General features: G+C 28.6%; 47 protein-coding genes, 1 tRNA gene and 1 pseudogene. 39 read left to right on the forward strand and 10 right to left on the reverse strand.

Annotation, left to right across the window (positions count from 1 at the left end):
- The first annotated feature begins 26 nt into the window (after positions 1-26).
- Together B2P65_RS07365 and B2P65_RS07370 are read left to right on the forward strand one after the other, a co-directional pair.
- A tRNA-Thr gene (locus tag B2P65_RS07365) sits at positions 27-101 on the forward strand.
- 198 nt (positions 102-299) lie between these two features.
- Positions 300-1,568, forward strand: coding sequence for a DNA polymerase IV (locus B2P65_RS07370; RefSeq protein ID WP_346879876.1), 1,269 nt, complete (start codon positions 300-302; stop codon positions 1,566-1,568).
- Between the two features lie 55 nt (positions 1,569-1,623).
- Here the strand turns inward: B2P65_RS07370 and B2P65_RS07375 are convergent, their stop codons facing one another.
- Positions 1,624-2,613: an ATP-binding protein gene (locus tag B2P65_RS07375; protein WP_346879877.1), complete on the reverse strand. Its 990-nt coding sequence runs from the start codon at positions 2,611-2,613 to the stop codon at positions 1,624-1,626.
- Complete coding sequence (locus B2P65_RS07380) at positions 2,606-3,601, reverse strand: DnaD domain protein (protein WP_346849182.1); 996 nt, start codon at positions 3,599-3,601, stop codon at positions 2,606-2,608. Before B2P65_RS07380 ends, B2P65_RS07375 begins: the two co-directional genes overlap by 8 nt.
- A gap of 354 nt (positions 3,602-3,955) precedes the next feature.
- Between B2P65_RS07380 and B2P65_RS07385 the strand changes: the two genes are divergently transcribed.
- From B2P65_RS07385 to B2P65_RS07475, 19 genes and pseudogenes are all read left to right on the forward strand, one after another.
- Positions 3,956-4,828 (forward strand): M23 family metallopeptidase, encoded by an 873-nt coding sequence (locus tag B2P65_RS07385; RefSeq protein WP_346879878.1) that lies wholly within the window; start codon positions 3,956-3,958, stop codon positions 4,826-4,828.
- A 179-nt stretch (positions 4,829-5,007) separates the two neighbouring features.
- A complete protein-coding gene (locus B2P65_RS07390) occupies positions 5,008-5,469 on the forward strand; it encodes a MarR family winged helix-turn-helix transcriptional regulator (protein ID WP_035134559.1) in 462 nt (153 codons plus the stop codon).
- A gap of 16 nt (positions 5,470-5,485) precedes the next feature.
- Positions 5,486-6,460: a beta-ketoacyl-ACP synthase III gene (locus B2P65_RS07395; protein WP_035134560.1), complete on the forward strand. Its 975-nt coding sequence runs from the start codon at positions 5,486-5,488 to the stop codon at positions 6,458-6,460.
- 26 nt (positions 6,461-6,486) lie between these two features.
- Entirely contained in the window at positions 6,487-6,717 is a 231-nt protein-coding gene (acpP, locus tag B2P65_RS07400; protein ID WP_346879879.1) for an acyl carrier protein, read from the forward strand.
- A gap of 49 nt (positions 6,718-6,766) precedes the next feature.
- Positions 6,767-7,708 carry an enoyl-[acyl-carrier-protein] reductase FabK gene (gene fabK / locus B2P65_RS07405; RefSeq protein WP_346879880.1) on the forward strand — a complete coding sequence of 314 codons (942 nt, stop codon included), beginning with the start codon at positions 6,767-6,769 and terminating at the stop codon, positions 7,706-7,708.
- 15 nt (positions 7,709-7,723) lie between these two features.
- On the forward strand, positions 7,724-8,668 hold the full coding sequence (gene fabD, locus B2P65_RS07410; protein ID WP_346879881.1) for an ACP S-malonyltransferase: 945 nt from the start codon (positions 7,724-7,726) through the stop codon (positions 8,666-8,668).
- Positions 8,669-8,682: 14 nt separating this feature from the next.
- Positions 8,683-9,423, forward strand: coding sequence for a 3-oxoacyl-[acyl-carrier-protein] reductase (fabG, locus tag B2P65_RS07415; RefSeq protein ID WP_346879882.1), 741 nt, complete (start codon positions 8,683-8,685; stop codon positions 9,421-9,423).
- A gap of 22 nt (positions 9,424-9,445) precedes the next feature.
- On the forward strand, positions 9,446-10,684 hold the full coding sequence (fabF, locus tag B2P65_RS07420; RefSeq protein WP_346879883.1) for a beta-ketoacyl-ACP synthase II: 1,239 nt from the start codon (positions 9,446-9,448) through the stop codon (positions 10,682-10,684).
- Between the two features lie 3 nt (positions 10,685-10,687).
- Positions 10,688-11,215, forward strand: a complete 528-nt coding sequence (gene accB / locus B2P65_RS07425; protein ID WP_346879884.1) for an acetyl-CoA carboxylase biotin carboxyl carrier protein — start codon at positions 10,688-10,690, stop codon at positions 11,213-11,215.
- Between the two features lie 61 nt (positions 11,216-11,276).
- Complete coding sequence (gene fabZ, locus B2P65_RS07430; RefSeq protein ID WP_414632261.1) at positions 11,277-11,705, forward strand: 3-hydroxyacyl-ACP dehydratase FabZ; 429 nt, start codon at positions 11,277-11,279, stop codon at positions 11,703-11,705.
- A gap of 19 nt (positions 11,706-11,724) precedes the next feature.
- On the forward strand, positions 11,725-13,074 hold the full coding sequence (locus B2P65_RS07435; RefSeq protein ID WP_035134569.1) for an acetyl-CoA carboxylase biotin carboxylase subunit: 1,350 nt from the start codon (positions 11,725-11,727) through the stop codon (positions 13,072-13,074).
- Between the two features lie 24 nt (positions 13,075-13,098).
- Positions 13,099-13,965 carry an acetyl-CoA carboxylase, carboxyltransferase subunit beta gene (accD, locus tag B2P65_RS07440; protein ID WP_346879885.1) on the forward strand — a complete coding sequence of 289 codons (867 nt, stop codon included), beginning with the start codon at positions 13,099-13,101 and terminating at the stop codon, positions 13,963-13,965.
- A gap of 30 nt (positions 13,966-13,995) precedes the next feature.
- Positions 13,996-14,802: an acetyl-CoA carboxylase carboxyltransferase subunit alpha gene (locus B2P65_RS07445; RefSeq protein ID WP_035134571.1), complete on the forward strand. Its 807-nt coding sequence runs from the start codon at positions 13,996-13,998 to the stop codon at positions 14,800-14,802.
- Positions 14,803-15,042: 240 nt separating this feature from the next.
- Positions 15,043-15,918: a DegV family protein gene (locus tag B2P65_RS07450; RefSeq protein ID WP_346849192.1), complete on the forward strand. Its 876-nt coding sequence runs from the start codon at positions 15,043-15,045 to the stop codon at positions 15,916-15,918.
- Positions 15,919-16,005: 87 nt separating this feature from the next.
- Entirely contained in the window at positions 16,006-16,653 is a 648-nt protein-coding gene (locus B2P65_RS07455; RefSeq protein WP_346849193.1) for an amidase domain-containing protein, read from the forward strand.
- A 177-nt stretch (positions 16,654-16,830) separates the two neighbouring features.
- Entirely contained in the window at positions 16,831-17,697 is an 867-nt protein-coding gene (gene map / locus B2P65_RS07460) for a type I methionyl aminopeptidase (protein ID WP_346849194.1), read from the forward strand.
- Positions 17,698-17,908: 211 nt separating this feature from the next.
- Entirely contained in the window at positions 17,909-23,302 is a 5,394-nt protein-coding gene (locus B2P65_RS07465; RefSeq protein WP_346879886.1) for a diguanylate cyclase, read from the forward strand.
- Positions 23,303-23,571: 269 nt separating this feature from the next.
- Complete coding sequence (locus tag B2P65_RS07470; protein WP_346879887.1) at positions 23,572-26,499, forward strand: insulinase family protein; 2,928 nt, start codon at positions 23,572-23,574, stop codon at positions 26,497-26,499.
- Positions 26,500-26,561: 62 nt separating this feature from the next.
- Positions 26,562-27,074, forward strand: a pseudogene (locus tag B2P65_RS07475) (nicotinamide-nucleotide amidohydrolase family protein); the annotation flags it as partial.
- 32 nt (positions 27,075-27,106) lie between these two features.
- Here the strand turns inward: B2P65_RS07475 and B2P65_RS07480 are convergent.
- The 4 genes from B2P65_RS07480 to B2P65_RS07495 form a co-directional block, all read right to left on the reverse strand.
- Positions 27,107-28,378 carry a S8 family serine peptidase gene (locus tag B2P65_RS07480; RefSeq protein WP_346849197.1) on the reverse strand — a complete coding sequence of 424 codons (1,272 nt, stop codon included), beginning with the start codon at positions 28,376-28,378 and terminating at the stop codon, positions 27,107-27,109.
- Positions 28,379-28,522: 144 nt separating this feature from the next.
- Positions 28,523-29,413, reverse strand: a complete 891-nt coding sequence (locus tag B2P65_RS07485; RefSeq protein ID WP_346849198.1) for a selenium metabolism-associated LysR family transcriptional regulator — start codon at positions 29,411-29,413, stop codon at positions 28,523-28,525.
- Between the two features lie 112 nt (positions 29,414-29,525).
- Positions 29,526-29,957 carry a DMT family transporter gene (locus B2P65_RS07490; protein WP_346849199.1) on the reverse strand — a complete coding sequence of 144 codons (432 nt, stop codon included), beginning with the start codon at positions 29,955-29,957 and terminating at the stop codon, positions 29,526-29,528.
- 133 nt (positions 29,958-30,090) lie between these two features.
- Positions 30,091-30,639 (reverse strand): hypothetical protein, encoded by a 549-nt coding sequence (locus B2P65_RS07495; protein ID WP_346849200.1) that lies wholly within the window; start codon positions 30,637-30,639, stop codon positions 30,091-30,093.
- A gap of 340 nt (positions 30,640-30,979) precedes the next feature.
- Here B2P65_RS07495 and B2P65_RS07500 point away from each other — a divergent pair, with 340 nt between their 5' ends.
- The 6 genes from B2P65_RS07500 (at position 30,980) to B2P65_RS07525 (ending at position 36,777) form a co-directional block, all read left to right on the forward strand.
- Positions 30,980-32,236, forward strand: a complete 1,257-nt coding sequence (locus B2P65_RS07500; RefSeq protein ID WP_150844350.1) for a UDP-N-acetylglucosamine 1-carboxyvinyltransferase — start codon at positions 30,980-30,982, stop codon at positions 32,234-32,236.
- Positions 32,237-32,276: 40 nt separating this feature from the next.
- On the forward strand, positions 32,277-33,062 hold the full coding sequence (locus B2P65_RS07505) for an MBL fold metallo-hydrolase (protein ID WP_346849201.1): 786 nt from the start codon (positions 32,277-32,279) through the stop codon (positions 33,060-33,062).
- A 141-nt stretch (positions 33,063-33,203) separates the two neighbouring features.
- Positions 33,204-33,794 carry a GerMN domain-containing protein gene (locus B2P65_RS07510; protein ID WP_346849202.1) on the forward strand — a complete coding sequence of 197 codons (591 nt, stop codon included), beginning with the start codon at positions 33,204-33,206 and terminating at the stop codon, positions 33,792-33,794.
- A gap of 83 nt (positions 33,795-33,877) precedes the next feature.
- Positions 33,878-34,375 (forward strand): SEC-C metal-binding domain-containing protein, encoded by a 498-nt coding sequence (locus tag B2P65_RS07515; RefSeq protein ID WP_035134596.1) that lies wholly within the window; start codon positions 33,878-33,880, stop codon positions 34,373-34,375.
- A 124-nt stretch (positions 34,376-34,499) separates the two neighbouring features.
- Positions 34,500-35,141, forward strand: coding sequence for a lactate utilization protein (locus tag B2P65_RS07520; protein ID WP_346879888.1), 642 nt, complete (start codon positions 34,500-34,502; stop codon positions 35,139-35,141).
- A gap of 301 nt (positions 35,142-35,442) precedes the next feature.
- Positions 35,443-36,777 carry an FAD-dependent oxidoreductase gene (locus tag B2P65_RS07525; protein WP_346879889.1) on the forward strand — a complete coding sequence of 445 codons (1,335 nt, stop codon included), beginning with the start codon at positions 35,443-35,445 and terminating at the stop codon, positions 36,775-36,777.
- A gap of 125 nt (positions 36,778-36,902) precedes the next feature.
- Here B2P65_RS07525 and B2P65_RS07530 read toward each other — a convergent pair whose 3' ends face one another.
- Positions 36,903-37,763 (reverse strand): fused DSP-PTPase phosphatase/NAD kinase-like protein, encoded by an 861-nt coding sequence (locus B2P65_RS07530; RefSeq protein ID WP_346879890.1) that lies wholly within the window; start codon positions 37,761-37,763, stop codon positions 36,903-36,905.
- A 328-nt stretch (positions 37,764-38,091) separates the two neighbouring features.
- Here B2P65_RS07530 and rlmH point away from each other — a divergent pair, with 328 nt between their 5' ends.
- From rlmH to B2P65_RS07555, 5 genes are all read left to right on the forward strand, one after another.
- Positions 38,092-38,571 (forward strand): 23S rRNA (pseudouridine(1915)-N(3))-methyltransferase RlmH, encoded by a 480-nt coding sequence (gene rlmH / locus B2P65_RS07535; protein WP_346879891.1) that lies wholly within the window; start codon positions 38,092-38,094, stop codon positions 38,569-38,571.
- Between the two features lie 425 nt (positions 38,572-38,996).
- Entirely contained in the window at positions 38,997-40,397 is a 1,401-nt protein-coding gene (locus tag B2P65_RS07540; protein WP_346879892.1) for a hypothetical protein, read from the forward strand.
- Positions 40,387-40,917: an ABC-three component system middle component 1 gene (locus B2P65_RS07545; protein WP_346879893.1), complete on the forward strand. Its 531-nt coding sequence runs from the start codon at positions 40,387-40,389 to the stop codon at positions 40,915-40,917. The genes B2P65_RS07540 and B2P65_RS07545 overlap by 11 nt, the downstream gene beginning before the upstream one ends.
- A 50-nt stretch (positions 40,918-40,967) precedes the next feature.
- Positions 40,968-43,880, forward strand: coding sequence for a hypothetical protein (locus B2P65_RS07550; RefSeq protein ID WP_346879894.1), 2,913 nt, complete (start codon positions 40,968-40,970; stop codon positions 43,878-43,880).
- Between the two features lie 187 nt (positions 43,881-44,067).
- Positions 44,068-44,214 carry a hypothetical protein gene (locus tag B2P65_RS07555; RefSeq protein ID WP_346879895.1) on the forward strand — a complete coding sequence of 49 codons (147 nt, stop codon included), beginning with the start codon at positions 44,068-44,070 and terminating at the stop codon, positions 44,212-44,214.
- Between the two features lie 114 nt (positions 44,215-44,328).
- Here B2P65_RS07555 and istB read toward each other — a convergent pair whose 3' ends face one another.
- From istB to B2P65_RS07570, 3 genes are read right to left on the reverse strand one after another with little or no spacing between them, the layout of a single operon-like run.
- Complete coding sequence (gene istB / locus B2P65_RS07560) at positions 44,329-45,072, reverse strand: IS21-like element helper ATPase IstB (protein WP_346879896.1); 744 nt, start codon at positions 45,070-45,072, stop codon at positions 44,329-44,331.
- A 2-nt stretch (positions 45,073-45,074) separates the two neighbouring features.
- Positions 45,075-45,290: a hypothetical protein gene (locus tag B2P65_RS07565; RefSeq protein ID WP_346879897.1), complete on the reverse strand. Its 216-nt coding sequence runs from the start codon at positions 45,288-45,290 to the stop codon at positions 45,075-45,077.
- Positions 45,278-45,694 carry a Mu transposase domain-containing protein gene (locus tag B2P65_RS07570; protein ID WP_346879898.1) on the reverse strand — a complete coding sequence of 139 codons (417 nt, stop codon included), beginning with the start codon at positions 45,692-45,694 and terminating at the stop codon, positions 45,278-45,280. Before B2P65_RS07570 ends, B2P65_RS07565 begins: the two co-directional genes overlap by 13 nt.
- Positions 45,695-45,836: 142 nt before the next feature.
- Here B2P65_RS07570 and B2P65_RS07575 point away from each other — a divergent pair, with 142 nt between their 5' ends.
- From B2P65_RS07575 to B2P65_RS07605, 7 genes are all read left to right on the forward strand, one after another.
- On the forward strand, positions 45,837-46,253 hold the full coding sequence (locus tag B2P65_RS07575; protein ID WP_346879905.1) for a recombinase family protein: 417 nt from the start codon (positions 45,837-45,839) through the stop codon (positions 46,251-46,253).
- A 6-nt stretch (positions 46,254-46,259) separates the two neighbouring features.
- Positions 46,260-47,036, forward strand: coding sequence for a recombinase family protein (locus tag B2P65_RS07580; protein WP_346879899.1), 777 nt, complete (start codon positions 46,260-46,262; stop codon positions 47,034-47,036).
- Positions 47,037-47,525: 489 nt separating this feature from the next.
- Complete coding sequence (locus B2P65_RS07585) at positions 47,526-47,798, forward strand: hypothetical protein (protein WP_346879900.1); 273 nt, start codon at positions 47,526-47,528, stop codon at positions 47,796-47,798.
- 367 nt (positions 47,799-48,165) lie between these two features.
- Complete coding sequence (locus B2P65_RS07590; RefSeq protein ID WP_346879901.1) at positions 48,166-48,696, forward strand: hypothetical protein; 531 nt, start codon at positions 48,166-48,168, stop codon at positions 48,694-48,696.
- Between the two features lie 134 nt (positions 48,697-48,830).
- Complete coding sequence (locus B2P65_RS07595; protein ID WP_346879902.1) at positions 48,831-49,034, forward strand: hypothetical protein; 204 nt, start codon at positions 48,831-48,833, stop codon at positions 49,032-49,034.
- Positions 49,035-49,084: 50 nt separating this feature from the next.
- Positions 49,085-49,624: a hypothetical protein gene (locus tag B2P65_RS07600; RefSeq protein WP_346879903.1), complete on the forward strand. Its 540-nt coding sequence runs from the start codon at positions 49,085-49,087 to the stop codon at positions 49,622-49,624.
- Positions 49,625-49,989: 365 nt separating this feature from the next.
- Positions 49,990-50,304: a TfoX/Sxy family protein gene (locus B2P65_RS07605; protein WP_346879904.1), complete on the forward strand. Its 315-nt coding sequence runs from the start codon at positions 49,990-49,992 to the stop codon at positions 50,302-50,304.
- Positions 50,305-50,635 lie beyond the last annotated feature (331 nt).

Consider the following 50,635-nt stretch of genomic DNA (forward strand, 5'->3'; position numbering starts at 1 on the left):
CGAGTCCCTTCTGGGTCGCCACTTATGCTGGCATGGCTCAACGGTAGAGCAGCTGATTTGTAATCAGCAGGTTGTAGGTTCGATTCCTATTGCCAGCTCCAAAGATTCTGAATTAATTCAGAGTCTTTTTTTATTTTTTGAATTAATACATAAGTAAAAAATAATTAAATACATAAAAATTAAGGGCATATTTTAATTTAAAATAAATTATTGTTATAAAGGGATATAATTATATCTTTACAAACGAATATTTGTTCGTTAAAATAAGAATATAAGTTAATTTTGAGGATGTGATATTTGTGGAGAATAAGTCCGAGAGAATAATATTTCACATAGATGTTAACTCTGCATTTCTATCATGGACAGCTATAAATTTATTAAGATGTGGAGAAAGTGAAATAGATATAAGAAAAATTCCTTCTATAATAGGTGGAAGTATAGAAGCTAGAAGAGGAGTAGTTTTAGCAAAATCAATTCCAGCTAAGAAATTTAATATAATAACCGGAGAACCTATAGTAGCCGCGTTGAAAAAGTGCCCTCAATTAAAAGTTTATCCACCAGAACATAAACTATATACAAGGTTTAGTAATGATATGTATAAATTGTTAGAGCCATATTCTGATTTTATTGAAAGATATTCTATAGATGAAGTTTTTATGGAAGCAAGTCATTTTAAATATGACTACATGGAAAAGGCTAAGGAGATTAAAAGAAAAATAGAAGAAGACTTAGGTTTTACAGTAAATATAGGAATAGGAAATAATAAGTTATTAGCTAAGATGGCTAGTGATTTTTCTAAGAAGAATTCTATCCATACATTATTTAAAGAAGAAATAAAAATAAAGATGTGGCCACTTAAAGTAGGCGATTTATTTATGGTTGGAAAAGCAGCAGAAAAAAAGCTTATAGATTTAAATATATTTACAATTGGAGATTTAGCAAATTATAATTTGAGCATTTTAAGAAATATATTTAAGAGCTATGCAAATATAATTTATGAATATGCCAATGGAATAGATAATTCACCCATAAACTGTGATAATTATGTGGATGTAAAAGGCATAGGAAATTCAACTACTACAAGCAAGGATATATTAAGTACAGATGAAGCTTTAAAAGTATTATTGTCACTTACTGAAAGCGTAGCTAAGAGACTTAGAGCTAATAAGTCTTTATGTGGTATTGTAGTTGTATCAATAAAGTCGAATATATTTACAACTTATTCTCATCAGAAAAAGTTTTTAACCCCAACAGATTCGACTGAAGAAATTTTTAAATTAGTGAAAGTAATATTTAAGGAGATGTGGCGTAGAGAACCCATAAGATTATTAGGAGTCAGAGTAACTAAGTTGAGTGATAATAGTATATATCAAAAATCTTTATTTGATGATGAAAAAATAGATAAACAAAGAAACTTAGATAGTACTATAGATAAGATAAGAGAAAAGTATGGAGATTCATCCATAATAAGATCTACCTTTATAAGCTCAAATAATAAAAGGGACTTAGAAGATGAAAAAGCAGAAGATTTTTTAATGATGGGAGGCCTTTATGATTCTTCTAAATAAAAAAACATCCTAACTTAATATAAGTATAAGTTAGGATGCCTTTGATCAAATGAAATTATTTAGAGGATGCTTTACTATTTAAATTTTTTTGAAGTCTTATATCATCACCATAAAACTTAAACAAAGAAAAATTACCAAAAAGTCTAGATGTAATACGTTCTGAATAGATAGATAATAATTCATCTAAAGAAAAGTTACTAGATATTAACATTTTTTTATTTCTTAGAAGCTTTGTATTCAGTAGGTTAAATAACTCAGATATAGCAAATTCTGAGGATACTTCTGTACCTAAGTCATCTATTATAAGCAAATCACAATTAATTAGGTGATCTTCTAGAGTTAAATTGTTATTAAATCTTATATCTTTTAAGTTTTTAATCAATTCTTCAGAAGTCTTATACACTATAAAATATCCATTATCTATTAATTCTTTTGCGATACAGTGAGATAAAAAGGTTTTTCCAGTGCCTGGATTACCATAAAAAAGAAGATTTTCTAATGTTGACTCAAAGTTTGCTATATATCTAAAACATTGATTTACAATGCTTTTCATATTTTCCTTTGGACTATATTTTTCACGGCCAATTCTTTTATCACTATAGAAGTCCATATTAAAATTAGCAAAATTATGATCATCAGAAACTATGAATAAATCACTATTTCTATAATAAAAACTATTAAGTTTTTGTTTATAGCAACTACATTTTTGTAATCCTATAAATCCAGTATCATTACATTTATTACAATTATAATGAATATCTAGATAATCTAAAGGATAACCGTTTGATACCAGTAACTCAGTCTTTTTAACTCTTAAATTAGTTATATTTTCCTTTAGTTCTTTTAAATGTTGTTCTCTATTAGGCGCATCCTGAAAGGCGGCTAGGGAAACCTTAATACATAGCTTCCCTATATGATTTTCAATATCATCTATTTCAGGAACACGTTTTTTTACTTCTGATTTTCTTAATTCTAAAGCATTTTTTTGATTTTCCTTTATTTTATCATAAAGTTTCATAATTTCTAAATGATATTTATTAGTCATTATTATCCCATCCTAAAAGTTTTCTTTCTAAATCTTCAAAATCATAGGTCCTTTGATCGTAACTATGAAATTTACCTTTGCCTTTTTTTGTATTGGTATTTGAAACTTCATTAACAATAGGTTTAAAATTAATTTTTTTCTTGTCTTTTAACTCAATATCTTGAAGAGTTTTAATTTTGTCTTTAAACCAACTATTAAGTATACCATCAATATATTTAAAGTCGGCTCTATTTAGTCTTTCAAAGCATATGTCACAAGCTTTATATATAATTTCTAAAGAAAAATTATATACATTTAACCATTTTTCCAAAAGCTCTTCTTGAGGTTTCATAACATCACCATTTTTCAGACCTAAATAAGTTAAGATTTTTCTTATATTAATCCATTTATCCTCATGCTTTTTTATAAAGTCTTGTGCTTCGTCTATACTAGTTATATTGTTATCACTCCAAGATACAGCTATTTTCTCAATATATCTATAGTCAGATTTTCCTTTAGAAACACAATATTCTATAAGTAAAAGTATAATTTCAGGAGAAAAATTAAAGTCGTTTTGCCATCCGAGATAAGTAGTCATTTCTTTGGGCGAAAGTGGACGTGCTAATAATCTTTCTATATCTTGCAACATATCTTTAACCATAGAATTATCTAGTTCTTTTAATAAATTCACAGATTTTCCGTTATCGGGAGCCTTAGTTAGTTCTAAGAATTCTATATTATAATTTCCCATGTTATCTATGGGAACTAATCTTATAACACCTTCGTCATTCCAATAATTCCAAGCATTTATTACGTCAGTTTCTAATAAGGATAGAGCTGAAGCTATAAGAGTTGAGTTTACACCTATTTCTCCACTAACACAATATTTAAGACCAAGTAAATAAACTTTTATATACTCGCCTCTAGCCTTTGCCATGAAGTTATCTATAAACACATTGCTTACGGGAGTATAATCTAAATTTTTGGTTTTAAACATAAAAGTACTCATAGAATCTCAACCTTTCCATGTTATCGTAATGTAATAGCATTACATTAAACTCTTGTTGAAAACTAAGGTTATAATTATATATAAGTAAATAAATTATTTATTTGTTATATAAGTTATATCTTATTGCTCTATTTTTATAACCTTTTAGAATAAGTTTCAATTAAGAATTATATTATAACCTTAGTATATCATATAGTAAACCTATTAAAAGTAAAATTTAATAATTAATAAATGTATAGATATTAGTATATAAAATTAATATTTTATTAATAATAAAATTAACTATTGTTTTGTACATTATGTTTAAAATAATTTCAATGGGGTATATTATCATTGTAGTAGGGAGGTAATACAATGATGAAAAATATACTACGAGAATTAGTCATAGTATGTGTATCACTCTTATGTATTTTAACTATGATTACCATGAATCCGGTAGAAGCAAAAGAAAATGTAAAAGCGAATGAAAAAATAAAGGCAGTAGTTATGAAATCAGATGGTGTAGAAATTGGCATAGTTGCTGATGAAGCTACAGGTAACAATGTTCTTAATAAAGTAAGAGATATCTATATAGATACATGTAATATAGATAATGTTAAAGATATTGCTGTAAATAATAAGATAGTATATGAAAAAATAACTTGTAATAAAGAAGATGTTTTAAGTGAAAGTGAAATTTCTAATAAAATAATAGGATACAATAATACAAATGATAACAGTTTAATTAACTTTACAGTTACAAAAGAAAATCAGGTTAAATATATACAAAAGACTAATAATTCGCAAGTTGCTTTTACGCCTCTTAGTAGGGGGAATACCCAAATAAATAGAGAGGTTTTTTTACACAATTCAATAACAACACCTATAAAAGGTATACTAACTTCCACTTTTGGTGAGAAGAGAGAAGGATATTATCATAAGGGAATTGATTTGGCTGCTAATACAGGTACTGAAATTCAAGCTGCATTAGATGGAACAGTGAGCTTTTCAGGGATAGCAGATGGGTATGGTAAAGTAGTAATAATCGACCATAGTGATAACTTGCAGACTGTATATGCACATTGTAGCAAATTAAATGTGTCTGAAGGCGAACAGGTTCTAAGAGGGCAAGTTGTAGCAGAAGTTGGTAATACTGGAGATAGTACAGGTCCACATCTACATTTTGAGATAAGAGTAGATGGAGTTCCAATAGATCCTTTAGGATATACAGGGATAATTGGATATTAAACTTTTAATAAAGTCTAGATTTATCTAGACTTTATTTTTGATAAAAATGAATAAATTGTGACAAGTTAAACTATTTGTAAAAATAAAAGTAAAAAAAAAATATTGACTTTGTTTTTCTTTAGTAATATACTTTGATTATCAAACTATTTGAAAGTCAAACAAAAGGGGAATAAAGTAGAATGAAATCCTTAAATTCAAATAAATACGTATTAAATGAATTATTAGTAACTATATTTAATGATATTCTAGAGATTGAACAAACTGCTCTACAAGAAGGAGTACTTAAAGATTTATCGGTTACAGAGATACATACTATTGAAGCTATAGGAATGTATCATCCAAGAACTATGACGGAAGTAGCAAATGATTTAAATATTACAGTAGGTACTTTAACTACAGCCATAACAAAACTTGTAAAAAAAGGATATGTAGAACGTACAAGAGGAGAAGAAGATAGAAGATCTGTAATGATAGCTCTTACTAGAAAAGGAAAGTTAGCATATAGAGTTCATGAAAAATTTCATCAGGACATGATTAGTGAAACTATAAAAGGTTTAACAGATGAAGAGGAAGAAGTGCTAATAAGATCTCTAGAGAAAGTAAATAGCTTCTTTAAGTCAAAATACAATCTTAAAAAATAAGTAAAGGAGAATAAATGTGATTGGTTCAAGAATACTAGGAACAGGTTCTTATACACCATCTAATATAGTTTACAATAAAGATATAGAGAATATTGTAGATACTTCAGATAGCTGGATTAGAGAGAGAACTGGAATTGCGGAAAGAAGAATTTCTACTGGAGAAGATACTTCAGAATTAGCAATAAAGTCAGCTTTAAAGGCTTTAGAGGATAGTAATGTAGATGGTAAAGAAATTGATTTAATTTTAGTGGCTACAGTTTCACCAGATAGTTTAATTCCATCAGTTGCATGTAATGTACAAAAGGAAATAGGTGCTGTAAATGCTATGGCTTTTGATATAAATGCTGCATGTAGTGGGTTTATATTTGCGTTAGATATAGCTAAGGGATATATAGAAACAGGTAGGGCTACAAAAGCTTTAATAATTGGAGCAGAGGTATTATCTAAAATCGTAAATTGGGAAGATAGAAATACTTGTGTATTATTTGGAGATGGAGCAGGAGCTGTAGTTATAGGAAAAGATTCTGAAGAGTATATAAGTTATATCAACTGTAAAAGTGTAGGATCTAAAGGTGAATCCCTTACTTGTGACATACTTCCTATGGAGAATATATGTACCAAGGAAGTTATAAATAATAATAAGATTCAGATGAATGGAAAAGATATTTATAAGTTTGCTGTTAAGGTTATGGAAGAGGAATTTAATAGAATTATTGAAAAAAGCAATATAAAAAAGGATGATATAGATTTTATACTTCCACATCAAGCTAATATAAGAATGATAGAAAGTGTTAGTAAGAAAATTGATATACCTTTGTCTAGATTCATTATAAATTTAGACAAAAAGGGGAATACATCTAGTGCAAGTATTCCAATAGCTTTAGATGAAGCAAATAAAAATGGTCAAATTAAACAAGGAAGTAACATAGTAATTATAGGATTTGGTGGTGGACTAACCTATGGTAGTGCACTGTTAAAATGGAATAAATAAATAAAAGTATATAGGAGGAATAAAAAATGGTATTAGAAAGAGTAAAAAAAGTTATAGCAAAAGAACTAGGTTTAGAGGTAGAGGAACTAAATATACAAGCAAGTTTTACAGATGATTTAGGAATAGATTCTCTAGAAATATTTGAAATTGTTATGAGTTTAGAAGAAGAGTTTGATATTGAAATTCCAAATGAGGATATAGAAAACATAAAAAATGTTCAAGATATTTCAAGCTATATAGAAAGCAAAGTTAATTAAAACAAAGGTCAGATAGCTATCTATCTGACCTTAACCATAGGAGGTATATATGTTCAAATCAGATATATGTGAAGCTTTAGGAATACAATACCCAATAATTCAAGGAGCTATGGCTTGGATTGCAGATAGTATATTAGCAAGTAGCGTATCAAATGCAGGAGGACTTGGAATTATAGCGGCAGGAAATAACTCTCCAGAAAATGTTAGATTAGAAATAAGAAAAGCTAAAGAACTTACAGATAAACCCTTTGGAGTAAACATAATGCTTCTTAGTGATAATGCAGATGAGGTTGCTAAGATTGTTTGTGAAGAAGGAGTAAAGGTTGTTACAACAGGTGCAGGAAACCCAGGTAAATACATGAATATGTGGAAAAATCATAATATTAAGGTTATTCCAGTAGTAGCTTCAACAGGGCTTGCAAAAAGAATGGAGCGAAGTGGAGCAGATATGGTAATTGCTGAAGGTTGTGAAGCTGGTGGACACATAGGAGAACTTACAACTATGGCACTTCTTCCTCAGGTTGTAGATGCTGTAAATATACCTGTTATAGCAGCTGGTGGTATAGGAGATTCTAGAGGAATGTTGGCTGCATTAGCATTAGGTGCTAATGGGTTTCAAGTAGGAACTAGATTTCTAGCAGCTAATGAGTGCACTATTCATGAAAATTATAAAAAGAAGGTAATAGAATCAAAGGATATAGATTCAGTAGTTACAGGTAGAAGTACTGGGCATCCTGTAAGAGTTCTTAGAAATAGATTATCTAGAGAATATTTAAGACTTGAAAAGTTAGGTACATCAGCTGAGGAGCTAGAACAATTAGGGGTTGGTGGACTTAAAAAGGCTGTTATAGACGGTGATGTAGATAATGGTTCTATTATGGCAGGTCAAATTGCAGCTTTAATAAAAAAGGAAGAAAGTTGTGAAGAAATAATTAAAGATTTTGTAGAAGGTACTGAAACTTTACTAAAATCCATGATAAATAAATTTTAAAATTGAGAGGTAACTATGAAAAATATCGCATTTATTTTCCCAGGCCAAGGAAGTCAGTACGTAGGTATGGGAAAGGAAATACATGAAGAATTCTTAGAAGCTAAGAAAGTATTTGAAAAAGCTAACAAAATTTTAAATAAAGATATAAGTGAGTTATGCTTCAATGGTCCCATAGAAGAACTAACCTCTACTGAAAATAATCAAGTAGCTATAGTAACTCTTTCAATAGCATTATTTGAGATTTTAAAATCTCATGGAATAAATCCTAAAGTTGTTGCAGGATTGAGCCTTGGAGAATATTCTGCTTTAATCTCAAGTGGAATTATGAATTTTGAAGAAGGATTAAGAGTAGTAAGAGAAAGAGGAATATTCATGAAGGAAGATAGTGATAAAACTAACGGCTCCATGGCGGCTATCATTGGTGGGAAAATAGAAATTATAGAAGAAGTCTGTAATGAACTTAGTGATAAAGGAATAATAGGTATAGCAAATTATAATTGTAGTTCTCAAATTGTAATTTCAGGAGAGGATTTCTTAGTAGAAGAAGCTATGAGAAGTTTAAAAATTAAAGGTGCTAAGAAAATTGTTAAGTTACCAGTAAGTGGAGGATTTCATACAGAATTAATGAAAAATGCATCTAAAAAATTAGGAGATGTATTAAGTGAGGTAACTTTTAATGAAAGCAATATAGAAGTAATACCTAATGTTACAGGAGAGGTTTTACAAAACGTAATGGAACTTAGACAGTTGTTAGAAGCTCAAGTTAAATCTTCTGTGAAATGGCAAAAGACCATAGAAAATATGATTGATATGGGAATTAATACTTTTATAGAAGTTGGACCAGGAAAAGCCCTTAGTGGTTTTGTAAAGAAGATAAGTAAAGATGTAAAAATATTAAATGTTGAGGATAAAGAATCAATTTATAGTACATTGAAATATTTACAAGAAGCTCATGTATAGGAGAGGATATATATATGTTTAAAGGAAAGAATGTGGTAGTTACTGGAGGAAGTAGAGGTATAGGAAGAGCTATAGCTATAGAGTTTGGTAAAAAAGGAGCTAATGTGGTTATAAATTATGTTAGTAGTGATGCAGAGGCAGAAAAAGTTGCCGAGGAAATAAAAAGTCTTGGAGGAAATGCTATTTTAGTAAAAGGAGATGTAAGTAGTTTCGAAGAAGGAAAAAAATTAATAGATGAAACGGTAAAAGTTTTTGGAACTATAGACATATTAATTAATAATGCAGGAATAACAAAAGATGGATTAATTATGAGAATGAAAGAAGAGCACTTTGATAAGGTTATAGATATAAATCTTAAGGGTGTATTTAATACTTGTAAGAGTGCAGTGGCTCACATGCTTAAACAGAGAAGTGGAAAGATTATAAATATTTCTTCTGTAGTAGGAGTTGTAGGGAATGCAGGGCAGGCAAACTATGCAGCATCTAAAGCAGGTGTTATAGGACTTACTAAGTCAATAGCTAAGGAAGTAGGAGCTAGAGGTATAACTGTAAATGCTGTAGCACCAGGATTTATAAAAAGTGATATGACAGATGTATTAAGTGAAAAAGTAAAGGATGGTATGTTAGGACTAATTCCTTTAAATAGATTTGGAAATGTAGAAGATGTAGCAAGGACTGTAGTTTTTCTTGCATCAGAGGGTGGAGACTATATAACAGGTCAAGTTATAAATGTAGATGGCGGAATGGTAATGTAGTTATTTAAGGAGGACATATAAAGTGAATAGAAGAGTGGTAATCACAGGTATGGGAGCATTAACTCCTATTGGTAATGATATTAACAGCTTTTGGGATGGAGTTAAGAATGGTAAATGTGGCATAGATTTTATAAAATCTATGGATGTAGAAAAGTTTAAAGTTAAAATAGCAGCAGAGGTTAAAGATTTTGACCCTACAGAGGTTATTGATAGAAAAGAAGCTAAGAGGATGGATAGATATTGTCAACTTGCTATGGCAGCAGCAGAGGAGGCAGTAAAATCTTCAAATTTAGATTTAGATAGTATTGATAAATATAGATTAGGTGTTTTAATTAGTTCAGGAATTGGCGGACTCGATACATTAGAAAATGAATATAAAAGAATGTTAGAAAGAGATACAACTAAGGTATCACCATTTTTAATTCCTATGATGATAGAGAATATGGCAGGAGGAAATGTTGCTATTAAATATGGTGCTAAAGGGCCATGCCTATCTGTAGTGACAGCTTGTGCTACAGGAACTAATAGTATAGGTGAAGCTTTTGAGATGATAAAGGCAAATAGAGCAGAAGTAATGATTACAGGTGGGACAGAGGCATCTATAACATCAATAGGTCTTGCTGGATTTACTGCATTAACGGCTTTAAGTAAGAGTGAGGATCCTAAAAAAGCATCTATTCCTTTTGATAAAAATAGAAGTGGATTTGTAATGGGTGAAGGAGCAGGAGTTTTAATTTTAGAAGAGCTCCAGCATGCAAAGGCAAGAGGTGCAAAAATATATGGTGAAGTTATTGGATATGGAGCTACTTGTGATGCCTATCATATCACTCAACCTAGTGCTGATGGAGAAGGGGCAGCAAGAGCTATGCAACTTGCTATAGAAGAAGGAAATGTAAGTTTAGAAGATATATCATATATTAATGCTCATGGAACTAGTACTCCATATAATGATAAATTTGAAACTATAGCTATTAAAAATTTATTTAAAGAGCAAGCCTATAAGATCCCAGTTAGTTCTACAAAATCAATGACAGGACATTTATTGGGAGCATCAGGTGCTATAGAATCAATTGTATGTATAAAAGCTTTAGAGAAAGGGTTTATTCCAGCTACTATTGGTCTTGAAGAGAAGGATGAAGATTGTGATTTAGATTATGTTCCTAATATTGGAAGAAGAGCAGAACTAAAATATGCTTTGTCTAATTCTTTAGGATTTGGTGGTCATAATGCTACACTTTTATTTAAGAAATGGGAGGAATAAATTATGAATTATGAAGCAATTGAAAGGCTAATTAAATTAATAAATGATTCCGATCTTAAGGAATTAGAACTAGAAGAAGCAGGACTTAGAATAAGGATGAGCAAAAATGATTCTAGCAAAATTATTTATAATGAAGATGCTAGAGCATTAAATCAATCTAAAATCACAGATAAATGTGATACAGAGTTTGTTAGTTATACTAATAATGTAAGTGATAATACTTCAGTAATATCAACAAAGCATGAAGAAATAATTACTGAAGAAATAGCTACTGAAGAGAGTAATTTAGAAGAATGCTTTATAGTTAAGTCACCTATGGTAGGAACATATTATTCTTCACCTACAGAAAATGGAGAACCTTATACAAAAATAGGAGATTCAGTATCAAAGGAGTCAATTCTGTGCATAATTGAAGCTATGAAATTGATGAATGAAATTGAATGTGAAGTTGAAGGAACGGTGGCTAAAATATTTGTTAATAATGGAGATGTAGTAGAATTTGGTCAGCCTATAATGGCGATAAAACTTTAGAAATATAGATTATATAAAGGAGGTAATATAAATAATGTTGGATGCAATAGAAAGTGATGTAATAAAACTCAATATAAAAGAGATACAAGAAATAATACCTCATAGATATCCATTTTTATTTGTAGATCAAATAGAAGGTTTAGAACCAATGAAAAAAGCGGTGGGATATAAAAATATAACTATGAATGAATATTTTTTTCAAGGTCATTTTCCGCAAGAACCTGTATTACCTGGAGTGATAATAGTAGAAGCTCTTGCACAAGTTGGTGCCATTGCATTACTTTATGATGAAAAGTTTAGAGGCAAGATAGCCTACTTCGGTGGGATAAAAAATGCTAGGTTTAAGAGAAAAGTTATACCTGGTGATAGATTAAAACTAGAAGTTGAAATTATAAAGATAAAAGGACCAATGGGTATTGGTAAAGGAATTGCCACAGTTGATGGAGTAGTAGCTTGTGAATGTGAATTAACCTTCGCAGTAGGAGTATAAAAGTAAGAGAGGTAGCCGTATGTTTAAAAAGATATTAATTGCTAATAGAGGAGAAATTGCAGTTAGAATAATTAGGGCTTGTAGAGAAATGGGAATACAAACTGTAGCTGTATATTCTGAAGGTGATAGAGAAGCTTTGCATGCACAAATGGCAGATGAGTGTGTTTGTATTGGACCATCAGCCTCAAAGGATAGTTATCTAAATGAAAATAATATATTAAATGCTACTATTTTAAAAGGTGCAGAGGCTATTCATCCAGGGTTTGGATTTTTATCTGAAAATAGTAGATTTGCCAAGATGTGTGAAGAGTGTAATATTAAATTTATAGGACCCACAGCAGAAAATATAAACAATATGGGAAATAAATCAAAAGCCAGAGAACTTATGGAAAAGGCTAATATACCAGTAGTACCAGGATCAAAGGGAATTATAAATAATGAAGAGGAAGCTATAGTAATAGCTAAAGAAATAGGATATCCAGTAATGATAAAGGCCTCTAGCGGAGGCGGAGGAAAAGGAATTAGGATTGTAAATAATGAGAATCAGCTTATAAGTGATTTTAATGCAGCAAAGAGAGAAGCGAAAGTTTCATTTAACGATGATTCGATGTATATAGAAAAGTTTATAGAAAAACCAAGGCATATAGAAATACAACTCATAGCAGATAATTATGGAAATACAGTATATCTAGGAGAGCGTGAATGTTCTATACAAAGAAAAAATCAAAAGGTGTTAGAAGAAGCACCATCAGTATTTATAGATGATAGTATGAGAAAAAAAATGGGAGAGACTGCAGTTAAAGCAGCTAAATCTATAGGGTATGTAAATGCTGGAACTATAGAATTTCTAGTAGATAAGCATAAGAAGTTCTATTTCATGGAGATGAACACTAGAATACAGGTAGAGCATCCTGTAACAGAAATGGTAACAGGAGTTGACTTAATAAAAGAACAAATTAGGATAGCATATGGAGAAAAGTTAAGTTTTTCACAAGAAGATATAAAAATTACAGGTCACTCTATTGAGTGTAGAATAAATGCGGAGGATCCTTATAAAAATTTTAGACCTTGTCCAGGTGAAATAACTAATTTATATGTACCTGGTGGAAATGGGATTAGGTTAGATTCTGCCGTATATCAAGGATATAAAATTCCACACTGCTATGATTCAATGATTGGTAAACTTGTAGTTCACGGTAAAGATAGAGAAGAAGCTATAAGCAAAATGAAAAGAGCATTAAGTGAATTCATAATAGAAGGAGTTAGTACTAACATAGACCTTCAGCTTGATATTTTAACTAATGAGAGTTTTGTAGAAGGAACTTTTGATACAGGGTTCTTAGAAGCATATCTTAATAAAGTTAAATAGTTTAAATCTAAATGAGGTAATTATATGAAAGATTTAAGGTCATTATTTAAAAAAAATGTTTATATCGAAGTAAAACCGAGCAATAAAGAGGGCGAGATAAAAAGGAGACCACAAGTACCTGATGGAATGTGGATTAGATGTCCTAAATGCGGTAATACCATATATAGAGGAGATTTAATAAATAATTTAAAAGTGTGTTATTCTTGTGGAGGACATTTTAGACTTACAGCAAGAGAAAGAATTAAGCAAACAATCGATGAAGGAACATTTAAAGAATTATTTGCAGATATGATTTCAGACAATCCTTTAGACTTTCCAGAATATACGGAGAAGGTAAGTAAGATACAAAGAGTTACTAATATGAATGAGGCTGTTATAGCAGGTATAGGGAAGATAGATGGTAATACTGTAGTTATATGTGCTATGGACAGTAATTTTCTCATGGGAAGTATGGGAAGTGTAGTTGGAGAGAAGATTACACGAGCCATAGAATTAGCAACAAAGGAGGAACTTCCAATAGTAATATTTACTTGCTCTGGAGGAGCAAGAATGCAAGAAGGAATATTTTCTCTTATGCAAATGGCCAAAACGTCAGCAGCATTATCCTATCATAATGCTAGGGGGTTACTATATATATCTGTACTAACAGATCCAACCACTGGAGGTGTAACAGCAAGTTTTGCAATGATAGGAGATATAATACTTGCTGAACCTAATGCACTTATTGGATTTGCAGGACGAAGAGTTATTGAGCAAACAATAAAGCAAAAGCTACCAGATAATTTTCAGACAGCGGAATTTCTTTTGGAAAAGGGCTATGTAGATAAGGTTGTACACAGGAAGGATATGAAGAGTACTCTTAGTACTATTATAAAAATACATGTGAATTGAAGATACAAGGAATAGAGGTGTTGGAAGTAGATGGATAACAAGTTTAGCTCGTGGGAAAAGGTAAGTATAGCACGTAGTATTAAGAGACCTACAGCACTTAACTATATTAATAGTATATTTGAGGATTTTATAGAGTTAAAAGGCGATAGAGGCTATGGCGATGATAGTGCCATAGTAGGTGGTATAGCTAAATTTGAAAATAAAAGTGTTACAGTTATTGGAATACAAAAGGGCAATAGTACTAAAGAAAATATAGAAAGAAATTTTGGAATGCCAAAGCCAGAGGGGTATAGAAAAGCATTAAGACTTATGCTCCAAGCAGAAAAATTTAAAAGACCTGTAATTATTTTTGTAGACACTCCAGGTGCCTTTTGTGGAATAGAATCAGAAGAGCGTGGTATAGGAGAGGCAATTGCTAAAAACCTTATGACTATGAGTAATTTAAAGGTTCCTATAGTTTCTATGATTATAGGAGAAGGTGGAAGTGGAGGAGCATTGGCTCTTGCTGTTGCTGATGAGGTATGGATGCTTGAGAATTCTATATACTCAATTTTATCTCCAGAAGGATTTGCATCTATTTTATATAAAGATGTTACTAAAGCTAAAGAGGCAGCTGAGATAATGAAAATAACATCTTCAGATTTATTAGGTTTAGGAGTTATTGATAGGGTTATCAAAGAACCTAAAGGAGGAGCACAGGAAGATTCAAATAAAATGATTTTAAGTATAAAAGCAAATTTAAAAGAAGTATTAGAAAGATTAAGTAAAGAACCTGTAGACTCTTTATTGACTAAGAGATATTATAAGTTTAGAAAATTAGGTAAATATATAGAATAAACTAATAAAATATGGTAATATATGACTAATTATAATATAGTATTGATGTAAATTGTTTTAACTTATAGTAAAATGATTATAATACTAATAATAATTGGTCTTATTTTATTTTGTTAATATATAATTAAATGAATAATTGAACTAGCTATTATAATATAGAAGAGACCATAATTAAAATTAAGTATATAAAATGAATGTAGTAAAAGCTATATAAATTTATAAATGAGAGGAATATGATATATGAATAACAAAGTAGTTTTAGTAGTTGATTCTGGTAGCGATTTACCTATTGAATTTATAAATCAACCCAACATAGTAGGTCTACCTATTGGTTGTAATTTCAAAGGCCGAGATATAGAGGATTATTTTGGTCAGACTTTGGATATTAAAGAGTTTTATGATGGTTTAAGAACTGGAGATATGTATACTACATCCCAGATTAATGTATATAAATTTGAAGAAGCTTTTAAAAATATAGTAAAAGAAGGAAAAGCAATTATTTATATAGGACTATCTTCAGGGTTATCAGGAACTGTAAATAATGCAATAAATGCGTCTTTAAGTGTGAAAGAAGAATATCCAGATTGTGATATAACTATAATAGATACATTATCTGCTAGTATGGGAATAGGATTACTAGTATATAAGGTTTATGATATGATGAAAGAAAATAAATCAAAAGAAGAAATAGTTGAGTTTGCGGAAGGAATAAAACTAAAAATAAATCATTACTTTACAGTAGATGATTTAAAGCATTTAAAAAGAGGTGGAAGAGTATCAAGTTCTGCTGCAACGGTGGGAACTTTACTTAGTGTAAAACCGGTACTTCATATGAATAATGAGGGGAAACTAATACCTCTTAGTAAGGTTAGAGGTAGAAAAAAGGCTATGCTAGAGCTTGTAAAAAAATTTGAGGAAAGAAGCATAGGAGAAGAACAACTAATAACTATTTCTCATGGAGATTGTGTAGAAGATGCAAAGTTGTTAGAAGAGTTCTGTAGAAAAAGCGGAAGAGTTAAGGAGTGTATAATTAATAATTTAGGACCGACTATAGGTAGTCATACTGGAGCAGGATTATTAGCACTATTTTTTGTTGGTAATGGAAGAGAAGAGTAAACAAATTAGTAGATTGTGAGTATATAAGTATTATAGAGGTTAAATTACAACCTAATTAGCTTTAATATTTAAGATGGGAGGTTGATTATGAAGAGTATAAGATTACTTAAAATAATCAAAAGGATCAAAAGGAAATCCCAACTTAAAGATGAGATAATCAATAGAAAAAACTATGTATATAATAGAGCGAGAGCAAAGGCTTATGCTGAAGCTTATGCAGAGACTCCCAATGTAAAAGAATACCCTGTATTTAAGGATAATGACTGTGCTAATTTTATAAGTCAAGTTTTAGTAGCAGGCGGAATGAAAATGAAGGGGTCAGATTATAGAAAGTTTACAGATTGGTTTTGTTATACTAAAGATCCAATGGCTTTAAAGAAAGTTTCCCTGACATGGAGAAGTGCGGAATACTTTAGAAAATATTGGGGAAACAAAGATGGCCAAGGAAATAATATGGCAGATGAATTTAAGGAGTTAACAGTAGAAGAAGCAATAGCTAAGTTTGATGAACTATATACTTATATTATGATAGGTGATGTTATACAATATGCAGACAGTAACAAAAAAATATATCATTCTCAAGTAGTACATGCTAAAGAGTTTAATGTAGCATTAAACAGAAATGACTTATTCATAGCTCAGCATTCATTGAATAGAAAGCATGTATCTTTATACGAATACTTAAAATTATTAAAGAACAAAAAGGGAAGATATATTTATATTTATCATTTTTAATTGTTTAAAGTTTTGTAGATGTATTTCTACAAAACTTTTTTATTATTATTTACTATTAAAATATGGTAAGAAGGAATAAGTGGTATAATAGAAGTAAAACATATAGTATATAAAATAGAGTAATTTTGTAATAGATTTATATATGAATGTAAGAGGTTAATTATGATGGAGGTTAATATGGATAAATTAAATAGAAATGATAGTTGTTGGTGTGGAAGTGGATTAAAATACAAAAAGTGTCATATGGAGCAAGATAAGTATTTAGAAAAGCTAAGTGAACAGTATGGATATAAAATACCAAGAGAAATTATAAAATCTCAAAAGGATATAGATGGAATAAGAAAAAGTTGTGCTCTAACTAAAGATATACTAGATATGGTAGAAGAAAAAATAACAGTAGGAATATCTACAGAAGAAGTAAATAGATGGGTCCATGAATATACAGTATCCCATGGAGCATATCCAGCACCTTTGGGATATCATGGTTTTCCTAAGAGCACCTGTGTATCTATAAATAGTGTGGTTTGTCATGGTATACCAGACGAAGAAACTATAATAAAAGATGGTGATATAGTTAATGTTGATGTAACTTGTATTCTAGATGGTTATTATGGTGATTCAAATAGAACATTTCTCATGGGAAATGTTAGTGATAAAGCAAAAGATTTGGTACAAACTGCTAAAGAGTGCTTAAAGGTAGGAATAGAGCAAATAAAACCTTTTAATACTTTAGGAGACATAGGATTTGCTATAAATCAGCTTGCAACTAGCAAAGGATATTCTGTAGTTTATGATTATGGTGGTCATGGTGTAGGTAATGAATTTCATGAAGAACCTTTTGTTCCTCATATAGGACAAAAAGGCGAAGGGATGATTCTTCTACCAGGAATGACATTTACAGTAGAACCAATGATAAATGAAGGGGTACCAGAAACTGTTGTGTTAGATGATAACTGGACTGCCGTCACAGAAGATAACAAGTTATCTGCTCAGTGGGAACACACCATACTGGTTACTGAAGATGGTTATGAAATATTAACTTAATATATATTTGTACACAAGAGGGTTAAATTTTAATATTAAATTGAAGATTTTTGTCTAAAAATACAAGAAATTATTTTGTCATTAAGAAAATGTATAAGTACATTATTATGGTGTCGTATGGTATAATATGTAATAAAGATAGATAGTTATGAGTTATTTAACAATAATCTACATTAAACTTAATATTATTTTAATTAGGTAGGTACTAAATATGAAGATAATTAATGAAAGATATAAAATAGTGGAATTATTAAACCAAAATAGAATTTATTCTGTATATGAAGCCATAGACATATATAATAACATGTCTATGGTAAACATTTATGTTGTAAATAATTCTAATATAGAAAATAAAATAATTAATTATTGTATATCTGAATATGAAAAAATACCCACTATAAAAAATGATGTTATAAGAATTTTAGATTTTGGTGTAGTAAACAGTGTAGATAACAAGGATAAGATGGATAATTATTATTACACTACAGAAGTATATAGTGATTACAAGTTATTGCTAGATGCTGTAGAAGGCATTTCTGAAGAAATATTAATTAAAGTATTTTTAGAAATATGTGTAGTAGCACATAATCAAAGTTACAATTATATGAAAGTAGTTCCATTTAGTGATGACAATATATATGTAAGTTTAGATTTTAAAGTTAAATTAAAAGATAAATTAACCGCACTTTTACAATCAAGAGAAACAGGCATAGCTAGTTATTCAGAAGACATAGAAGAGGTTACTTCTAATAAATTTAAAGAAGAAAGATACTATATAAATAGATTATGTGAAATATTAATTAATATTTCATTAAAAAATAAAGGAAGATATAGGGATTCTAAAACTTGTAAAATAATTATAAAACACATGGAAAGTAATGAAGGGCAAGAATATAAAGAGTTATTTGGAGTAAAACTATATAATTTAATAGATAAACTATGTAGTAGTAGAGATAACTCAATAAATAGTATTTTTGATATTATTAAACAAGTTAATTCCATATATAACATGAACTTTAAATATCAAATTAATAGTGAAAAAAGAGAATTAAATTTTAATATCCCATTAATAGGTAGAGATGAAGAGCTAAAAATGATTATGGAGTCCATAAATCATATAGTTAAATATCATGAAACTAAAAATATTATATTAATTCATGGTGAAATAGGAATAGGTAAGACTCGGTTATTAAAACACATAAAATACATTATGAATGTTAAAGAAAATAAAAGACTTAGATGTTTTTATATGAAAAGTAATAAAGAAGAATCTACGAAGGTTACTATTGCACAGTTATTAAGAAAAATAGTGAGTATTGCAGATAAAAATTTAATTAATAAATATAAGAAAGAAATAATGCTGCTAGCTCCAGACATTTATGGAGATAATAATAATGAAAATTTAGGATATTTTAAACTAGAAAATAAAGAAAGACTTATACTTATAGCTAAGATATCATCATTTTTACAAGAGTATTACTATGATAACCCAGGGGTAATTATCATAGATGATATGAATATGTATGATACATTAACACTAAATTTAATTCAATATATGTTGAACAAAACCTATTTTAGGACTAATGTGCTTATTATTATTGGATATAGGGATGGTGATTGCCTTAATAATAATAATTTTACACAGTTTATTGAATACATTGCAGATAAAGTTGCGTTAAATGTTCACCTTAGATCATTAACAGAGAGCAATTCTGCAAAGATGCTAAGAAATATATTAAATGTTGAGAAGATATCCGATGAATTTATAAGTAGATTTTATAAATATTCAATGGGAAATCCATTATTCATTGAAGAGTCCTTAAAGGATTTATGTAATAGAGAAATCATATATTTAAACGAAGAAAATGGTAGATGGTATAAGCCTGATAACCATGATATGTATATGCCAGTGAATATGGAAAAGGTCTGTGAAGCCCAATTAAAAGATGTAGACAAACTATCCTATGAAATTTTATATATAATTTCATTTTTTTATACACCAATGCCAGTAAGAGTATTAAAAGATGTACTTACAACAAATGAAAGTGATGTAGATAATGTAGTTGCCCAGTTGGTTGCCAAGGGTATATTATATAGTTCCATAGGCGATAATGGATTTGTGTATACCTTTTATAATAAATTTTTAAGAAGTTATCTATATAAGGATTTAGAGCGATCTATAAAAGAAGATATTCATAGGAAAATTGTAGTAGTACTTGAACGATATTGCTATGATGAATTAAATATCTATATAGAAGAACTTATCTATCATCTTGAGATTTTAGGGCTTAGTAGAAAACTTATATACTACTATAAGAAGAACGAGCAGAGATTAGAGAATATAAACAGTGTGAATGAAGCTATAAGATATAGTTTTAAGATTCTTCAAATCATTGATAAGTTTCAAAATCGAGATGAATTTATTAATGATGAAATAGAAACTAATATGAATTTAGGTAAGTTATACAATAGTATATCTGAAAAAAGTGTAGCATTAGAATATTATATTAAAGCTCAAGAACTATGTAAGTTTCAGGATAAGATAATTACTAATATAGATATTATGGTAGAAATGATCTGGATATACATAGATTTGTGTATGGAAGAAGAGATTGAGCACTATACTAAGAAAATATCAAAAGCACTAGAAAATGTAGATTATTTAAAAGGTACTATAGAATACTTAAGAATAATAGTAAGAAATTCATATAATACTGGAAAGTATGAGAAGATTAAAGATGTATGTAAGGAAGGAATAAGCCTTTGTAAAGAAGAGCATATGGATTATAAAGTTGGTTTCTATAATAGCTATTGTAATGCACTGATTGCCCAATGTAAGGAAGAAGAAGCTTTAAAGATATTAAAAGGAACAGTTACTGAATGTTATGAAAAGAACTATACTAAGGCACTACCTAGAATATATAATAGCATTGGAGTTATATATGGTGATTATTATCAATATGGTGATGAAGCACTGAGTTGGTTTGATAGGCTTTATGAAATAAGTAAGATTGAACAAAACAAGTTTTATGAAGTAATAGCTTTATCTAATATGGGATTTTTTAGTTATGTTTTAGTAAATTATGATGAAGCATATAGGTGTTTAAATAAGGCCTCTAATATAGCTACTCAAAATGAATTAATATATATGAATTTTTATAATTATGTATATATGGCATCTACATTATATAAACAAGGAAAGTATTCTGAATGTTTTAGATATATAGATATATGCAACAAATATATAGAAAGAAATTCAATTTTTGAGCAAGAATTAGTTCCATACTATATATTGGAATATTATATAAATTCCTTAATTGGTAATAGACAAAAAGCTATGGATTATTTATTAGAAGGTAAAAAGGCTTTTGATAATACGAATTCTTTAATGAAATATAAAATGGAGCTACTTTGTATTATAAACAAGATACTCTTAGAGAGAAAAATGAAAAGTATAGAAGATGTAATTGAGGCTAGTGAAAAGATATTATATGTAGATTTAAGGGTGTCAATGTTATCCGATGGAGTTTTACAACTTTTAAATCAAGATTTAAATAGTGTAGCTACAGAAATATTTTATTACATTAAAAAGTTTGAACATGAAATAAAGTCTGATCTTAATAAATTGACTTTAATATATATTGAAGCTGTTATAGATAAATGTATGCCTATAGATGCCTTAGAAGAGGCATTAGCTCAATATAAGGATATTAAAAATTCTAATTTATCCTGGAAAATATATTATAAAATAGGATATACCTATTATGAGAATGGAGATAGGGCTAAAGCAGCGTTATATATTTCAGAGGCCTGTGATATAATACAGGATATATTATTGCAAATTCCTAAGAACTATAGAAAATCTTTTTTACAGAATCAAGGAAACATGGTGGATTGCTTTCGAATACTATTACAAATAAAAAGTTACTATAATCAAAGAAAAGGAATAAAGTTAGACCAAATAAATATTAATACAACAGAAAATATTGAAGATTTATTTCAAATTATATTAGAGAGTGATTTTGTAAATGAAGAATTTACAAAATCCTTAAAGGATTCATCTAAGGATTATCTTACAGATATTGATAGTATTGAGGACTTACTAAATAACTTATGTGGAAATAGTCAAGAAAGTATGGACATCATATGCAAATATATAAGTTATATTAGTTTAGCAACGAAAACTAATATAATAATCGAGAATAATAATAGATTTTCTATAGTGTCAAGTGATGGAAATGATGTAGAACTCCCAAATGATATGTCTATAGTTAACATAGCTAGAAATAAGGGAATACCTATTAGGTTAAGTAGAAAAGTTATTTGTGATGCCAATGGGAATATACTAAGTTATGATATCGAAAATGATATAAAAGCAGCTATGTGTATACCAATAACTCAAATTTCTAAAAACAGTAGAGGTATGAGTAAATATGATTATAATCATGATGTGTTAGGATATGTATATGTGGAAAGTAAAAGGAAATTAAATAACATAAATGAGGAGACAATGCACCAGTGTGTAACTATAGGTAAAATCTTGTATATGATAATTGATAAACTTAATATAAAAAGAAATTCTACTATAGACAAGTTGACTAAGACATTAACAAGAAGGTATTTAGAATCATTTATTCATGAACAGATAGACAGATCTTTTAATTTTAACTCTGAATTTTCAACTATAATGGTAGATATAGATAAATTTAAAACCATTAATGATACCTTTGGACATAGAATGGGTGACCAAGTATTAAGTAAGATATGTGAAGTAATTATAAAAAATATAAGACAAGATGATGCAGTAGGAAGATATGGTGGAGAAGAATTTATTATAGTATTACCTAATACAGGCATAGAGGAAGCTAAGAGTATAGCTGAAAGAATTAGAGTGAAAATTTATCAGGCAAAAGTTATGGGAGATAAAAGAGTAGTAACGGTAAGTTTAGGCGTAGCTAATTATCCTAATCATACGACTACCTATGAAGAGCTTATTGAAAAAACAGACCAAGCTTTATATGCAGCTAAAAATAGTGGTCGTAATGCTACTAGAGTATGGGAAGAATCCTATGGTTCTAAAATAAGCACTACAAATAAATTAAGTGGTATATTTGTAGGTAGTGAAAATCAAGACTATAAGAATGTATCAACTTTAATTGAATTCATAGATTTAATTAATTCAGAGGGAAATGTAGATGAAAAAATTGCCATTACAATTAATAGAATTACAGAAATTGTTGAAGCAGATTCATGTACATTGTTTACCATAAAACAAGGGGAATTAGTCAATAGATACTCTAAAACTATAGATGAAACACTGGATGAATTTGATGAAATACGTAAATACAATAAGATTAAGGCTACAATAAATTCAGGAGAAAATATTTGTGGAGTAGACTGGGATTGCATAGATGAATATGATGAAATTAAAAACATTCCTGATTTAAAATCTAATATTATAGTTTTATTAAAAGACAAAATAAATATAATTGGAGTAATATACTTAACAGCATCAATTAATCATAAGGAGTTTACTTATGATGAATTAAATTTTATTAATACTTTAGGTAAAATAATTGTTCCAATCCTAAAAGAATATCAATAATATTAAATTTATAGGTATGAAATTAGAGAGCTAGTTTCATACCTTTTATCATAAATAGATAATTAATAAAAACTTAAAAGTATATATTTTTATATATAGTATATATAAGATATACTTTAAGTAGGAGTTATAGCGCTTTTCCATAGGGAAAGGTACTTATAAGTTATTTAAAATTTATATTAAAATATAATAATGAATATTAAAGTTTGGGAGATAAATAATAGTAGTACTATTAAAAGATAAAACAATAAAATAGCAGGAGGAGAAAGATGAATTATAATTTAGGAAAAATATATCATGGATTTAAGTTGCATAGAGAAGAAAAGGTTGAAGAAATAAATTCTATAGCTAGAGTTTTTACACATGAAAAAACGGGGGCAAAATTATTACATCTGGAAAATGATGATTCTAACAAAGTATTTGCAATAGGGTTTAAAACACCACCAAGCGATGATACTGGAGTTGCTCATATATTAGAGCATAGTGTATTATGTGGTTCACGCAAATTTCCTACAAAAGAGCCCTTTGTAGAACTTATAAAAGGATCATTAAATACATTTCTAAATGCTATGACCTTTAGTGATAAAACTATATATCCACTAGCAAGTAAAAATGAAAAGGACTTTTTTAATTTAATGGATGTATATTTAGATGCAGTGTTTTATCCTAATATATATAATACAAAGGAAATTTTAATGCAAGAAGGTTGGCATTATGAATTAGAAAATGCTGAAGATGAGCTAACTTATAAGGGTGTAGTTTATAATGAAATGAAAGGAGCCTTTTCATCACCAGATGGAGTGTTAATGAGAGGAATTCAAAAATCTTTATTTGAACATAATACCTATGGATTTGAATCAGGTGGAGATCCAGAATTCATACCAGATTTAACTGAAGAGGAGTTTTTAGGATTTCATAGTAAATACTACCATCCATCTAACAGCTATATATTCTTATATGGAGATGGAAACTTAGATGAAAGATTAGCATTTATTAATGACAATTACTTAAGCAATTTTGAAAAAAAGGATATTGATGCTGAAATATTACCAGAGAAGCCTTTTAAAGAAATGAAAGAGGTTGTAACAGAATACTCTATTTCTAATGAAGATAATGAAGATGAAAAAACTTTCATGGCATTAAACTTTGTTACTGGAGAATGTACTAATGATGAATTATATATTAGTCTAAGTGTTTTAGAATATCTTTTATTAGAAACTCAAGGAGCTCCATTAAAACAAGCAATCCTTGATGCTAATCTAGGAAAGGATGTATATGGAAGTTTTGATAATGGGATTTTACAACCGGTATTTAGTATAGTACTTAAAAATAGTGATGCAAATAAAAAAGAAGAATTTAAGAATGTAGTGTTTGATACATTAAAATCTTTAGTTAAAAATGGAATTGATAAAAAACTAATAGAGGCATGCATAAACATTACAGAATTTAAGTTAAGAGAAGCAGATTTTCAGGGCATGCCTAAAGGGTTATTCTATTATATGACAGTTATGGATAGCTGGCTACATGATGGAGATCCTTTAATTCACTTAAAATATGAAAAAAATATGGAAAAAATAAAGAAAGCACTAACTTCAAATTATTTTGAACAACTAATTGAAAAATATATATTAAACAATAATCATAGCTCATTAATAGTATTAGCGCCTAAAAGGGGTTTAGCAGATGAAAAGGATAAAAAATTAAGAAGTGGATTAAAGGAATATAAAGAAAATCTGTCTGTTGAGGAAATACAAGACATAATTAATGAAACAAAGTCTTTAATAAATAGACAAAATACTCCTGATCCAGAGGAAATATTAGAAACAATACCAGTATTATCTATAGATGATATAGACCAGAAAGTTGAAGAATTGAGTGTTATAGAGGAGGATGCTTCCGGAGTGAAGCTACTTCATCATGATGCATTTACAAGTAAAATTGCTTACTTAGATTTTATGTTTGATAACAGAACCATAGCACAAGAAGATATTTCCTATCTAAGTCTATTAACCACACTACTAGGCAAAATTAATACTAAAACCTATAGTTATGTAGATTTATCTAATGAAATACTAATTAATACAGGTGGAATATATTTTAAAAATGAAGTATATGGCGATAGTAAAGATGTCCTTAGATATAGTACTTACCTTGAAGGACATTGTAGTGTAGTAGTAGATAGAGTTCCAAGAGCTTTAGAAATATTGGCAGATATAATTAAGAATACATCCTTTGAAGATAAAAAGAGAATAAGAGAACTTATAAGAGTTTTAATATCAAGAATAGAAATGAAGCTTATGGATAGAGGACATCAAGTTGCAACTACAAGATTAGGAGCTTATTTCTCTCCTGCTTATGAATATATAGAAAAAACTTCAGGATATGAGTATTATAAATTCTTAAAGGAGATAGAAAATAACTTTGATGATAGAATAGATAGTGTTATTTTGAAATTTCAAGCTATAATGAATAAGGTATTTAATAAAAATAGTTTAATAGTGGCAGTAACTGGTAAAGATGAAGAAGTTAGTGCTGTAAAGAAGAATGTTTCAGAGATATTAGAAGTATTATCTGATGAAGAAGTACAAATTAATAAGTATAGTTTCCATGAAGAAAACAAAAATGAAGGAATGCTTACTCCATCTAATGTTCAATATGTGGCAAAGGGATATAACTATAAAAAATTAGGATATGAATACACAGGAAAGTTATTAGTGCTAAAAACTATAATTGGCATGGATTATCTATGGAATAAAGTTAGAGTACAGGGTGGAGCTTATGGAGCTTTTGCTAATGTAGTGAGAAGTGGTAATTTTATGTTTGCTAGTTATAGAGACCCTAATATAAAAGAGACCTTAAAGACTTATGATAATGCAGCTAAATACTTGGATAAATTTACAACTACAGATAGAGAGATGCTAAAATACATTATAGGAACTATAAGTGAACTAGATATGCAATTAACTCCATCCATGGCAGGAGATGCAGCAGTTAGCTATTATATAAGAAGAATATCTAAGGCGGATAGACAGCAGGAAAGAAAAGAAGTGTTATCTACTACAGTTAAGGATATTAATAACTTCTCAAAATTAGTAGCAGATGTTATGAAGATGAATTATATAGTGGTTCTTGGTAATGATGGTAAGATTAAAGAAAATAAAGATGTATTTAAAAACTTAGAAAATGTGTTTAACTAAGGGGGGAGAAATTTAATCAGAAGTTATAATTTACTTATGAATTCTGATTAATATTAATTATGATAAATGATAGTATATATGGAGAAGGAGAGATCGCTCTAGAAGATGCAATAGGAGAAATGCTAGTTAATAAGGGTTTAACTATTTCTACTGCAGAATCATGTACAGGAGGAATGGTTGTAGCAAGATTAATTAACTATCCTGGTATATCAAAAAGTTTACTTGAAGGAGTAGTAACCTATAGTAATGAAGCCAAAATCAATAGAATTAACGTAAAAAGAGAAACTCTTGAGAAATTTGGAGCTGTTAGCCATCAGGTAGCAGCTCAAATGGCTGAAGGAATAGCGAAGACTTCAGGAGCTGATATAGGAATATCAACTACAGGAGTAGCAGGTCCAGGTGGAGGAACTGCTGAGAAACCAGTAGGAAGAGTATATATAGGATTATATTATAAAGGCAAGGTTACAACAAAAGAATTAAACCTTTCTGGAGATAGGCAAGAAATAAGAGAAAAATCTACTATAAATATTTTAGATATGTTAAGAAATGAATTATTAAATGATAAATTAATATAAAAAAGTAAAGCACCCATGTAAATGAGGGTGCTTTACTTTTTATGTTTATGCTTATTTTTATTATCCTTATTAATTAAAATAGAAGACAAATCAGTACCAATTAAGTTGTTAATATTTATATATCCATTACCTTGTTTATATTTTTTATCATTTATCAAGGTTGAATTTATTCTCAATAAAGTATATATATCATCAAAGGTAAACTCGTTGTTTATTTCAAATAATAGTGCACAGATACCTGCTATAAAAGCACAGGATATAGAGGTTCCACTACGAATAGTATAAGGTGATGTAAGAGGTGGGGGATATATTTTTTCACCATCTTTCTCAGATATATAATTACAGTCAGTGTTTAAAGATATAATATCATCACTGGCAGCAACAAAATCAGGTTTTTTTAATATTTTATTAGAGCCGCAACAGGAATAATCACTTATTTTATAAGTAGAATTTGTATCTATTCCACCTATTGTAAGCACTTTATCAGATAGAGCAATACCTTTTATAGTATCTTCTTTATCTTCATTATTACCAGCAGGTACAACTATTATTATGTTTTTATTTCTAAGTATAGTAAAAATTTTATCATATAGAGATAAAATAAACTTATTTAAAGTAGTTATTTCAAAAGGTGCACATACTATTTTTATATTAAATTCATCAATACTATTATATAAACATTCCAAAGCAAATAAAGTAGCTGAAATATACCCTTTACCAAGCTTATTAAAGGCTTTTACCATAACTAAATGGCTATTAACAGCAATGCCATGCTGTTTTACTTTTTTATTTGTACCTTCTCCACATATTAATCCAGAAATAAAAGTCCCATGACCATTGTCATCATAAGGGTATGTTGAACCATTAATTATATCAATAAATTTTTTTACTTTATTTGATGGGGTAGATAAATCTATATGTGGATACACGCCGCTATCAATAATACCAATACCTATGCCTTTACCGGAAACCTCTTTATTTTTTAACACTTCAAATCTTTTATTGTCTAAAAAAATTCCATTGGCATGAAGGATATTTTTGTTGCATAAAAATGCTATGTCGTCAATGCATATATATTTGACTTCCGGAAGCTCTATAATTCTTTTAATAGCTCTTTTGGTAGCAAGTACACATAAACAATGCAAGGATTTAATATTATACAAGACTTCACCTTTTGAGGATTTAATGTTTTTCTCTATTGAATTTTTAATGCTACCATATTTAATTATTATTCTATATCTATTATAAATATCATTATCCATCACATTTTTGAGAGTTGGATCAAGTTTTTTATTAAAAAGCATAAAATACTCCTTATATACTTATTACACTTATTAGTATATGTAAACTAGGAGTATTTGTTAAAGCTTTTATTTATTATAAAAATAAAAGCTAAGATTAAGAATTTTTATATTCTAATCTTAGCTTTTAAAGCTTTGTAAATTTTATTATAAATTATATATGTTCTTACACATAGAGAAAAATGCTCTTGCAATAGGAGTAAGAGTTCTTTTAGAACTTACTATTAAGAAAAGATCTCTTCTTAAGTCTACATTTTCTACTCGACTTATACACATGTTACCACTAATAAAGCCATCATCACATAGGCTTTTACTAATTATAGAAATTCCTAATCCTAGATTAATAAGTTTAAGTTGAGCATGTACACTATTTACCTCACAAAGAACTTTTAATTTCTTAGGATCTATTTTGTTAGCATGAAGCTGAGATTCTAAAGTATGTCGAGTGGCAGATTCTTTTTCTCTTATTATAAAAGGATATTTTATTAAATCATCAATAGAAATAGTTTCAGGTAAATTTAATTTAGGATTAGAAACAATAACAAGTTCATCTTCCATTATCTTATAACTATTTATTTTTGAATTATCTATGATTGTACCAACTAAACCAATTTCACATTTAAGATCTATAATATCTTTAATTATAGATACAGAACCTTGTTCTTTAATGTTAAATTTAACGTTTGAGTAGAGTTCACTAAAGGTTGAAACAAGAGTAGGTAGTAAGGAATTGCATGGAGTAGTGCTAGCAGCAATGTTTAAGACACCAGTAATATTATTATTGAAGTTAGATAGATCGGTGATAGCATTATTCCTTAAATTTATAATATCATTAGCATATTGTAGAAAAGATTCTCCTACAGGTGTAAGATTAACTTCCTTAGATGTTCTATCAAATAATTGAATATTAAGTTCTTTTTCTAAACTAGAAATATGAGAACTTATAGTAGGTTGAGATAGGTAAATAGCATTTGCAGCCTTAGAAAAACTTCTAAGTTTAGACACTGTAATAAATGCTTCTAATTGTTTAAAATCCATAGTCTACCTCCTATTAATAATAATTTAAGATTTAATAATTCGATTTATATGAAAAAAGATTTCTATTTGAGAACAGTTAAAACTCCTTACGAAAAAATAGAAAAGATAGAAGCTATCCTTTCCATTTAAAAACTATAATTCCAACTATCATTATGACAACACCGATGCATTCTCGTATTCCATATCCAGCTTCAGTAGAGCCAAACCAACCAAAATGATTGATAAGTGCAGCTGCAATAAGTTGGGCAATAAGAATAGTTGCTACAGCTATAGCCGGACCAAGACTAGACATACCCTTAATTACTGTAAACGTAATAACAGCACCCAATACTCCGGCCAAAAGGTAAAGTTTGTTAGCATCTTTTAAATTTCTAAAGGTACCGTCACCTGCAAAGAATAACACTATTAGGGCAGTTATAAGTGCAATAGCTTGGGTTAATACTGTGGTCTCCCATAGTCCAATTTTTTTTGAGAGTTCTGTATTAAATACACCTTGAACACTCATAGTTACCCCTGCAATTATTGAGAAAATTATACCCAACATAAAAACTTTCACCATCCTTTTAAAGATAGCTTACCCTAATATGGATATAATTATTTAAAATTTAAGGGGTATATCTTCGCTTAATTTTATTAATTATAAAGTTAAAATCATAGAAAAGAAATTGTTTTTAATATTAAAACTCTTTTAAATCATAACTTTTAACTAAGGTATCCCTTCTATTGTTGAGTTGTTTCCAAATCTCGATTTTATTTATCTTAGTAAAATTAAACAAATCAGTTTTATCTTTATTTTCATCTAAGGTAAATAAGTCATTTGAATAAGCCTTTCTAATTGCGTTGTTAGCATTAGAAATAGGCATGTTAAAATAGGATAGTGTTGAGAAATCTTTAACACTTATACCATGAGTATTAAACATGTCAAACATGCTTCTAGATATCTTGTTTATGTATCCTTTATCTTTAACTTTTAAGTTTACGGTATTAGATGTATCGTTAATGAAAATGTCATTATCAATTCCAACTTTAAATTTTTTATAAGGAGATAAAATTTTTGAGATTATCTCATCTAATTTATCAAGCTCTGTATTAGAGACAGAACCTAGAGGAATGTACAAATTAGATATGTTTTTATACAACTTATATTTCTTATTTAAAAATTTTTGGATAGATATAATGTCATCAACAGATTTATCATCCACCAATGCAACTAAATAATATTTCATTTTTTCCTCCCGAATGTAGATTTTTATTATAAAGTATTATATCATTATAAAATACTTTAACGCTACAATTAACAGTATTATAACATATAATAATAGGTTATAATAGACATATATAGTTAATTATATTTTTACTTTTATATGTATATAAAAATAAAAATTAAAAATTACACTTATAAATTTAAAATTTTTATTAAAATATACGAACATTGTGATATAATTATAATTATGAGATTTTAACATTTAAGAATTAGGTTTAATTGACATAGATATAGATAGACATGGAATTAAGTTAACATATGTAAAGTATGGACATTATATAAATAGTGAGGATGATACCTGTATGGAAAAATTAGTTATAAATGGAGGCAATCCATTATTTGGAAATGTAAATATTAATGGCGCAAAAAATGCAGCTGTAGCAATTTTACCAGCAGCAATTTTAGCATCTAAGGGAGTTTGTACAATAGAGAATGTTCCTAATATAGAAGATATAAATTGTTTAGAAATTATTTTAGAATATTTAGGATGTAAGGTAGAATCAAGTTGTAATTCAATAAAAATTGATAGCACAAATATAGTAACAACCAATGCTACAATCCCAGAAGTAAGGAATATGAGAGCATCCTATTACTTATTAGGATCATTATTATCTAGATTTAAAAAAGCTAGAGTAGAACTTCCAGGGGGCTGCCCTATTGGAGATAGACCAATAGATCAGCATATCAAAGGATTTGAAGCCTTAGGAGCTACAGTTACCATAGAACATGGTGCAGTAAATCTGGTTGCAGAAAAATTAGTTGGAACAACTATATATTTTGATGTAGTTAGCGTAGGAGCTACTATAAATATCATGCTTGCAGCAGTTCTTGCGGAAGGAACTACAGTTTTAGAGAATGCAGCAAAAGAACCACATGTAGTAGACGTGGCCAACTTCTTAAATACTATGGGGGCAAATGTAAAAGGTGCTGGAACGGATGTAATAAAGATTACTGGAGTAGAGGAACTTTCAGGATGTAATTATTCAGTTATACCAGATCAAATTGAAGCTGGAACCTTTATGATAGCAACAGCAGCTTGTGGTGGAGATGTTACATTAAATAATGTAATACCAAAACACTTAGAATCTATTTCAGCAAAGCTTTTGGAAATGGGTGTAGAAGTTATAGAAGATGAGGATAAAGTTATAGTTAGAAGTGGAAATAACCTTAAAGGTGTAAATATAAAGACTTTACCATATCCAGGATTTCCAACAGATGTACAACAGCCAATGAGTACTCTTTTAACTATGGCGCAAGGAAGAAGCATTGTAAATGAAAGTATATATGAATCAAGATTTAAGCATATAGATGAGTTAAAGAAGATGGGTGCAAATGTTAAAATAGAAGGTAGAATAGCTATAATAGATGGAGTTAAAAATTTATCTGGAGCTAATGTTAAAGCTACAGATTTAAGAGCAGGTGCAGCTTTAGTTATTGCAGGTCTTTCAGCCCAAGGAAAAACTGAAGTTGAAGGCATTGAGCATATAGATAGAGGATATTTGTATATAGAAGAAAAATTTAAAGCTTTAGGTGCAGATATTAGAAGAGTAAATATATAAGTTTTATATGTATTTTAGATACTAGATTGAGGAGATAATTATGAAATTTTGCCCATTATTTAGTGGTAGCAGTGGGAATAGTATATTTGTATCAGAAAACAATAGTAACATTCTAGTGGATGTGGGAATGCCAGGTAAGGCTATCGATAAAGAATTAGGGGACATAGGTATAAATCCTAATTCTATACATGGTATATTTATTACTCATGAACATTCAGATCACATTAAAGGGGCCGGAGTATTTTCAAGGAAATACGATATTCCTATATATGCACCAAGTCTCACCTGGGAAGCCATGGATGGGAAAATCGGAAGTATTAAGGAGAAAAATATAAAAATAATTGATGGTAAGTTTACTGAAATTAATGATTTGACCATAGAGAATTTTCCTATACCTCACGATGCAGTATGCCCTAGAGGTTATAGAGTACATGGCTCTAAAAAATCATGTTGTATAGCTACTGATTTAGGTCACTTTTCTATAGAAGTAAAAATGGCACTAGAAGATAGTGATATGATTTTAATAGAGAGTAATCATGATATAGAAATGGTTAAATTTGGACCATATCCATATCCATTAAAGCAAAGAATACTAAGTGCAAAAGGACATTTATCCAATGAAGATTGTGGTAAAGCTATAGTAGATATTTTAAAAGGAAATCACAAAACTATATACTTAGGGCATCTAAGTAAAACAAATAATTATCCGGAGCTTGCTTATGAAACTGTAGCAAGTGTATTAAGGGAAAACAATATTAGCGTAGAAAAAGATATAGAATTAAAAATGTGCAATAGAGATAGGCATAGTATATTATCAGAAATATAAACAGAGTTCTTAGCTTCTTTGAAGCTCTAGAAATCGTTATCCAGGGACGTAGCCACTCTTTACTCCAACTTTGAAGAATATGGTAGTATTAGAGTGGGTAGCCATCGGATAAAAAGTTTGGTTAGTAATAGGAGGTGTAGAATGAAAAAGAAGACCTTTAGTTTAGTATTAACAATAACAGTAGTTGTAATAGCACTAGTTGTAGGCGGAATTTACCTTACAAAAACTATGAGTATAAAGAAAGATAAGGCAAGTATAATAAGTAAAGAGAAACTTGAAAATACTAAAGGAGCTACAGAGGATGATGGCTATATTGATATAACTTTATATTTTGGAGGAGATGCTGAAAAGTCCGAGCTCATAAAGGAAGAGAGACTAATTAATAGTGAGGATTTAATAGGTGAGATGATCATGCAAGAACTCATCAAAGGGCCAGCTAAAGTTAGTGAAAAAAGCAAGCCTATTTTACCAAAGGAAACAAGACTTTTAAGTTTTTCTATTAAGGATGGCATAGCAAATATTAATTTAAGCCCAGAAGCTATGTTTCAAATGTCTGAAGTTCAAGAAGTAACAATACTTAAGTCTATATCAAACTCTTTGAGTCAGTTGAAATCTGTGAGTAAAATAATGATTACAGTAAATAATCAAGGTGTTGAAAGTTTAGGTGGAAACTATAATATATCAAAACCATTTACCAAGGATGAAATAGTTACTTTAAAAATACAGAAATAATATATTATTGAAAGATAAATAAAAATTTATTATAATTAATAAAATAGATAAACAAATTTTGTTATAAAGAAGGAGAAAATAACATGAGCATATATAGCAATTGGACAAATTATGTTGTAGAGTATGTAAAAGAAAATGGAGAACCTGCATTTTGGAAAGAGTATGCAAAGGTTGAAAAATCAATATATACAAAAGCCTTAGCAATTGATGGCGGTGTTATTAGTGGAAAGTTCTCTGAATTAGTTAAAGAATTTGACGTTAATGAAATTTACTTTATGGGATTCTTAGATGGAATAAATGAAAGTATAGATAAAGAATTAGATCTTGAAGCTATAGAAAGTGATTCAGAAGTTAGCTTCAAAATAGATTATGAAAAACTATACTTCAATATGCTTGATTCTAAAGCAGACTATCTTTATACATTATCACAATGGGATAGAATATTCTCACCAGAAAAAAGAAAAGAGATACAAAAAACTTGGAGAGAATCAAAAACAGTAATAAATGAAGTTAAAGTAGGTAGAAATGATGCATGTCCTTGTGGAAGTGGTAAAAAGTACAAGAAATGTTGCGGAAAATAATATAAACATTAGCCCTAGTGAATTTTTTATTCATTAGGGTTTTTTATATATGTATTATTGTAAGATATTCTATATATGGCTATGATATAATTAATTATATGATAAATTTACAGGGGGATTGTTTATGGATAAAAATATGAAATGGCTAAAGGAAAGTAGGGTTAATAGTACAATTAATTCACTTAAAAAGAATGGTATGAATGGCTATTTAGTAAATAGTCATGAAGAACTCATTGAGAAAATTAATGAACTTACCAATGATGGTGATACAGTAAGTTGTGGTGGTTCAATGAGCCTATTTGAAACTGGAGTTATTGATTATTTAAGAAGTGGAAAATATAATTTCCTAGACAGATATGAGGATGGGTTAAGTAAGGATGATTTGAAAAAATTATATAGAAACACTTTCTCTGCTGACGTATATTTTACTAGTACTAATGCAATTACAGAAAAAGGAGAGTTATACAATGTAGATGGCAATGGAAATAGGGTAGCAGCTATGTTATATGGTCCAGATAAAGTAATAATCATAGCAGGAATAAATAAAATTGTAGAGAATATTGAAGAAGCCATTAAGAGAAATGAAAGAGTATCAGCACCTGCAAATTGCAAAAGATTAAATAGAGCTACTCCTTGTGTAAAGGTAGGCCATTGTATGGATTGTTCAAGTGAAGAGAGAATTTGCAATGAATATACTATAATAAGAAGACAGGGAAATAAGGATAGAATACATGTAATTTTCTTGAATGAGGAATTAGGATATTAATTAAAATACGAATATTAGAGTAAGTGCTTTGGCAAAATAAGTTAGTCTAAAATATTTTGCTAAAGCACTTTTTATAACTATATGAAAGATAATGAAAATTAAAGAAAGATTAAGAGAATGAAAGCTTATCTATCTATATATACTAATAGCACGGTTGAATAAATTGATATTTGAGGTAAAATATTATTAGATAATGATTGTTAAATAACAAACGTTGTTACGAGATTATAATTAAATAACTTTTAAAATATAATATAAGAATAAATTTTATTTAGGTGTAAATTATAGGAGGTCATGTATTATGAAAATTGCAGTAATAGGATGTACGCACGCAGGAACAGCAGCGGTAGTAAATGCAAAACAACTTTATCCAGATAGTGAGATTACAGTTTATGAGAGAAATGATAATATATCTTTCCTTTCTTGTGGAATTGCTTTAAGTGTATCTAATGTAGTAAATGAACCAGAAAAATTATTTTATAATTCCCCAGAAAATTTAAATAACCTTGGTATAAACATGAGAATGAATTATGATGTAACTGATATTGATATGGATGAAAAAATAATCACAGCTACAAATTTAAAGACTGGTGATATAGTAAAAGAAAAATATGATAAATTAATTTTAACCTTGGGATCGTGGCCAATAGTTCCTAATTTTGAAGGAAGAAACCTAAAAAATATATTACTATGTAAAAATTATAGTCATGCAAAAACAATTATAGAGAAATCAGCTGACTCTAAGAATGTAACAGTTGTAGGAGCTGGATATATAGGGGTAGAACTTGCTGAAGCCTTTGAAATGAAAGGTAAAAATGTAACCCTAGTTGATGCTGAAGACAGAATAATGAGTAAGTATCTTGATAAAGAGTTTACAGAAATAGCAGAGAATGAATTTAAAAACCGTGGAGTAAAACTAGCTTTAGGTGAAAAAGTTCAAAGGTTTGAAGGAGAAAATGGTATAGTATCTAAGGTAGTAACTGATAAAGGAAGTCATGAAGCAGATTTAGTAGTACTTTGCATAGGATTTATACCAAGTACAAGTTTAGTAAAAGGAAAATTAGACACTCTTCCAAATGGAGCAATAATAATAGATGAATATATGAGAACTAGTGTTAAAGATGTATTTGCAGCTGGAGATTGCTGTGTTGTAGAATATAATCCAGCAAGGGATAAGAGATATATTCCTCTTGCAACTAATGCTGTAAGAATGGGAACCTTAGTTGCTAAAAATCTAGTAAACCCAACTCTTAAGTATATGGGAACTCAAGGTACTTCAGGAATAAAGATATATGATAAATGTATAGCTTCAACAGGTTTAACAGAAGAGGTTGCTAAGAAAACCACATCTATGGAGATTGACTCAGTAATGGTTAGTGAAAATCATAGACCAGAATTTATGCCAACCTATAAGGAAGCAACCATAAAGCTTGTTTATGACAAAGCTACAAGAAGAATTCTTGGAGGACAGATTATTTCTGATGAAGATTTAACTCAACACATGAATACCCTATCTGTAGTAATTCAAAATAACATGACCATAGAAGAACTGGCAATGACAGATTTCTTTTTCCAACCACACTTTAATAAACCATGGAGCTTATTAAATACTGTAGCTCTTAAAGCACTAAAGTAATATATAAGTTATATTATATATAATTTAAAAATAACTCATCATAATTAATATGGTGAGTTATTTTCATAGTAAAATAGATTACTTTGATAAATTAAATAAAAGTAATGAGATAACAGTTAAAGTTTCTATGAAGTCTGTTTATTAGAGTTAGATTCGCTGGACCTACAATTATTATAAAAATTATTTAAAAAATTATAAACTTCTCCTGAATAAAATTTATCACTAGTATTTTTATCCATCTTGGACAATAAGACTTGGCGAGTAATAATATCATTTAGATTAACTTCTTTGCAATTTTTCATAATATCGTACATTATCATAAAAGTCGTAGTTCTTTCAAGTCCTTCATTACCATGGAAATGAAGCCAACTGCCCTCAGGTTGATTTTTTACAACTTCCATAAAATAATTTACCATAGCCTCTGTAGGTAAATTTTTATATGTTACAGGAATACGAATATAAGATAATGAATAAGATTCAGACTGCTCAGCTTCATTTTGAACCTTTGAAGGTATAATTACATCTTTAAAACCCTCTAAAGCAATAGCTTTATTAAGTGGAATAGATTTTAATCTAGAGTTTTCATCAGCAATGATTTCATTTACTGTTAAGCTTCTATTTGCATCGTTGTTAGCATTTTGCCAACTTACAGGAATACCGTCAATAAATCCATGGGATTCTTCTCTTAAGTCAATAATGGTTATAGGCAAATCATTACCTATAGAATCCTTCATTAAAGGAACTCCAGTTTTAGAAAATTGGCCACTACCAGAAATATTAAGCTTATCTAGACCAGACAAATTTATATTTTCTGAAGGAGTAATTTTATCTGTGCTCTTTCTAAAATATTTTGGTAATTCAAAAGCAGTTGGAGAATCAACTGTTAACTTTACATCTGGAATAGGAGTAGCATAACATACAACATAATTAAAGGATAGAATTATAGTTAAAAAAGCAAATAAATTAATCTTTAAAAATTTTTTCATATTTAGACACCACCTATATAATATTTAATTAGTATCTATTATAATTTTACCTATGACATTCTAAATTATTCATAGTAAAATATAGGTATTATTGGTGTAGTGATAGTATATTTTAATGTAAAACTATACAAATAGATTAATATAAAACTATTTAAATATGAAACTATTTAAATATGGAACTATAAAACTAGAAAAATAGTTAACTATGAAACTATATAACTATATAACTAGTTAACTATTTGTTCTGTTCATGCGGGTTTCAGAGATTTTACTGCTCAAATAGTATTATGAACTTATTAGTTAAATTAAAAAAATAGGAGGAAATTTAATGAATATAACATTGATAACTGTAGGAAAAATAAAAGAAAAATATTTAAGAGATGCCATAGATGAATATTCTAAAAGATTATCAAGATACTGTAAGCTTGAAATAATAGAACTTCAAGATGAGAAAACACCAGATAATGCATCAGAAAAGGAAGAACTTCAAATAAAGGATAAAGAAGGGCAAAATATATTATCAAAAATTAAAGATAATGCTTATGTTGTAGCTATGGATTTAAAAGGAAAACAAATTTCATCTGAAGAATTTGCAAATTTCATAGATAACTGTGGATTAGAAGGAAACTCTAATTTAGTTTTTATCATAGGAGGAAGCTTAGGTCTATCAGAACAAGTTATTAAAAGAGCTAATTACAAAATATGTTTTTCTAAAATGACCTTTCCCCATCAATTGTTCAGAGTAATGCTTCTAGAACAGATATATAGGGGATATAGGATAATAAAGGGTGAACCGTACCATAAGTAAATGAGGAATTTACTAAAATTGGATAGTGGAATTAAAATATTATGTTAACATCATATTACAGAATAAAAGTTAGAGGAATACTTAAAGTAAATTTTTAAGTATTCTTTTTTATATTTTTTTGGAATATCTAAAAGAAGCAAAATATAAAGAATATTTAGAAGAAGAAAGATTACTAGAAGGAAGTTGTACAGGAATCAGAAGAAATAATAATATTATTAAATCAAGATAGAAATTAAGAGTAAATAATGTGGTTCTAAATTAATTGGCGGTATGGATAGATATCATTTTTTTATTGATTAATTTGCATTTATTTACTAAAGTATAGAAAATGTGTACCATATTGTAATATAATATAGAATGTATACATATTTAGAATAAAAATGTAAGAATGAATAATGTAAATTTTGATTTGAGGTGTATAAAAGGTGGATAGAATGTATGTAGAACAAATTAAAGAAGAAGCTATGAAAAATGAATTAAATGAGTGTAAGAACAAACCACCATACTTGGATGAATTCAATTTTCCTTATTCACAGATGGATGATCATATATTTGAAATCTTGCTTTATTATATTTTTAAAGAAGATATAATAAATAAAGGTGAATTTAGCTGGAAAGATGAATACCAAGTTTTTGATGATATAAGGTTAATGAAAGAAGGATCAGATGAAGGAAGAGATTGTACATTACATTTAAAAGGGGATGCAGTTGGTGTTATTCAATGTAAATGTTATGGTACTGACATTACTAAGCCTCAGGTTGCTAGAGAAATAATAAAGCTTATTCTTTTTTATTTAAATGGTAATAAGGAGTTAATAAGTGATATTAATAACTTCACTTATTACTTTGTAGCAGCAAAAGACTTTAATAAAGAAGCTGCAACCTTAATTAATGGATTTAATAAAAATATACTGGAAGAAAATGAATTAAAGGCATGGGTGAATCAAGTAATTGATAAGTACAAGACTATAAATTGTAAGTATGAAAATATCAAAGAAGATTTAGAAAAAATTTTAAAGAAAATTAATGTTAATATGATTACAGAAGTTGATTTACATAGATTATTGTGGACTAAATATCAACATATAGCTAAATTATTCTTTAAATTAAAGGAAATTTTTGTTGAAGACATAGAATTTAATGAGGCTTTAAATCGTATATATGAAGATATAAATTCACGAGAAATGTCACTAGTACTAAAAACTGAAATATCACAAGTAACAAAAGAAATCGTGGAACTTTATGATGAAAGAGGCGAAAAAGAGTTTACTAAATTTATTAATTCGATAAAAATGCCTTTTCCAAAATTGAGGTTTGGAGTAAATAATAAAATTAAATATAAAGAAAATATATATAATTTAGCTAATATAATTATTCATGTAGCATTAATGTATAGAGCATTTCCTCAAATTGAATTACAAGGTGAGGTTGGAAAAGCAATAAAGATTTCTGATGATAGATATATTACATATTTATATTCAGAAAAAAATGAAAGTTATAAGACTATTATTTTAAATCTTATAAAATATATTGAAGGAAATCATAAATATCAACTTAAAGGAATAAAAGATATAGTAGTGGGTAGTTCATGTGCTAAATGTGGTCAAGCAAGTAATCCAGGAGCAATCTTTGATATCAACGGAATACTAAAGCAATTTACTAAAGCTGATGAAGATGGAGATAAAGAAGAATTTACAAAGTTAAGAAATAAATATGAGTTTAGTTTTCATTGTAGGAATTGTCTAGAATTTGAATGGAAAAATTCTATAGATGAAGTTACAAGTACATTAACAAGAACTATAGGGGGGGATTATTGTGGAGAATGAAGAAATATATAAGATTCTAAAAGAAGAGATTGGTGATAACTTCATAGAAGAAATTCCAAGTGAATTAAAGTTTATTGATAAATATTATATTGACAAAGAAAGAAAAAAGTTCATTTTTATTTGTAAGGTATTTGAAAGTGAACAAGAATTAATTAATAAGTGGGAATATTACCAAGATGAGGAAATTGCATTAATACTACAAAATAATACATTTAAGAATGATGATATTCGTTGGGACATGTATTATTTATTAATATATAAAGGTGATAAGCATATTGATGAATTAAAAAGTTATGAGATTGAAAGAGATAGATTCTGTTGTAAAAAGATAATTATAAATGCGCAAGCAGAGATCTTATTTAAAAGAGATTTAAAATGTAAGTTTCCATTAACCAATATATATTCAATATTTAATGAAAAGGTAGATGTAGCTAATGATGATTACTTTTTGGAAAGCATAACACAAAAATCTAATTTAGATGCAAGAAAAGTTTTAGAAGTATTAAAGTATAATAAATAATTTAGAAAATAGATAATTATAAAAGAAACATTTGAAAGGGTGATGATAAGATGTCACTTATTGAAATTTTTAAAGTTACTGTAAATCATTTTAGAGGATATAGGGAGGAAAAAACTTTTAATCTTGAAAATGGAGCAGAAGTTATTATTTTAGCAGGTCCTAATGGTTTTGGAAAGACTTCAGTTTTTGATGCTATTGAATGGGGATTTACTGGAAAGCTATCTAGATTTGAAGAACCAAATGAAGAAAGGAATAATAGTTGTTTTATTAATTTTCAACCGTTTGAACGTACTGGAGAAGTATGTATCGAATTTGGGAATAGCGATTCCAGGTACTATCTTAAAAGGGAATCAACATATGTACAATCAGATTCCACAGATTATAGTTCCAAAAAGTCTAATCTATGCGTAACAGGTGATAAGATTGGTACTGTGTATAATGATAAGGCAGTGGAATTTTTAAATACATTATTTATTAAAGAAGAATGGATAGGGAAGGTAGACTTTACAGAAATTTTTAGTAGATATCATGTACTAACTCAAGACAAAATTAAGAAGTTTATACAAGGATTAAAAGGGCCAGATAGATATAAACAAATTTCAATGATGGTTGGAACACAAAGATTCTACTCATATAAAAATTTTTTTGAGAAATTTGCAAAAACTTATAAAGATAATTCAAAAGTAATAAATGATAAGAAAAATAAAAAGCAAATTGAAATAAATAGTATAAAAGAGCTAATTCATAATGATATAAAAATTAATATTGGAAATTACAAAACAATTGAGGAGTGGATAGATTATTTAGTAAAAAGATATAATGAAATTATAGGACAATTAAATATAGAAAATTATAATACTAACAAAGACTTAAATCTTCTAGAAATAATAGCTGATTTAAAGGCAGATATTATGCAAAATCAAGAAAAATTCAAAAGCACAAAACATAAGAATGTTAATTTCAAGGAAAAATTATTGGAGATAAAATATAATTCAAAAGAATACAAGGATTACAAATCTAAATTTGAACTGTATAATAGCATTTTGCCTTTTGTGGATATGGGTCATAAGTTACTGCATTTGCAAAAGCAATTACCTCTATATAAGGAATATAATGAAATTAAGCAAAAAAATGATGTGAGTACGTTAAAAATTACTAATGAATTAAAACAAATACAAATATATTTACTTAAATTTACAACAATGTATAATCAAATTGACTTTATTTTAAATGAAGTTAATATAGAAAAGCGTCATGAAAATAATTTAGAAAAACTATTAAGTAATGAGATAAACTTATTACAAAACAATATACCTCAGTTTGATGATATAAATGAAGTTACTATAGATAGCAAATCAATTTCTTTTCATGGATATAAACAACCTGCGAGTATAGATATACAAGAAAAAATGAATTTAAATGATTTTGTTAAGAATAGTATTGATTTTTATAAAGATAACATAAATCAAATCTTAAGTAACTGTTTAGGCTTTGAAGAAAATGCATTAGAAATAAAAAAGAAAATTTCAAATTTAGATAATGATATTAAAAATTTGAGCAAACTTGAAAGTGATATCAAGAACATATTGACAGATTCATTAGTATATATTAAAAATGATACTCCTAACAATGATGGTAAAGTGAACTGTCCTGTATGTAATAGTAATTTTAATAAAGATGCATTTGTTGAAAATATAGAGAAGAAATTGATAAATGATAATCAAGAGCTTTCACTAAAAATGAAGAATAAGTCAGAATTAGAAGTACAATTAAAAAATTATAAAGATAAAATTGCTAAGTCAAAGGAAGAATATAAACAACATAATATGGAATTTATAGACAAAATTAATGGAATTAAAAATGCAATAATCTTATTAGGACAAGTTCTTAGAAAAAAAGAAAAAGATTTCACTGATAAAATTAAGAATTTGAATGAAGAAGGCATAAAAGTTCAAGAAAAACAATCTAGTGTTATGGCATTAATAAATTCATTAAATTTAAATCGTGATAATGCTAATGTACTAGAAAGGGAATTAGGAGAAAAATTGGAAGATGTAAATAATAGCTTAAATCAAAGAGGGTTTAATCTTGCCTCTTTACAGGTTGATGATTTACAAAAAATTATTAAGAATTATAATCAAAAAGTTATTAGTTTCGAGGAAACACTTAAGCAACTTGAAATTAATGTAGTTAATATTGAGGAGGATATAGAAAGTAAAGTTACAGAAATAAATTGTAAAATTATTTCTTTAGAAAATTATGAAAATGATCTGAAATATTTAGAGGAAAATTTTAATGAAGCTCACAAAGAGTTATCAAACTCAGAGAGGGTAAAAAAGTTAAAAGTATTAGAAGAACAATATATAGAGTTAAAATCTGAAGAAGAATATAACGTAAAATGTTTTGAAGCTTTAGAAAAACTTGTAGAATCTTCTACAGAAGCTATACAGGAAATAAGCCAAGACATACTTATTCAGCATCAAGAATTTATCAATACTATCTATAAAAGAATTAATCCACATCCATTATTTACAGAAATAGAATTTAACTTTGATAAAAATAACAAAGGAACAGATACCTTAAGTGTTAGTTGCGTGAATAAGAATTTTAATAATAAAGTTAATCCTGCATTTACTTTCAGTTCAGCCCAAGTTAATATAGTAGCCGTAAGCATATTTCTCGGGATGGCTCTAAGACAGCAATGTTCAAATCTTAAAACTATTATGTTGGATGACCCGATACAGAATATGGATGACTTAAATGTTATCTCATTTATAGATATTTTAAGAAATTGCCTATCAATAAATAAAACTGAAATTAATACTAAGCAGATAATCATTTCAACTCATGACCAAGACTTCTATAAAATAATGGAAAAGAAATTTAGATTTGTTGAAAATAAGTCATTTGAATTTATAGGTTATAATAATAAAGGGCCAGAAATTGCAGGATTAGAGAGTTAGTAGAAACTTTGCAAAGGGAAATTGGTAATATAATTAATATTTATTATTAATAGTGATACTTTCAAATATGTAATATGTAATAACATAAAATATAAATATATATTATAATAGTAGAATATTAAGGAATATTTAGAGCAATAAGAGCTTTAAGTATTCCTTTTTTCATTTCAAGGAGGTAATAATAAAGATGATAAAACTGTACAAAAAAGATGAACTAGAGAAATTAAAAGCAAAATACTCAAAGAAAGTGTTAAAAGGGGCTGATGAAATAATAAGAGTATTGGATGAGAACTATGGAGCTAATAGGGATGTGGACAAAGAACTTGGAGGGTGAATATTTCAGTCGTTCAGAGCGAGCCTGTACGGAGTACGTTGAGCCATGTTCACGCATTTATTGAGCCACCCTCACGCTAAAAGAGCCACTTGGACTAACGTGAGGATGATTTTTTTACTTTTTAATACCTTTGCGTTTACGCATAGAATCTTCACCTTTAATTGTTATTGTATAAGAGTCATATAAGATTCTATCTAGTATAGCATCTGCCAGTGTTCCTTCCCCAATTTTAACATGCCATGCGGCAGCTGAAAATTGTGAGCAAAACACTGTGGATGCTACCTTATGTCTAGATTCAACTATATCTAAAAGATCCCTAGCTTCGCTATCAGTAAGTGGAACTAAACACCATTCATCAAGAATTAGTAGACTAACCATTTTATATTGTTTTACTACTTTTTGATAAATTCCTTCTCCCCTTGCAACCGCAAGTTCGTTTAATAAATCAGGAAGACGTATATACTTAACAGTATAGAAGTTTATACAAGCTGCTATGCCGAAGGCAGAAGCAATATAAGTCTTGCCAGCTCCAGATGCTCCGAGAATTATTATATTATGCTTTTCCTGAACATAATTACAAGTTGATAATCTAATTATTTCAGCTTTATCTAATTGCTTATCGGCATGGTACTCTATATCTTCAACACATGCACTCGTAAAGTGAATTTCTGATTTTTTTATGAGTCTCTCAAGTTTATTATTCTTTCTTCTATCCCACTCATTATCAACTAATAATCCAAATCTATCTTCAAATGATAATCCTTTAAATGAGGAATCTTCAAGTTGGTTTCTATATGATTCTTCCATTGAGTTTAGTCTCATTTCATTTAGTTTATTTATAGTACTCTCATTAATCATTTTTAAAACCTCCCATAATATTCAGCACCTCTTATAAAGCCTTCCGGTAATGGTGTCGAAGTTTTAGGAGTGTCATCTATATTAAGCTTATCTTGACCAGTTTTTAAGATGGTTTGAACACTTTTAAAGTTTGGTGTAGCTGTATATGACAGAGCTTTTTTACATGCTACCTCTAATCTACTTAGGGAGTACTTATCTCCTAACTTTAGTAGAGCCATGCAACTTCTATATCCTTGTTGCTCAACTCTATGGATTCAACTACAATTGTTGTATTAGGACCTACCCTTTCAGCCCATGAAATAAATCTATCTGAATTCAAAGTAGTATAGTTTCTGTGATTTTCAGGCATATGTTCAATGTTAGTGCTATATTGTCCTGAATGTCCATATAACCTCATATGTGAGCAAACTCTTTGATCATTAAAAAATACCTCTATTATATTTTTAGTTACTCTAACATCTACTTTATGCTTTATATATTCATAAGGAACACTGTAAAACATAGTGTCTACCGATATATGATAATTAAATTGAACTGTTGCAACCTTCCACGTTGACATCTCATATTGTCGTTTAGGTAATGGAAGCAATGCTGACTTTTCTTCTTGAATAAATACACTCAATCTACTACCAGGTTTCTTTTGAAATGGCTTACTATTAAATTCATGTAGTTTTACTGAAATTGCTTCATTAAGTTCTATTAGCGAAAAGAACTTATGATATAGTAGAGTTAGTACAACAGAACAAGCAGCAGAAGGTTATAGTATTGAGGAACAAGAACGTTTATTACGAAAGTTTTGTGAGGATAATAACTATACTATATTCAAAGTATACTCAGACAGAGGTATTAGTGGTAAATCAATAAAGGGAAGACCTGCATTGAAGGAAATGCTAAAAGATTCAGAAGAAAAGAAGTTTGATATAGTTATTACATGGAAAATTAATAGAATAGCAAGAAACACTTTAGAGTTACTTCAAATAGTGGACTTGTTAGAGAAAAATGGCATAGCATTTAAATCATATTTTGAGAACTTTGAAACAGAAACACCAATGGGAAAGTTCTCATTACAAATGATGGGAGTAGTTGGAGAGCTAGAGCGTGGAACAATAGCTCAGAATGTAAAGATGGGAATGTTAGGCAGAGCTAGAGAAGGTTGCTGGAGTGGTAATATTTTACTGTGATGCAATTTGAAGGGAAAATATGGTTCGACTAATAAAAAGAGAAAAGATACAGAGCTTGTTATAAATGAATCAGAAGCAGAAATAGTTAGAACTATTTTCTCTATGTACTCAGAAGGTAATGGCTATAAGGCAATAGCAAATGACCTAAATAAATTTGGATACACAACTAAAAGAGGTAATCCGTTCTCGGTCAATGTCATAAAGGACATACTAAAAAATCCAGTGTATATAGGAAAGATAAGATACAATGGATTACAAAATTGGAGTGAGAAAAGAAGAAGGCATAAAAATCCTAATCCATTGTTAGTAGATGGTATTCATGAAGCAATAATAGAACAAGAGCTTTGGGATAAGGTACAAAAAATGATGGAAGATAGTAAGGGAAAACCTTCTAGGATATATGATGGTGAATTTCCACTCACTGGAATCTTAAAATGTCCTGTATGTAATTCTGTGATGGTCATCATGAGAAGTTCGAAAGCAAGAAAAGATGGAACAAGACATAGGATAGAATACTATTGTTGCGGTGCTTGGAAGAATAAAGGTACAGCAGTTTGCAATAGTAATTCAATCAATGTCAATAAAGCTAATGACTATGTGTGTGGTAAGCTATCAGAACTACTAAGTAATGACAAGTTAATGAAAGATATAGTAGTAAACATAAATTCAACTAGAAAAGCAATGGTAGATCCTTCAAAAGATGAACTAGAAAAGATTTCGAAGGAGCTGGAAAAGGTAGAAGTTAAGAAGAAAAAGGTATTTAAGCCTATGAGGATGACATAATAACTAAAAAAGATTTCTCAGATAGAATGGCAGAGATAACATCAAGAGAGGAAATGCTCCAACAGGAAGTAAACAACCTAAAGAGCAACATCCTAGATGATGGGGTGCAGGAGGTTTCATATGAGTTTGTAAGAGAGATACTGTCAAGTTTCAGTAAGATGTTATCGGAGTTGCCATCAAGGGAACAACAAAAGAGACTATTGCACATGCTGATTTCAAAAATAACCATAAACAAACTAGAGATATAGAATTAATAGAGCTTAATATAAATGATAACTTAATAAGTTACCTAAGTAATGGAGGAGGTTCTCCTTCTTATTTTGTTTCTAGAAGAAAGTTGATGATAAATCCTGTAAATATAAGGATTTGTATATAATAATGAAGAAAAATTGTAAAATAATGTTTGAGATATGTTATAATTAACTCATTAGGAACTATAAATTGTAATTTGTCATGAAGATTATTTATATTTGAAGGAGGTAGAAGCATATGCAAAAAAAACATGATACATATAAAGTTACTGAATCTGAATTCAAAGAACTAATTAACGACGGAGATGATACTGTATTCTTAGAATATGATAGGTCAACAGGTATTCTTACTGAAGACGGTTATATTGAATTGGATGGCGAGGACGAAGAAATTATTGGCAAAGAACTTATCAATTCCTTTATCGATGGCGACAGCGATACTATGTATGCACGAAATGATAAACTTGGTATAAATTACGAATTTACTCGCTTTGAGAGCAAGAAAAAGTAAACCGGCGATATGCGTAACAAATGATAAGTATACATACTATCATCATAATCCCCATTGTTGTCAAAATTACCTTTATCGTCGAGATTGCGAGAATAACATGAAGCTGATAAATTAGAATTTGTAAAGGAAGATATGTATGCGTTTAGTATGTAATAGTATAAAGTCAATGGAATAATTATATAAGCAGAGAAAATGCACTAAGTATCATAATGTTAGACCGTAAAATTGGTATTAAAATAGATAAAATAATGACACAATCAAAAAGTTTAATAGAATTATTTTAAGGAATTCAACCAAAGCAATCATAGATAAATAAGAAACATTTAGAACTCATCGCTACATTTGAAAGGATAAAATTGGTGCTATTATGAATTTACAAGAATTTCTAGAATCAATAGAAAGTGATTACTTATATTTATTGTATAAGGAATTTAATAATATTTTCCCGGGGTGCTGTATTGAAGCATCGAATGTTTTATGTGGTTTTATTCAGTTGTTTTATGATGCAACTTTTGTACAAAAATATATCGCTAATGTACCTTATCCACATAGTTATATATCAAATAGTAAAGGTATAATTATAGATTTTACATCGTTTCAATATATTCAAAGAAATGGGTATGAGGATGTTACAAAGGAAGCTTTGCTTAATATAGCAAGAAAATGTGAATGTTTTCCTGTATCATCAAATATTTATTTGGGTAATACAGTCACAGAAAATAGTGTAAATAGTAATTTTAATGTTATCGATATTCCATGTTTTTATATAGAGGATGAAAAGCTATTAAGGGAAAAATATACTTCAGCAGATTTTATTAAGTATTGTAATAACTATGCTACTAAGATAGGTGATATAGTATCTGATTATATAAATTACAATGTGATGCCAAATCTTTAGAATCTATAATTATAATCAATAATAGATATTAATACCTTATCAAAATTTTATGAATGAAAGGTGATCAAATGAAATTAGAATTTAACAGAGTAATTGCATGAAAAACAATAGATGAAATTATTTTGTTTAGAGAAATGGCAAATTTGTTTAATACAAATATAAGTAAATGTACATATGTAGATGAAGTTCATGGTAAAAGGGGAATGATAGAATTTAGTTCAAATTACTTACTGTCTAACAAAAAAGTTAAAATTTCAGATTTACTATTACTTACTTTTGATAGATATACGAAAGAATTGAGGGTTTGCTTCTGCAAGCAAAATATAGACATGGGATGATAAAGAAATTCTTTAATTTTAATGCAAATATATTTCAATGGTAATTGCTTTTGGATAGGCCTAATATTACTAGTACACGATTTCCAAATAATATGTTGAATTTTAGAAATAATTACACTAGCATAACTGCATATGGGATATTCTATCATGATAATACAGGTAGTATAGATTTTTTATATACAATTCCAAGGTATATTAATTCAAGTACAAGAATCACAATACCAACTGCGAGATGTATAAGAGCTTATAGATTTAATCAACCGTGTACAAATCCTAATAGTTCTTGTACCGGTGGTATTCTACCAAGTGAGGCAATTTCTACATGTTCAGTGGATACATTTGAGAAACAAGTTTTAAAGTGTAAAATAGGTACTCCAATAACATCTTCTATAGCTCCATATATAGTAAGTTTATTGAACTCTATGAGAAGTAGTGCTCATGATTCTTCTATAATAGATGAATTGTTAAATTATATTGATTCTAATAATGAATATTTCAATGAAACCATTACACATGATTATAATCCTGCTGCATTAATTGTTATCACAGATAGTAGTCTTATTGATGATGTTACTGCTACTAATTGTTAATGAGGAATATGGGTTCTAATGATTACTTAAATACCAGATAAATTCAAATTTGTAGAGTTGGTTAGAAGTTTTATTAAAGATAATAAAAGTGCTATCACTTACTACTGATACGCCGAACCGTACCATAAGTAAGCCTCTAAATCTTTGATTTAGTTAGACGAACTTACTCAGCGAACGAAGTGAGTCGAGTTTCCTTTAAGACCAAGTGAGATTTATAGCCTTAGGTGTTGATATAACTTGAATAAGGCTTTTTTACAAGTAAAAACAACGTATCATAAGCAATAGTATATTTACAAAATATGTTATAATGAAAAGTGAATAATAGTAAGTAAAAGATAAACAGTAATTTGTGGAGGAGATAAGATATGGCTTCTAGTCAAGAGTATTTAGATTTTATTATTGGGCAATTAGATACGCTGGACGATATTTCCTTCAGAAAAATGATGGGAGAATATATTTTATATTTTCAAGGAAAAATTTTTGGTGGAATATACGATGACCGGTTTTTGGTTAAGATAACCAAGACAAGTAGACACTTGATGCTAGGAGCAATTGAAGAGTTGCCTTATGATGGGGCAAAACCAATGTTTTTGGTTGACGATGTTGATAATAAAGAGTTTCTATATCAACTGATTACAAAAATGTATGAAGAACTTCCTGCTCCAAAAGTAAAAAAGTAATTTTTGAATTCTAATTTATGTGTTAGTTAAAGATTTTTAAATAGAAAAAATTATTTAGGTTTATTTTTGATAAAAATTTGATATAATATAAGTAAGATTCTAAATCTATGATTTAGTTAATCGAACTTATGCAAAGCTAAATAAGAAATGCAGATAATAAAAAAGTAGAGTGCGCTAACACTCTACTATATACAATTCTAGTTGCTTAGGCAACTGGTATCACATATTTTTATGGTAATAAAAATAGTAGCTTCCAAATTGCGCGTGGGGCTACTATTTTTTTTGATATTTTATCTATAAGTAACACCATAGTAAGCGTCAAAAAGTAGAT

The sequence above is a fragment of the Clostridium sp. UBA3061 genome, from assembly GCF_002367465.1.
Classification (GTDB): domain Bacteria; phylum Bacillota; class Clostridia; order Clostridiales; family Clostridiaceae; genus Clostridium_J; species Clostridium_J sulfidigenes.

Bases quoted from the DNA above. Each gene is read 5' to 3' on its own strand.
- fabD (WP_346879881.1), top strand. From the start codon at position 7,724: ATGAAAAATATCGCATTTATTTTCCCAGGCCAAGGAAGTCAGTACGTA.
- B2P65_RS07515 (WP_035134596.1), top strand. From the start codon at position 33,878: ATGAGCATATATAGCAATTGGACAAATTATGTTGTAGAGTATGTAAAA.
- B2P65_RS07585 (WP_346879900.1), top strand. From the start codon at position 47,526: ATGCAAAAAAAACATGATACATATAAAGTTACTGAATCTGAATTCAAA.
- map (WP_346849194.1), top strand. From the start codon at position 16,831: ATGGATAAATTAAATAGAAATGATAGTTGTTGGTGTGGAAGTGGATTA.
- B2P65_RS07380 (WP_346849182.1), bottom strand. From the start codon at position 3,601: ATGAGTACTTTTATGTTTAAAACCAAAAATTTAGATTATACTCCCGTA.
- B2P65_RS07450 (WP_346849192.1), top strand. From the start codon at position 15,043: ATGAATAACAAAGTAGTTTTAGTAGTTGATTCTGGTAGCGATTTACCT.
- B2P65_RS07455 (WP_346849193.1), top strand. From the start codon at position 16,006: ATGAAGAGTATAAGATTACTTAAAATAATCAAAAGGATCAAAAGGAAA.
- accB (WP_346879884.1), top strand. From the start codon at position 10,688: ATGAATTATGAAGCAATTGAAAGGCTAATTAAATTAATAAATGATTCC.
- B2P65_RS07550 (WP_346879894.1), top strand. From the start codon at position 40,968: ATGTCACTTATTGAAATTTTTAAAGTTACTGTAAATCATTTTAGAGGA.
- B2P65_RS07555 (WP_346879895.1), top strand. From the start codon at position 44,068: ATGATAAAACTGTACAAAAAAGATGAACTAGAGAAATTAAAAGCAAAA.
- B2P65_RS07445 (WP_035134571.1), top strand. From the start codon at position 13,996: ATGGATAACAAGTTTAGCTCGTGGGAAAAGGTAAGTATAGCACGTAGT.
- B2P65_RS07525 (WP_346879889.1), top strand. From the start codon at position 35,443: ATGAAAATTGCAGTAATAGGATGTACGCACGCAGGAACAGCAGCGGTA.
- B2P65_RS07505 (WP_346849201.1), top strand. From the start codon at position 32,277: ATGAAATTTTGCCCATTATTTAGTGGTAGCAGTGGGAATAGTATATTT.
- accD (WP_346879885.1), top strand. From the start codon at position 13,099: ATGAAAGATTTAAGGTCATTATTTAAAAAAAATGTTTATATCGAAGTA.
- B2P65_RS07480 (WP_346849197.1), bottom strand. From the start codon at position 28,378: ATGCTTTTTAATAAAAAACTTGATCCAACTCTCAAAAATGTGATGGAT.
- fabG (WP_346879882.1), top strand. From the start codon at position 8,683: ATGTTTAAAGGAAAGAATGTGGTAGTTACTGGAGGAAGTAGAGGTATA.
- B2P65_RS07520 (WP_346879888.1), top strand. From the start codon at position 34,500: ATGGATAAAAATATGAAATGGCTAAAGGAAAGTAGGGTTAATAGTACA.
- istB (WP_346879896.1), bottom strand. From the start codon at position 45,072: ATGATTAATGAGAGTACTATAAATAAACTAAATGAAATGAGACTAAAC.
- fabK (WP_346879880.1), top strand. From the start codon at position 6,767: ATGTTCAAATCAGATATATGTGAAGCTTTAGGAATACAATACCCAATA.
- B2P65_RS07500 (WP_150844350.1), top strand. From the start codon at position 30,980: ATGGAAAAATTAGTTATAAATGGAGGCAATCCATTATTTGGAAATGTA.
- B2P65_RS07595 (WP_346879902.1), top strand. From the start codon at position 48,831: ATGGCAAATTTGTTTAATACAAATATAAGTAAATGTACATATGTAGAT.
- B2P65_RS07485 (WP_346849198.1), bottom strand. From the start codon at position 29,413: ATGGATTTTAAACAATTAGAAGCATTTATTACAGTGTCTAAACTTAGA.
- B2P65_RS07435 (WP_035134569.1), top strand. From the start codon at position 11,725: ATGTTTAAAAAGATATTAATTGCTAATAGAGGAGAAATTGCAGTTAGA.
- B2P65_RS07590 (WP_346879901.1), top strand. From the start codon at position 48,166: ATGAATTTACAAGAATTTCTAGAATCAATAGAAAGTGATTACTTATAT.
- B2P65_RS07495 (WP_346849200.1), bottom strand. From the start codon at position 30,639: ATGAAATATTATTTAGTTGCATTGGTGGATGATAAATCTGTTGATGAC.
- B2P65_RS07375 (WP_346879877.1), bottom strand. From the start codon at position 2,613: ATGACTAATAAATATCATTTAGAAATTATGAAACTTTATGATAAAATA.
- B2P65_RS07510 (WP_346849202.1), top strand. From the start codon at position 33,204: ATGAAAAAGAAGACCTTTAGTTTAGTATTAACAATAACAGTAGTTGTA.
- B2P65_RS07465 (WP_346879886.1), top strand. From the start codon at position 17,909: ATGAAGATAATTAATGAAAGATATAAAATAGTGGAATTATTAAACCAA.
- B2P65_RS07390 (WP_035134559.1), top strand. From the start codon at position 5,008: ATGAAATCCTTAAATTCAAATAAATACGTATTAAATGAATTATTAGTA.
- B2P65_RS07530 (WP_346879890.1), bottom strand. From the start codon at position 37,763: ATGAAAAAATTTTTAAAGATTAATTTATTTGCTTTTTTAACTATAATT.
- B2P65_RS07605 (WP_346879904.1), top strand. From the start codon at position 49,990: ATGGCTTCTAGTCAAGAGTATTTAGATTTTATTATTGGGCAATTAGAT.
- rlmH (WP_346879891.1), top strand. From the start codon at position 38,092: ATGAATATAACATTGATAACTGTAGGAAAAATAAAAGAAAAATATTTA.
- acpP (WP_346879879.1), top strand. From the start codon at position 6,487: ATGGTATTAGAAAGAGTAAAAAAAGTTATAGCAAAAGAACTAGGTTTA.
- B2P65_RS07565 (WP_346879897.1), bottom strand. From the start codon at position 45,290: ATGGCTCTACTAAAGTTAGGAGATAAGTACTCCCTAAGTAGATTAGAG.
- B2P65_RS07490 (WP_346849199.1), bottom strand. From the start codon at position 29,957: ATGTTGGGTATAATTTTCTCAATAATTGCAGGGGTAACTATGAGTGTT.
- B2P65_RS07470 (WP_346879887.1), top strand. From the start codon at position 23,572: ATGAATTATAATTTAGGAAAAATATATCATGGATTTAAGTTGCATAGA.
- B2P65_RS07385 (WP_346879878.1), top strand. From the start codon at position 3,956: ATGATGAAAAATATACTACGAGAATTAGTCATAGTATGTGTATCACTC.